This window comes from Aeromonas intestinalis (assembly GCF_054052485.1).
In genome coordinates this window covers 55,497-112,405 of record NZ_JBSTYK010000013.1, presented here as the reverse complement: position 1 = coordinate 112,405, position 56,909 = coordinate 55,497, and the positions used below count along the sequence as shown (strand labels likewise).

Below are 56,909 nucleotides of genomic sequence, written 5' to 3'. Positions count from 1 at the left end.
CGCAGGGGATGATCCCCGGATGCCGAGGCATTGAGCTGCGCCAAGAGCGCCTGGCCGCGAATGCGATCGCCCGCTATCTCCTCGGTCTGGGTGAGGGGGCCACCCGCCAGAATGTCGTCCCAATCGCTTGCCATGCTCTTATCTCCTCATGTGCCAAGAGGCGCCAGTATACGCAAGTTGCCAGGAGGCGTCAGGGGGCTCGCCCGGGCTTGAGGGACTCGCTCACAAAAAAAGGCGCCACCGGAGGGGGGCGCCTGCAAAGCCAAACCTTGCGGTTTGAGGACCAACGGAACCAAGGATCACACACACTCAGCACTGCTTCGGGATGGCGGGGATCAACCCTGCCACTTGCCTCCTTCCACTATCACGTCGTTGGGATCGGTATCGGCGCTCAGGCGATCGCGCACGTACTGGTCATAGAGTTTGAGCAGGTATTTCTCCTCCCCCAGCTTGGCGAGGCGATCGTTCACCCAGTCACGCAGCTCGACGTTACCCTTCTTCACCGCCGGCGCTATGGGGTCTTCCGAGCCCAGCTTCTCGGGCAGTACCCGATAACCCGGGTTCTCCTTGGCCCAGCTGAACAACACCAGGTTGTCCTGGGCGTAGGCGTCACCACGACCCTGGGCCAGGGCCTGCAGGGATTCGGAGTTCTTCTCGAACTTGATCACCTTCCAGTCCGGGTGATTGCGGGTCAGCCAGATATCGGCGGTGGTGCCGGTGGTGACGATCAGGGTCTTGTCCGCCAGATCATCCAGCCCCTTGGCGGCGCTCTTTTCGGGTACCAGCACCTGTACCGCGACCTTGAGGTTCGGGTTGGTGAAGTCCACCACCTCGCGTCGCTCCGGGGTCACCGTCATGTTGGCGAGGATGAGATCCACCTTGTCACTCTGCAGGAAGGGGATGCGGCTGGCGGGTTCCACCGCCACGAATTCGACCTTGTTTTCGTCCCCCAAGAGATCCTTGGCGAAACGGCGGCCGAGATCGGTATCGAAGCCGACGTAGTTGCCCTTCTCGTCCACATACCCGAAGGGGGGCTTGTCGGTGAAGACCCCGACGATGAGTTTGTCGCGGGCCTTGATCTTGTCGAGGGAACCGTCCGCCGCCTGGGCGCCGCCGCTGGCGATCCCGAGCCCAATGAGGGCGCTGAACAGAACAGAGGTGATTTTTTTCATGCTGACTCCTTTCGCTTGATGACATGGGTATAAGAAAACTTGTCGAGGAACTGGCGGGCACGCTGGCTCCTCGGATTCTCGAAGAATTGCTGGGGGGCGGCCTGCTCCAGGATGTGGCCGCCGTCCATGAAGACGATGCGATCCGCCACCGCCCGGGCGAACGCCAGCTCGTGGGTGACGATGAGCAGGGTCATGCCGCTGCCGGCGAGATCCCGGATGACCGTCAGCACCTCCTGCACCATCTCGGGATCCAGGGCGGCGGTGACCTCGTCGAACAGCATCACCTGGGGGTTCATGCACAGGGCCCGCACGATCGCGATGCGCTGCTGCTGGCCGCCGGAGAGCTCGCGCGGATAGGCGTGGCGCTTCTCCCACAGGCCCACCCGGTTCAGCAGTTGCTCCACCTGCAGCAGGGCCTCGGCCCGTTCCCGCTTCTGCACCCGGAGGGGCCCGAGCAATACGTTCTCCTGCACGGTCAGGTTGGGGAAGAGGTGATAGCTCTGGAACACCATGCCGATGCGCTGGCGCAGCCGCTGCCAGTCGGTGCGGGTATCGAGAGCCTCGCCGTCGAAGCGGATCTCGCCGCTCACGATGGACTCGAGACCGTTGAGGGTGCGCAGCAGGGTGCTCTTGCCGCAGCCGCTCGGCCCTAGGATGACGATCACCTCGCCGGGGTTCACGGTGAGGCTGACCCCGTCCAGCACCCGGTGCTGGCCAAATTGTTTGCTGATGGCATTGAGTTCAAGCAGAGGTGTCATACCGCATTACCCCATTTTTGCTCCAGCCGGCGCGAGGCGAGCGAGAGCGGATAGCAGACCAGGAAGAAGAACAGGAACAGCAGGCCGTAGATGAGCACGGAGGCATAGGTGCGCTCGATGATCTGCTGGCCCACCTTGATCACCTCCACCACCCCGATCAGCACCGCCAGGGAGCTGGTCTTGATGATGCGGGTGTGAATGTTGATGGTCGGCGGCGTCAGCCGTTGCAATGCCTGGGGCAGCAAAACGTAGCGATAGAGCTGCCAGCGGGAGAGGCCGAGGGCCAGTCCGGCCTCCTGCTGACCACGGGCCAGAGATCTCAGACCGCCGCGCACCACTTCCCCCACTTCGCTCGCCCCCCAGAGGGAGAGCACCAGCACGGCGCACCAGAAGGCCGGGATATCGAGGCCGAAGACGATGGGCAGCCCGAAGAAGAACAGATAGAGCCACACCAGCACGGGCACCACCCGAAATAGCTCCAGATAGACCCTCAGTATCCCCTGGGTCAGCCGCCCGCCCTGCTGGGCCAGCACGCCGTAACCCAGACCCCCCAGGGTGGCGAACAGGATGGCGAGCAACGAGATGGCGAGGGTCTGGCCCGCACCGACGATAAGCAGAGGCAGGGCCTGGCCCAGCAACTCAGAAACCGGAGTGGTCATAGTCATCCCTCCCTTCCAATGCATGCAGGGCAGGTGACGGCAGCGGCAGAAAGATCCGTGCCCACATAGGGTTCCGCGACTGTACCAGCGACTCAGTGACCGAACTGGCCATGTTGCAGCCTCCTTTCCAATGTGCGCAGAAGCAGTGAAAGCGGCAGGAAGATCAGCACGCACATCAATGTCAGCACCGCCAGCATCTCGTAGGTCTTGTAGTAGAGGGCGATGTAGTTCTTGGTGGTGTAGAGCAGCTCGGGCACCGCCACCGCCGAGGCCACGGTCGTCTCTTTGAGCAGGAAGATGAAGTTGGCAAAGAGCGCCGGCAGGCTGGCGAGCCAGGCCTGGGGCAGCTGCACGTGGCGCAGCAGTTGCCAGCGGGAGAGGCCGATGGCCTGGCCCGCCTCCAGCTGACTCGGGGGCACCGCCTGCACCCCGGCTCGCAGCGCCTCCGTGAGGTAGCCACCGCCCAAGAAGGTCATGGCGATCACCGCCGTGGTGAAGCCGGAGAGGGAGAGCCCGAGCGCAGGCAGCCCGAAGTAGAGAAAGAACAGCTGGATCAGCAGCGGCGTGTTGCGGGCCAGCTCCACATAGCCGCGGATCACCCCGTTCAGCCAGGGTTTGTGCAGGCCGAGCAGCGCCACGTTGATCAGGGCCACCGCGAGGGCGGTGACGATGACGATGGCGCCGAGCTGCAAGGTGACCCAGACCGATTTGCCAAAGGCGGGCAGGGTGGCGACGACAAAGGCCCAGTCGAAGGTCATGCGGGGATCCTCCCGTCACGGCGCAGCCGCTGGGGCACCACGGTAATGGCGTCCGGGTACTTGATGCCGGCACCGGTGTTGAGCACCACCACCCGCTCCCCTCCTTTTATCCAGCCTGATTCCCGCAACTGGCGGGCGGCGGCGAAGGCGGCGGCCCCCTCCGGGCAGACGAAGCTCCCCTCCTGGGCGGCGAGCTGGCGGATCTCGCTCTGGATGGCCCTGTCGTCCACCGCGATGGCGCAACCCTCGGTGCGATAGAGGGCGTCGAGCACCAGGAAGTCCCCCAGCGCCTTGGGCACATTGATGCCAAAGGCCAGGGTCTGGGAGTCGGGCCAGAAGGTCGATTCTGACGCTCCCTGCTGCCAGGCCTGGACGATGGGGGCGCAACCGCTCGACTGCACCGCCACCAGCCGGGGTAGATCACCCGTTACCCAGCCCAGCTCCTGCAATTCCCGCAGCGCCTTGTAGATGCCGATGAGGCCGACACCGCCACCGGTGGGATAGAGGATGACATCCGGCAGGGTCCAGCCGAGCTGCTCGGCGATCTCCAGTCCCATGGTCTTCTTGCCCTCGATGCGATAGGGCTCCTTCAGGGTGGAGGCGTCGAACAAGGACTGTTCCGCCACCGCCTGGGCCACCTGGCGGCCGGCGTCGCTGATGAGGCCATCCACCAGATAGAGGCGGGCACCGGCCAGCGAGGTCTCCAGCCTGGTAATGGCGGGGGCCGCCTGGGGCATGACGATGGTGCTGCGCAGGCCGGCGCGGGCACCGTACAGGGCCCAGGCCGCGCCGGCGTTGCCGTTGGTGGGCATGGCGAAATGGGCGATGCCGAGCTCGCGGGCACGGGAGAGGCCGACCGCGGCGCCGCGGGCCTTGAAGGAGCCGGTGGGGATGATGCTCTCATCCTTCATCCAGAGATCCGGGATGCCGATTTGCTTGCCGAGGGTCGGCAGGGGCAGCAGAGGAGTGAAGCCCTCCCCCAGGGTCACTACCTGGGCGGGATCGCGCACCGGCAGCAGCTCGTGGTAGCGCCACAGGCTGGCGGGGCGGCCGAGCAGGGCGGCCGGGTGCCAGGCCTTTTTCAGGGCATCGAGATCGTAGCTGGCGAGCAGCGGGGCCCCGACCCGGCTCAGTTGCTGGGGCTGGTCGGCATCATGGATTTCGCCTGTCTTGCTGCAACGCAGATGTGAGAGATAGCTGTAGGGCATGGATTATCCTGAGCGGGTCGTCTGACGTGGTCTGTTATGCCATCCTGTGACCCAAGTGCCGGATAACAAACAAAATAAAGCGGCAAACCTAAGTGAAAAGATGGCTATGAGGCGCGCCGAACTGGCACGGCCGTTATACGGGTCTGGGGGGTTGGGGCTGCCGCCACTCTTTGCTAACCTGCCTGTTTCATTCGAACAGCAGGGAGTTGCCTCGATGCGATCCATCGTCAGTCTGCTGGCCCTGTCACTGCTCGCCGGTTGCAGTGGCCAGTCTGACCCCACTCAAGAGGATGCCATGTCAGGGAAAGCGCGCCTTCACTACCCCGTCACCCGCCAGATCGATCAGGTGGATCACTATTTCGGTCAGGCCGTGGCCGACCCCTACCGCTGGCTGGAGGATGACCGCAGTCCCGAGACCGAGGCCTGGGTCAAGGCCCAGAACGCGGTGACTCAGGACTATCTGGCCCGGATCCCGTTTCGGGAGGCGATAAAGAACAAGCTCGCCGCCTCCTGGAACTATGCCAAGGAGGGGGCGCCGTTTCGTGAGGGGCGCTACCACTACTTCTTCAAGAACGATGGCCTGCAGAACCAGAACGTCTTGTGGCGCCAGGCACCGGGCAAGCCCGCCGAGGTATTCCTCGATCCCAATACCCTCAGCACCGATGGCACCACGGCGCTGGATCAGCTGAGCTTCTCCCGGGACGGCAAGCGGCTGGCCTACTCCCTGTCGCTCGCCGGCAGCGACTGGCGCGAGATCCACCTGATGGACGTGGAGAGCAAGCAGCCCCTGGAGGCACCCCTCAAGGACGTGAAGTTCAGCGGCATCAGCTGGCTTGGCAACGAGGGCTTCTTCTATTCGAGCTATGACAAGCCGGACGGCAGCGAGCTGTCGGCCAAGACGGATCAGCACAAGGTCTACTTCCACCGCCTCGGCACGGCCCAGGAAGATGACAGGCTGGTGTTTGGCGCCATCCCGGCCCAGAAGCACCGCTACGTGGGGGCCAGCGTCACCGAGGATGACCGTTACCTGCTCATCTCGGCGGCGAACTCCACCTCGGGCAATCGCCTCTATGTGAAGGATCTGACCCAGGACAATGCCCCGCTCCTGACCGTGCAGGGGGAGTTGGATGCGGATGTGAGCCTGGTGGACAACAAAGGCAGCACGCTTTATCTGCAGACCAATCGCGGCGCCCCCAATGGCCGGCTGGTGACGGTGGATGCGAGCAACCCGGGCCCCCAACAGTGGCGTGACCTCATCGCCGAGCGACCCCAGGTGCTGTCGGTGCACAGCGGCGCCGGCTATCTCTTTGCGGAATATATGGTGGATGCCACCGCCAGAGTCGAGCAGTTCGACTATGACGGCAACAAGGTGCGGGACATTGCACTGCCTGGCCCCGGCAGCGTCAGCGGTTTCAACGGCAAGCACGATGACCCGGAGATCTACTTCGGCTTCGAGAACTATGCCCAGCCGCCGACCCTCTACCGGCTGACTCCCAAGAGCGGTGAGATCAGCCTCTACCGCGCCTCGGCGGCACCGTTCAATCCCGCGGATTACGTCTCCGAGCAGCGCTTCTACCAGAGCAAGGATGGCACCCGGGTGCCGCTCATCATCAGTTACCGCAAGGGGCTCAAACTCGACGGCAGCAACCCCGCCATCCTCTATGGCTACGGCGGTTTCGATGTGAGCCTGACCCCGAGCTTCAGCGTCTCGGTGGCGAACTGGCTGGATCTGGGGGGCGTCTACGCGGTGGCGAACCTGCGCGGTGGCGGCGAGTACGGTCAGGCCTGGCATCTGGCGGGCACCCAGATGAACAAGCAGAACGTGTTCGACGACTTCATCGCGGCGGCCGAATACCTGAAGGCCGAGGGCTACACCAGTACCGACAAGCTGGCGGTGCGTGGCGGCTCCAACGGTGGCCTGCTGGTGGGCGCCGTCATGACCCAGCGCCCGGATCTGATGCGGGTCGCCCTGCCGGCGGTGGGGGTGCTCGACATGCTGCGCTACCACACCTTCACCGCCGGGGCGGGTTGGGCCTATGACTACGGCACCAGCGCCGACAGCGAGGCCATGTTCACGTACCTGAAGGGCTACTCCCCCCTGCACAATCTGCGCAAGGGGGTGAGCTATCCCTCGACCCTGGTGACCACGGCGGATCACGACGATCGTGTGGTACCGGCCCACTCCTTCAAGTTCGCCGCCACCTTGCAGGCAGACAACGAGGGCCCTCATCCCCAGCTCATCCGCATCGAGACCAATGCGGGGCACGGGGCGGGCACGCCGGTCACCAAGCTCATCGAGCAGAGCGCGGATCTCTATGCCTTCACCCTCTATGAGATGGGTTACCGGCAACTGCCGTTGCAACCCTGAGCAGGATGAGAGGGCGGGCATCCACCACGCCGACCATGACCAAGGGCCCTGCGGGGCCCTTTTCGTTGCGTGGGCTCCACCAAGCGGGCGGGCGCGACCATCCCTGTCTCGCCATTTGCCGGTTTTGGTTCCGCCTTGCCCTCTGTTATCCCCCCGATGGTATAGTCGGCGACAGGATCTGCATTGAGGACATCATGGTGAAGAAGATCATCTACATAGTGCTGGGGTTGGCGCTGGCCGCCCTGGTGGCCATCGTCGCCCTGGTCAGCCTGATCGACCCGAACCAGTTCAAGCCCCAGCTGGCCGAACAGGTACGCAAGAACACGGGCCGCGAACTGGTGATGGAAGGGGACATCGGCTGGCGCTTCTGGCCAAGTTTGGGGCTCAGCTTCGAGCGGGTGGCCCTGCGCAATCCCGCCGGTTTTGCCGAGCCGGATCTGGTGCGGGTGGCGCAGGGAGAAGCCTCGGTCGCCCTGCTGCCTCTGCTCTCCCATCGGCTCGACATCGGTGAGGTGACGCTCAATGGTGCCCACCTCTTCATCCAGACCAAGGCTGACGGCAGCAGCAACCTGACGGATCTGGTCAAGGATGAACGCAAAGCAGCGCCGGCAAACGAGGCGGCCTCCGCCAGCCCTGCCGATGCCGCCACCCCCTGGCAGGTCTCCCTCAAGGGGGTCTCCCTCGAACAGGCCAGCGCCCTGGTTCAGGATGATCGCAACGGCCTCGTCTCCCGTCTGGAACGGCTGGATCTCACCCTGGGTCAGCTGACCCTGGGGCAATGGGTACCGGTGACCCTGGCCGCCAAGGGCGCGCGCGGTGATCTGGTCTTCGACATCAAGGGACAGGCCGAGATCAAGCTGGCGCAGGATGAGAAGGAGAGCGAACTCAAGGGGTTGGCGCTGAGCGGCAGCCTGGGGGCTCCCGGTCAGCGGCTCGATGCCTTCAATCTCAAGGCCGACAGAGTGGCACTGGGTGAGTGGAGCAGTCTGACCCTGAGCCTGAACGGCGCCCAGGGAGAGGCGGCCAAGCCAACGCTGGCAGGCTCTCTCGAGGGGACCCTCAAGGCGAAGGTCGACCAGAGCCTCCAGCTGGTGGAGGTGTCGGATGCGGTGTTGTCCGCCAAGCTGGACGGGGAGAGCCTGCCCCGTGCGCCTCTCTCTCTCAAGCTGGCTGGCTTTGCCCGCGCCGAGCTGGACAAGCAGACGGTGACCCTGAGCAACCTGGTGATGGGGGCCGATGATCTGCTGCTGAGCGGCAACGGGACGGTCAGGCTGGGGGCCGTGCCCAACGTCGATTTTGATCTCAAGGGCAACAAGCTGGATCTCGATGCCTGGCTGGGTCAGCCGCAGGGCACCAAACCGGCTGCGGCCTCTGCCGCTGCACCGGCGCCAGCTGCCAGCAGCGGGGCCGCCAAGGGAACCCTCTCCAGTGCAGAGCCTGATTTGAGTGCCCTCAAGAAGGTGGATCTGGCCGGTGAGCTGCAATTGGACGGTCTGAAGGTGAAAGGGCTGGATCTGAGCGCCGTCGATCTGCAACTGGCGCTCAATGGTGGTCAACTCACTCTCAAGCGCTTCGTCGCCGGAGTGGCCGGAGGCAAGGTCAGTGCAAAAGGGGTGGTCGATGCCCGTCAGCAACCCGCCAGCTACCGGGTACACAAGCAGATCCAGGGGGTGGAGATACGCCCGCTGCTGCAGACCCTGGCCCAGAATGACAAGCTGGAGGGCAAGGGGGATCTGGAGATCCAGGTGCAGGGGCGTGGCCTCTCCGAGCAGGCCCTGCGCAGCCAGATGCAGGGCACGGTGAGCCTGAAGCTGAGCGATGGTGCCTTGCATGGCATCAACCTGGCCCAGATGATCCGCGAGGCGCGGGCCACCCTGACCGGCAAGGGCGCCGAGCAGGTCAAGGAGGTGCGCAAGACCGACTTTAGCGACCTGAGCGCCCGCTTCCAGATAGCGAACGGCATCGCCAGCAGCAACGACATCCAGCTGGCCGCCCCGGCGCTGCGGGTGAAGGGGCAGGGGCAGACCGCCCTGGTGCCCGAGACCCTCGACTTCCTGTTCCTCACCTCGGTGGTGGAGAGCAGCAAGGGGCAGGGAGGCAAGACGGTGGATGAGCTCAAAGACATCACCATACCGGTGCGCATCGGCGGCCACTGGCAGGCGCCGAGCTACCAGCTCGATGTGAAGGCGCTGCTCAGCAACAACAAGGTACTGGAAGAGAAGGCCAGGAAAGAGGCCGAGCGGGGTCTCAAGAAACTGCTGGGAGACAAGGCCGACGACGAAGGGATCAAGGGTGCGGCGGATCAGCTGCTCAAGGGCTTGTTCAAGTAACCTCTTGTTTCATCTGACGATCACGAAAACGGGCCCAGTGGGCCCGTTTTTTTGTCTGCGCAGCTCAGTCCTGCCGATACCCGCCGATCAGCCCCTCGGCGAGCCAGAGCTGCAGGAAGCAACCCGCCCGAAAGGCGGCGACCTCCTCCCCCAGCCGCTCCCCAAGGTGGAGGCAGAGATCGGCAAAGGTCGCTATTCGGAACAGATCCTGCACCGCCGCCGCCTCATCGGGCTCCAGGCTGCGGTAGCGGCTGAGGCGCTCGCCGTCCCGCCAGATGAGGCAGAGGCTCGCCTGCTCCTGACGGCCAGGGGGGGGCGGGGCCTGCTCCGCCTTGAGCGCCTTCCACACCGCCAGGGTGTTGAAGTACTGGGGGTGCAGGTCGGCCGATGGTACCGGCACGAAACGCATGCCGGGCCAGGACTCGGCAGGCTGTTGCTGGATGTCGGTCAGGGTCAGGGGGACGGCATCGGCGGCGTCGAAGGCGGCTCGCAGCCGCCATTCGAACTCGGCGAGCTCCGCCACCTGGCGATGTTTGTCGAGGACCAGCTCGAGATAGTGGGGGAAGCCGGCACCGAGTGTGCGCAGGGTCCAGCTGTGGGGCGGATGCTGGGCCAGATAACCGAGGCAGCACTGCTCGAACAGGTCATCCCCCACATAGGCCCAGGTCTGTTCGAAGTCTTCTTGCAGGCACTCCAGCAACCGGCTCTGGTAGGCGTTGGCATAGATGTGCCAGCGCAGCGAGGTGGGCAGATGACCTTCGACCAGAGGGACGGGGGCGGATTCCGGCTGCTGCTGCAGGCCCTGCATGAAGGCCAGTTGCAGGGCTTGTAGTTCAGCGGGCGCCGGCATGGGGCACCTCGGCACGGGCTGATGCCGCCTGGCTGACAGCGGGCCAGTGGGGGGCGGCGATGGCTCTCGCCTGGTTCAGCTCCGCCACCAGATCACTGAAGGGGGGAATGTGATCGTCGCGCTCTATCATGGTGCTGACGGGGCCGAAGCGGCGCACCGCCCGATCGTAGAGGGCCCAGACCGGGTCGACGATGGGGTGGTCGTGAGTGTCTATCACGTAGTCCCCGTAATCGCTGTGACCGGCGAGGTGGAACTGCACCACGGCCTCGGTATCTATCTCGTCCAGATAGGCGTTGGCATCAAAGCCGTGGTTGCGGCTGCTCACATAGATGTTGTTGATGTCGAGCAGCAGTTTGCATCCGCTCTGGCGGCTGAGCTGGTTGAGAAAGTCCTGCTCCAGATACTCGTCCCCCGGGAAGGCGAGATAGGTGGAGGCGTTCTCCAGCACCAGGGGGCGACCGAGGTAGTTTTGCACCGCATCGATGCGATCGAGCAGATGGGTCAGCACGGCGTCCGTCAGGGGCAGGGGCAGCAGATCATGGCTACTCTGGCCGCCGACACCGGTCCAGCAGAGGTGATCCGACAGCCAGACGGGCTCCACGCTGCGCATCAGCTCCCGCAGGCGGGCGAGGTAATCCATGTCGAGGGGATCCGCCGAGCCGATGTTCATGGAGACCCCGTGCATGACGATGGGGTAGTCGGCGCGCACGCGATCGAGGTAGTGACGGGGCTTGCCCCCCGCCACCATGAAATTTTCGGACAGGATCTCGAACCAGTCGACGCCCTTGGCGCCATCCAGTACATCCTGAAAGTGAGGGGGTCTGAGGCCCAGACCAAAACCTAGCCAGGGAAAGTGATCCATCCAGACTCCTTGGGTGAAAAGGCCGTTAAAAAACAGGCCGGTAACCCTTTGCAGGGGCCGGCCATGGCAAGAGCGTGTGGTCAGCTTAGCGGACTTTCCCACCCTTGGCGTTGCACTCTTCCCGGGTCATGCTGAGGAAGCCCTGGCCCTTGCAGGATCCTTGCCCCTTGCAGCTGTTCTTGGCGGTCTTGCAATCGTTGTGGCCCTTGCAGCTGTTCACTCCCCAGCAGTGCACCTGGTCTTCACCGTGTTGCCCGGTATTGGCAGCCATGGCGGTGCCAGAGAGGGAGACGGCGGCCATGGCCAGTGCGGCGCCGGCCAGACAGTTGAGGGTTTTGCGGGTTGCGTGCATGTTGTTCTCCTTGGGTCATGCCGTCACTCTGCCCGTATTGGCCGAGTGTCCGTGTGACGTCATCTGGTGAGGCGCGGCCTCCGGTACTGTGTTTTGGAGGAGTGGCTCACTGACCTTTCATTACGATCCGGTTCTCATGCCTGGATCACAGGGGTCGCGATGACGACGCTCATTGAACAAGACCGTGACGAGCGTCATTTACATTCAGGCAACATGCATCTTTTTGAAAAAAATCGTGCAGGCCCCGCCAGTACTGGGCTGACGAGCAGCGCCGGATCCCCAGGAAGGGCGGTGTTTCCCTTGCCGCTACAGCTTCATGGAGTAGTATCACAGGTCGGATGGCCATCAATGAACAGGGAGGGGGAATGAGAGGCAAGGTATTGATCACCGGCGCGAGCCGGGGGATAGGGGCCGCGACGGCCCGCTATCTGGCGGAGCAGGGTTATGGGCTCTGCCTCAATTATCATCGCAATCGTGCCGCCGCCGAGGCGCTGGCGGCGGAGCTTGGTGAGCGTTGCGGCGTCCCCTGCATCGCCGTGCAGGCGGATGTCAGTCAGGAAGCCGAGGTGGTGCGGTTGTTCGAGGAGATGGACGCGCGGCTTGGTCCCCTCACCCATCTGGTGAACAACGCCGGCATCCTGCAGCCCCAGATGAAAGTGCTGGAGATGAGCGCCGAGCGCATCAACAAAACTCTGGGCACCAATGTGACCAGCTATTTCCTCTGTTGCCGGGAGGCGGTGCGCCGGATGACGGCCGGAGGATCCATCGTCAACGTCTCCTCCGCCGCCGCCCGTCTGGGCTCCGCCGGCGAGTATGTGGACTATGCCGCCTCCAAGGGGGCCATCGACGTGCTGACCCGGGGGCTGTCGCTGGAGGTGGCGGCACTGGGGATTCGGGTCAACGGGGTGCGGCCCGGGTTCATTTATACCGAGATGCACGCCGACGGTGGCGAACCCGGCCGCGTCGATCGCATCAAGGGAAATATTCCGCTGCAACGGGGTGGTCAGCCAGCAGAAGTTGCTGCAGCCATCACCTGGTTGTTGTCGGATGAGGCCTCTTACGCCACCGGCACCTTTATCGATGTGGCCGGTGGACGTTGAGTCGGCGGTCGCTTGCCGAGGATCGCAAAAGAGGGGGCGCCATGGCGCCCCCTCTTTACAGTGCAAACATGACGTTCACTCCCCCAGCAGTTGTTGCCAGACGGCCTCGACCAGGCTGCGTTCTGGCAGCAACTGGTCGTCACTGACCTTGCGGGAGATCTCCGAGAGGTTGAGGCGATGGCCGAGGTTGCGGATCTCCAGATAGGCGTGCTTGAGCCCCTCCGCCTGCTCCAGGGTCAGCACCCCCGCCATGACGCATTCGTCGAAGATGCGCACGTTATCGGACCAGCGGGTCAGGGCGTCCGGCTCGCCGCTGGCGTGGGCCAGTACCAGGTACTGGGCGATGAACTCGATGTCCACCATGCCGCCGGGGGATTGCTTGAGGTCGAATTCCCCCTCGCCGGCTTTCAGCAGGTGATCCCGCATCTTGTGGCGCATCTCGCGCACCTCCCTGGCCAGGGTGGGCAGATCCCGCTCCCTGGCGAGCACGGCCCGGCGGGTGCGGACGAATTCGGCGACCACGGCGTCATCCCCGTAGATGGGGCGGGCTCGCACCAGGGCCTGATGCTCCCAGGTCCAGGCCTCCTGCTGCTGGTACTGCTCGAAGGCGGTGAGGGAGGAGACCAGCAACCCCGAATCGCCGGACGGGCGCAGCCGCATGTCTATTTCGTAGAGGATGCCGGACGGGGTGCGGGTGCTGAACAGGTGCAGGATGCGCTGGGCCAGGCGCAGGTAGAACTGGCGGCTGTCGATGGGCTTGCGGCCATCGGTATAGCCGTTGGGGTCGCCGCCGTGCAGGAAGACGAGATCCAGATCCGAGCCATAGCCGAGCTCGATGCCGCCGAGCTTGCCGTACGCCACCACGGCGAAGCCGCGCCGGTCACTGGTGACCTCGGGGGGCACCCCGTAGCGCTCGCTCATCTGGACCCAGGCCTGATTGACCACCTCCTCGGTGATGGCCTCTGCCAGCCAGGTGAGGTGATCGCTCACCTTCATCAGCGGCAGGGCGCCGGCGATATCGGCCGCCACGATGCGCAAGAGTTGCACCTGCTTGAACTGGCGCAGGGCCTCCATCTGCTGCTCCACATCCTCCTCGGGAATGCGCAGCAGGAACTGGCGCAGCTGGGGCTTGTACTGATCCAGCGGGGTGGGGTGGTAGAGATGCTGGGGATCCAGCAGCTCGTCCAGCAGGATGGGGTAGCGGGCGAGCTGTTCGCTCACCAGGTGGCTGGCGTCGCACAGCCGCACCAGCTGGCGCAGGGCGGCGGGGTTTTCCGCCAGCAACTGTAGGTAGGCGCTGCGGGTGAAGATGCGGGTGAGCAGGGTGCAGACCCGCTCGAACAGGCGGGCGGGCTCCTGGCTCGCCACCACCAGCCGCAGCAGCTCCGGCATCAGCCAGTCCAGGGCGATCCGCCCCTGGGGGCCGACCTGGCGGCGTTTGTACTCCTCCTTGAAACGCAGCAGGGCGGCGCAGAGCGGGGTCGGCTCGCCGACTCCCTGGCCGGTCAGCAGGCTCGCCAGCTCGGTTGCGTCCAGCTCGGTGCGCCAGAGATCGAGCCAGAGCTGCTCCAGATGGGCGGGCGCCTCTTTTTCCTCCCCTACTACGGCGACGAACTCCAGGTGAACGGCGGCCATCTCCTCGTCCAGGTGCGCCATGAAGGCGGCCCAGTCATCAAACCCCAGAGAGGTGATCAGCCGCAGCCGATCCCGCTCCTCGGTGGGCAGGGTCTGGGTCTGTTGATCGCCAATCTCCTGCAGGATGTTCTCGACCCGGCGCAGGAAGCGATAGGCGCCGAGCAGGCGCTCGGTGCGCTCGGGCTCCAGGGCTCCCCCCTGGGCGATGGCAGCCAGCGCCTCGGGCAGGTGGCGCACCCGCAGGGCGGGCTCACGGCCGCCGCGGATGAGCTGCAACGCCTGGGCGATGAACTCCACCTCGCGAATGCCGCCGGCGCCGAGCTTGATGTTGCCCTCCAGCCCCTTGCGGCGCACCTCGGCGGCGATCATCGCCTTCATCTGGCGCAGGCCGTCGATGACCCCGAAGTCGATGTAGCGGCGGAACACGAAGGGGCGCAGCAGCTCGGTGAGGGCCTGGGCATGCTCGCATTGGGGCCCCAGCACCCGCGCCTTGACCATGGCGTAGCGTTCCCAGTTGCGGCCATGGTGCTGGTAGTAATCCTCCATGGCGGCAAAGGAGATGGCCAGCGGCCCCGCCTCGCCGAAGGGGCGCAGCCGCATGTCGACCCGAAACACCTGGCCGTCCTGGGTCGGCTGGTGCAGAGCGTTGATGAGGCGCTGGCCGAGCTTGATGAAGAATGGCTGGTTGGCGAGTTCCCGCCGTCCGCCGACCGTGTAGCCGTTCTCCGGGAAGGTAAAGATCAGGTCGATGTCGGAGCTGAAGTTCAGCTCGCCGCCGCCGAGCTTGCCCATGCCGAGGATGAGCAGGGGCTGGGGATCCCCGTTGCCATCCACCGGGGTGCCGAGCTCGCTGCACTGCTTGGCATAGAGCCAGTCGCGGGCCGAGCAGATGAGGGCATCCGCCAGCTTGGTCAGATGGACGAAGCTCTCCTCCACCGCCGCCAGCCCCAGCAGCTCGCGCCAGGCGATCACCAGCATGCGGCTGCGCCTGAACTGGCGTAGCACCCGTTTGAGCGCCTCCTCGTCCTGGATCTCGGCGAGCAGGGCGGCGAGATCCCCCTCGTAGGCGGGCCAGCGTTCGGCCTTGGCAAGATCGCCGCTCTCCAGGGTCTCTTTTAGCAGACTCGGCTGCTGGATAAGGGAATCGGCGATGAAATCCGAGAGTCCAAGCAAGACAAGCAGTGTTTGCTGCTGCCCGGCGGGCAGCTCCCCGTAGGCCGGAACCAGGGCGAGCAGCCGCTGCCACTGGCGGCTGGCCTGCTCGTGCAGCAGGGGCGGGAGAGAGGGGAGAGACGCGGGAGAGAGAGAATCATGCTGAGCCACGGTTGCCGTCCTTGTGATTAACGGGTCTGCGAAGAAAAGGGAAACGCCGGCAGCCAATCTATCATCGCCGCGGGGCTCGGCACAGTGGGACGGGCGATCGGCGTGCCGGCGATCCCATCCGGTGCCGCGTGACGTGCGCTCACCGGTCGGGGGCAAGAGATGTTGACCGGCAAGAAACCGCAGCCCGCGCGGCTCAGGGGCGCTGGTAGATGTCGGGGTCGTATTGCTCCATCAGGCTCTCTGGCCGGGCAGGCGCGGCGAAGCCGAAGCCGGCGTAGAGTCCGTGGGCATCGGCGGTGGCCAGCATGAGACGGCGCAGCCCCTGCAACTCGGGATGGGCGAGGATGGCGGCGATCAGCGTCTTGCTGTGGCCCTGACCGCGATGGGCCGGCAGCACGAACACGTCAGAGATATAGCCGAAGGTGGCCCGATCCGTGATCACCCGGGCGAAGGCGACCTGCTGACCATCCAGGTAGCCGCCGAAGCAGAGGGAATGGTTGATGGCCCGCTGCACGGTGGCAAACGGAATGCCGGGGCTCCAGTAAGCCTCTTCGGACAGGAAGCGGTGGATCAGCGGCACGTCGAGCCGCCCCTTGTCGTCGCTGATCTCCAGTCTGGTCTTGTCGCAGAGTTGCATCCTGGCTCCTTGCCGTGGCGTTCAAAAAAGAAGGCTCCTTGCGGAGCCTCTCAACATACCAGCATGTGCCGGTCAGGCAAGTTTGAAGGCCTGGATATGGTTGTCCAGCGTCTGGCTGTGGTGCTCCACCAGCTCGGAGGCATCTTTCAGCTCCCGCAGCACCACCACGGATCCTTCCACCACCTGTTTGACCTGCTCCAGATTGGCGCTCATCTCCTCGGCCACCGAACTCTGCTGCTCGGAGGCGGCGGCGATCTGGCGGTTCATGTCGGCCACGCCCTGTACCCGCTGCACTATGGTGGCGAGCTGATCGCCAGCCTGGGTCACCTGCTCCACCCCCTTGTCCGCCTGCTGCACGCTCTGGGCCATCAGGCCGACGGCCTGGCGGGCATTGCCCTGCAGCTGTTCGATCATCTTCTGGATCTCGACGGTGGCGGCCTGGGCCCGGTTGGCGAGCTCCCGCACCTCGGAGGCGACCACGGCGAAGCCGCGTCCCGCCTCACCGGCGCGGGCGGCCTCGATGGCGGCGTTCAGGGCCAGCAGGTTGGTCTGCTCCGAGATGCTGCGGATGGTGTCCACTACTGAGCCGATACGATCCACCCCGTGCTCCACCTCGTTGACCACGGTGGAGGAGCGCTGGATGTTGTCGGACAGGGTATCGATGGTGCTGACGGTGGCGGCCACGCAGCGGCTGCCCTCCTCGGCCAGGGCACTGGCATCGGAGGTGGCATGGGAGGCCTGCTCCGCATGGGCGGCCACCTCGCGAATGGCGCCGACCATCTGGCTCATGGCGCTCGCCAGCTGTTCAATCTGGGTGAACTCCTCGTTGATCGCCTCGTTGGCCTCTTCCATGCAGAGGGTCACCTGGGAGGCGATGTCGTTGAGTTCCTTGCAGGCGACACGCTGGGTGCCGAACACCTCCTTGAGGTTCTCCTGGGAGTGGGCCACCGCCTTGGCGATGTCACCGAATTCGTCGCGGGACTTGAGCAGCACGCTGTGGCTGAGATCCTTGCGGGCGAAGCGCTCGAGCAGCCCCACCAGGTAGTGCACCTGTTTGACCATGAGGCGGGAGCCGGTCAGCAGCAGGATGACGAAGAGCACCCCCATCAGGGCCGTCTCCATCAGGCCGGTCCAGAGCAGGCGATCGGAGATGGCATTGGCCTTGGCGGCCTCGATGCCTTCGGCCAGCAGGGTGGCCTCCAGGTTGCTGGCATCGAACCAGAGTTTGACCAGCAACAACAGGGTGCTGAACACCATGAGCAGGACCACTTTGGGCACCAGACGGATATTGCTCATGCGCCGTTCCAGCGAGTTCAACTGCATAATCTTTCTCCTTTCAACGTCCATTTTTCCTTTGTCATCATGGCTATCGGCATTATCTTCCTTTTTGTTACTTGGTACTGCGTTTAAAGTTGGAAAATGTATGCGACATCACTTAAGTCACCTGCGCGCCATGGATCTGCTGATGGCGTTTCTGTCGGTGATCTCCGTCATCCTGGTGGGCGCCCGCTGGTGGGGGTATGGGGAGCTGAGCCCCCAGACCCGGCAACTCTTCTATGACCTCGACAGCCTGATCTGCTACTTCTTCCTCGCCCATTTTGCCTATGGCTGGGTGCGGGCATCCGATCGGATGGCCTTCTTCAAGGCCAACTGGTTCTATCTGCCGGGCAGCCTGCCCATGGTGGAGCAACTGCGCTGGGCGCGGCTGATCCAGCTGTGGCGCGTCTATCAACTGCTGCGTGACGGGCCGGATTTGCTCGGCATGTTCCGCCGCGAGCGCAACGAGACGACGATCTCCGGCATTCTGTTTCTGTTCTTCCTGTTGCTGGGGGTCGGCTCTGGCGTCATGTTCTGGCTGGAGTCGGGCTATCCCGGCAGCCAGATAGAGACGCCCTATGACGCCTTCTGGTGGACGCTCGTCACGTTATCTACCGTGGGCTACGGGGACCTGGTCCCCAAGACCGAGGAGGGGCGCTTCGTCGCCAGCTTGCTGATCCTGTTCGGGGTCGGCTTGTTCGGTGCCATCAGTGGTTTCATGGCCAGTCTGTTTGTCCATCCGGGCCGCACCAGCGAGGACGACAGCCAGTGGCGGCGCAGGCAGCAGGAGCAGCAGGAGCAGTTGCTGCAAGAGATCAAGGCATTGCGGGAAGAGGTAAAGGCGCTGCAGCAACGCTAGGCGGCCTCATTGGAGCCAATGGGGGTCGGATCCCGCTCCGACCCCCGGGGCGGCGTCTGGAATGGTCGCGTGGGGTTGGGCACAAGATGCGAGCCAGCTCGCAGGGCGGGGGAGGGTATCTTTCTTTGCTTGTCCTTTGACCCGCCAGCAGCTTAACATTCCGCCTGTCACCTAACTCAACGAAGAGAATCGATCGACCATGCGCGCCCTTCTCGGGATTTTGATCTGCTTGTGTGCCCAACAGGCACTGGCCGACACCCGTTATGTTTCAGACAACATCTTTACCTATATCCACAACGGCCCGGGTACCCAGTACCGGATCCTCGGCAGCGTCAAGGCCGGTGAGCCCCTGGAGGTCAAGACGGTCAACAATGAGGCCGGCTTCACCCAGATAGTGGACGGTCGTGGCCGTGAGGGCTGGATCAAGAACAGCGAGCTGCAGAGCCAGATCAGCCTGCGCGAGCGCCTGCCCCAGGTGGAGAAGGAGCTGGAAGAGGCCAAGGCCCGCCTGCTGAACCTCAATGGCGACAACGAGCGCCGCTTCGCCGAAAAAGATGGCAAGCTTGCCGAGCAGACCCAGGAGATCGCCACCCTGAAGGCCCAGCTGGCCAGCCAGGGTGACGAGATGGGGAACCTCAAGGAGCAGAACGAGGCCCTGACCCAGAGCTACGACAACCAGGAGCACGACATGCAGATGGACTGGTTCATCCGTGGCGGCGCCATGGTGGGCGGCGGCATCCTGCTGGGCATTCTGCTCCCCATGTTGCCCCGTCGTCGCAAGAGCAGCGAACGCTGGATGAACTGACGACCATCATGGGTTGGATGAAAGAGGGCCGCGAAAGCGGCCCTCTTTTTTCAAGGGGCGGGTCGCCAGCGGGGATGGGCGGCCGTAAGATGGAGCGCATGCATCCGTGCCCTGCACCTTCTTCTCAACGAGAGTCTTCATCTTATGTCATTGACCGAACAGGCCCGCTGGTTCGTGCTGGGGGGCGATCACCTCGTCCTGCTGGACGGGCAGGGGCAGATCCCACAGGGTTGTCGTAGCCAACTGCCCGCCGAGCTGCAGGACGCCCCCTTCGAGCCCTTTGATCACTGGGAGGGCCTGCCCTGCCACCTGCTGGATCTGGGGGAAGAGGCCGACACCTCGGCCATGACGGGCCTGCGCCAGCTGATGGTGGCCGGGGACGAGGAGGGCTTTCGCCTCGCGGGCCGCGCCTGGCAGCTTGCCACCTTCCGCCGCAGCCATCGCTTCTGCGGCGAGTGCGGCGCCGCCATGGTCCCGAGGGCGGGGGAGTGGGCCATGGCCTGCGGGCAGGGGCACGTGGTCTATCCGCGCATCTCCCCCTGTATCATAGTGGCGGTGCGCAAGGGGCCGGCCATCCTGCTGGCGGCCCACCGTCGTCACTATCAGGCCGACGATCCCATGTATACGGTGCTCGCCGGTTTCGTCGAGGCCGGTGAAAACCTGGAGCAGTGCGTGGCGCGGGAGGTATTCGAGGAGAGCGGCATCAGGGTGCACAATGTGCGCTATGTGGCGAGCCAGCCCTGGCCCTTCCCCCACAGCCTGATGATGGGCTTCACCGCCGATTACCAGAGCGGCGAGATCAAGGTGCAGGACGAGGAGCTGGTGGCCGCCGACTTCTTCGAAGCCGACCGCCTGCCCCGTCTGCCCCCTCACGGCACCATAGCGCGCAGCCTGATTGAGCAGTGCCTCGCCGGCGACGCCTGACCGACGTCCGGGCCAAGAGGATGAGGGGCGCTTGTTTGCGCCCCTTCACATCTTTGTGCACCGATGGCCCCGCTCTGTGTTTGAGCCGCCCTAAGCCCCACACAAAGTGGTATCATATCCGCCATTTTATGCTGGATATGACTCAGGAACTGGGATGAAAGAGCTGAAAAACGATCGATACCTGCGTGCCCTGCTGCGCCAGGAAGTGGACATGACCCCGGTGTGGATGATGCGTCAGGCTGGCCGCTATCTGCCGGAATACAAGGCGACCCGCGCCGTGGCGGGGGATTTCATGTCCCTGTGCCGCAACGCCGAGCTGGCCTGCGAGGTCACCTTGCAGCCCCTGCGCCGCTATCCGCTCGATGCCGCCATCCTCTTCTCCGACATCCTGACCGTGCCCGACGCCATGGGGCTCGGCCTCTACTTCGAGCACGGCGAAGGCCCGCGCTTCGAGCGCCCCATCAAGTCCATGGCGGATGTGCAGGCCCTGCCCATCCCGGATCCGGAAGACGAGCTCGGCTACGTGATGAATGCGGTGCGCACCATTCGCCGCGAGCTCAAGGGGGAAGTGCCCCTCATCGGTTTCTCCGGCAGCCCCTGGACCCTGGCCACCTACATGGTGGAGGGCGGCAGCTCCAAGGCGTTCACCAAGATCAAGCAGATGATGTACGCCGAACCCATGACCCTGCACCTACTGCTGGACAAGCTGGCGGACAGCGTGATCGCGTATCTCAACGCCCAGATCAAGGCTGGCGCCCAGTCGGTCATGGTGTTCGACACCTGGGGTGGCGTGCTGACCCCGCGGGATTACCGCGACTTCTCCCTGCAGTACATGCACAAGATCGTCGATGGCCTCATCCGCGAGCATGACGGTCGCCGGGTGCCGGTCACCCTGTTCACCAAGAACGGCGGCCAGTGGCTGGAGCAGATCGCCGCCACCGGCTGCGATGCGTTGGGTCTGGACTGGACCACCGACATTGCCGATGCCAAGCGCCGGGTCGGTGACAAGGTGGCGCTGCAGGGCAACATGGATCCCTCCATGCTCTACGCCGCTCCCGAGCGCATCCGTGAAGAGGTTGCCACCATCCTGGCCGGTTTCGGTCAGGGCAACGGCCACGTCTTCAACCTGGGCCACGGCATCCACCAGGACGTGGATCCCGAGCACGCCGGCGTCTTTGTGAACGCAGTGCACGAGCTCTCCGCCCAGTATCACGGCCGCTGAGGCCGTCACATTCGTATGACGACGGGGCCTGCAGGCCCCGTTTTGCTATCCGCGAATGGGGGCCGCCATGCGTGGGGATTACGCCCGGGCCCTGGCTCGGGTTACACTGCGCCATCGGTGACCCAGGGTCACGCACAAGACAGCCGGCGAGCCCTGAATGGGGGCCGGGCTATGGCAGGAGGCAGAATGAGCAAGGGTTCTTGGGATTGGGGCATCGACCTTGGCGGGACCAAGTGTGAGTGCGTGGTGCTGGATGGCGACGAGGTGCTGCTGCGACATCGCATCCCCACGGAATGTCGCGGTGGCTATCAGCACATGATCGGCCAGATTGCCAAGCTGGTGGATGAATGTGCCGAGAAACTCGGTCAACGCCCCAGCATCATCGGCATGGGCACGCCGGGGGCGCGGGATCCCCAGACCGGGCTGATGAAGAACTGCAACACCACCGAACTCAACGACAAGCCGTTCAAGGAAGATCTGGAACGCAGGCTGGGCGTGCCCGTGCTCATCGCCAACGACGCCAACTGCTTCGCCCTGGCGGAGACCCACCTCGGCGCCGTGCGCCAGCACCATCCGAATGCGCGTGGCGTGTGCGCCATCATCCTGGGGCGGGGGGGGGGCTCCGGCATCGTCATCAACGGCCAGATCCTCAACGGTCACCACGGCATCGCCGGGGAGTGGGGTCACAACGTGCTCTCTCCGGACGGCCCCGAGTGCTACTGCGGCAAGCGTGGCTGCGTCGAAACCTTCATCAGCGGCCCGGCCCTGGAGGCCTGGTACGAAGCCAAGGCCAGGCGCCACCTGTCGCTGGCCCAGATTGCGGCGGCAACTGCCCACGATCACGTGGCCAAGCTCACCATAGACCGGCTGCACCTGCTGTTTGGCAAGGCGCTGGCCAATGTGGTCAACATTCTGGATCCGGACGTCATCGTCATCGGTGGCGGGGTGGGCAACGTGCAGAGCCTCTATACCGCCGGACGAGAGACCGTCTTGCCCTTCCTGTTCAACCCCCGCTTCGCCACCCCCATCATCGCGCCCTCCCTCGGGGACAGCGCCGGGGTGTTCGGGGCGGCGCTGCTGGCTCGCGGCGTCTTCAAGGATGCCCTGCTGTCGTGAGCCTGTCATCGACCCCATCCCCTGTCGTCAAGGACACGGAGTTTTCATGATCAAGATTGCCATCAACGGATATGGCCGCATCGGCCGCAACGTGCTGCGGGCCCTCTACGAGAGCGGCCGTGACAACAACATCAAGATAGTGGCCATCAACGAGCTGGCGGCCCCCGAGGCCATGGTGCACCTCACCCGCTTCGACACCAGCCACGGCCGCTTCCACCATCCGGTGCAGCTCGCGGGCAACAGCATGCTGGTGGGGGAGGATCTCATTCCCCTGTTCGCCGAGCGGGATCCGGCCAGGCTGCCCTGGCGGGCGCTGGGGGTGGACGTGGTGCTCGATTGCACCGGGGTGTTCGGTTCACGGGCCGATGCAGAGCTGCATCTGGCGGCGGGAGCGGGCAAGGTGCTGTTCTCCCACCCGGCGGACGCGGATGTGGATGCCACCATCGTCTACGGGGTGAATCACCAGACCCTGACGGGGCGGGAGCGGATCGTCTCCAATGCCTCCTGCACCACCAACTGCGTGGTGCCCGTCATCGAAACATTGCATCGAGAATTCGAGATCAATTGTGGTACTATTACGACAATTCATTCGGCCATGCACGATCAGCAAGTCATCGACGCCTACCACAGCGACTTGCGCAGAACCCGGGCCGCCAGCCAGTCCATCATCCCGGTGGACACCAAGCTGGCAAAGGGGTTGGAGCGTATCCTTCCCCACTTCGCCGGCAAGTTCGAGGCGATCGCGGTGCGGGTGCCGACCATTAACGTCACGGCGATGGATCTCAGCATCACTGTTCGTAAAAAAGTGACAGTTAGTGACGTAAATCAAGCCCTGCAACGGGCATCCAGAGGTACATTAAGCGGTATTCTGGATTACACGGAAGAGCCATTGGTTTCCGTAGACTTTAATCATGATGCACACTCCTGCATCATTGATGGTACCCAGACTCGAGTGAGCGATGCCAACCTCGTCAAGATGCTGATGTGGTGTGATAACGAATGGGGCTTCGCGAATCGGATGCTGGATACCACCCGGGCCATGATGGCCGCAGGCTGAGAGCCTGCACGGGTGCAAGGTTACTGTTTTTTTAACATTACCTGAAAATATAGAGGACTGAATATGTCTGTTATCAAGATGACCGACCTGGATCTGGCGGGTAAACGCGTCCTGATCCGTGCTGACCTGAACGTGCCGGTAAAAGACGGCAAGGTCACTTCCGATGCACGTATCGTCGCTACCCTGCCGACCATCAAGCTGGCTCTGGAAAAGGGCGCCAAGCTGATGATCACCTCCCACCTGGGTCGTCCGACCGAGGGTGAATACAACGAAGAATTCTCCCTGGCTCCGGTTGTCAACTATCTGAAAGACGCACTGTCCTGCCCGGTCCGTCTGGCCAAAGACTACCTGGATGGCGTCGACGTCGCCGCCGGTGAGCTGGTTGTGCTGGAAAACTGCCGCTTCAACAAGGGCGAGAAGAAGAACACCGAAGAGCTGGCCAAAAAATACGCCGCCCTGTGTGACGTCTTCGTGATGGATGCGTTCGGTACTGCTCACCGCGCCGAAGGTTCCACCTACGGTGTGGCCCAGTTTGCCCCCGTCGCCTGTGCTGGTCCCCTGCTGGCCGGTGAACTGGAAGCCCTCGGCAAGGCCATGCTCAAGCCTGAGCGCCCCATGGTTGCCATCGTCGGCGGCTCCAAGGTCTCCACCAAGCTGACCGTGCTGGAATCCCTCTCCAAGATCGCTGACCAGCTGGTAGTCGGTGGTGGCATCGCCAACACCTTCATCGCTGCTGCCGGTCACAACGTCGGCAAGTCCCTGTGCGAGCACGACCTGATCGACACCGCCAAGAAGCTGGCTGCCGAGACCAACATTCCGGTGACCACCGACGTGGTTGTTGGTGCAGAATTCTCTGAATCCACCCCTGCCACCATCAAATCTGTCGCAGACGTGACTGATGGCGACATGATCTTCGATATCGGCCCGGATTCCGCCAAGGCCCTGGCCGACATCATCATGAACGCCAAGACCATCCTGTGGAACGGCCCGGTCGGCGTGTTCGAGTTCGACCAGTTCGCCGCAGGCACCAAGGTGATCGCCGAAGCCATCGCCGCTTCCCCGGCCTTCTCCATCGCCGGTGGTGGTGACACCCTGGCCGCCATCGACAAGTTCGGCATTGCCGACAAGGTCTCCTACATCTCCACCGGCGGCGGCGCCTTCCTGGAGTTCGTAGAAGGCAAGGTACTGCCGGCCGTGGCGATTCTGGAACAGCGCGCCAAAGCCTAATTGACCCGAAGCGGGGGGCAAAAGCCTCCCGTTTCGTTTATCATGTGACCGCTGTGCCGGTTCGTGATGAACCCCCATTTTTATTAACGGCATACGAGAACAGGACGATTTAACATGTCTAAGAAAATTTTCGACTTCGTAAAACCCGGCGTACTGACCGGTGATGACGTACAAAAAGTGTTCGCCATCGCTAAAGAGAACGGCTTCGCTCTGCCAGCCGTCAACTGCGTCGGTACCGACTCCGTCAACGCTGTATTGGAAGCGGCCGCCAAGGTAAAAGCGCCGGTCATCGTTCAGTTCTCCAACGGTGGTGCCGTGTTCACTGCCGGTAAGGGCCTGAAGCTGGAAGGCCAGCAAGCTGCCATCCTGGGTGCCATCTCCGGTGCCAAGCACGTACACGCCGTGGCCGAAGCCTACGGTGTTCCCGTGATCCTGCACACCGACCACGCTGCCAAGAAGCTGCTGCCGTGGATCGACGGCCTGCTGGACGCCGGTGAGAAGCACTTCGCCGAGACCGGCAAGCCGCTGTTCTCCTCCCACATGCTGGATCTGTCCGAAGAGTCCCTGGAAGAGAACATCGACATCTGCTGTGAGTACCTGGTACGCATGGCCAAGATGAACATGACCCTGGAGCTGGAACTGGGTTGCACCGGTGGCGAAGAAGATGGTGTGGACAACAGCCACATGGATCAATCCGCCCTGTACACCCAGCCGGAAGACGTGGCTTACGCCTACGAGCGTCTGTCCAAGATCAGCCCGCGCTTCACCATCGCTGCCTCCTTCGGCAACGTACACGGTGTTTACAAGCCGGGTAACGTCAAGCTGACCCCGTCCATCCTGGACGCTTCCCAGAAATACGTTTCCGAGAAGTTCAGCCTGCCGGCCAAGTCTCTGGACTTCGTATTCCACGGTGGTTCTGGTTCCACCCTGGAAGAGATCCGCGAATCCATCTCCTACGGTGTGGTGAAGATGAACATCGACACCGACACCCAGTGGGCGACCTGGGAAGGCATTCTGGGCTTCTACAAGACCAACGAAGCCTACCTGCAGGGTCAGCTGGGCAACCCGGAAGGCGCCGACAAGCCGAACAAGAAGTTCTACGATCCGCGCGTATGGCTGCGTGCCGGTCAGACTTCCATGATCGCCCGTCTGGAGAAAGCCTTCTCCGACCTGAACGCCATCAACGTACTGTAATCAGTACCTTGTGGTAGAAAAAGGCGCCTGATGGCGCCTTTTTTATTGGGCGATCGGCAGGGCGGTTGGTGCCTTGTCGGTCTTGCATCAAAGGTGTCCTTCGGGGCACCTTTTGCATTTCTGTGATCCCGGCAGGTTGGCATGGCATCCATGGGCTGGGTATTATCGATGACGAAGCGTTTAATTTAGTAAACAAATGCAACCAAGGCAGGATGCTGAGCATGCAGACAGGAAGACACGGACATCAGGAGCACGTCGCCTCCTATTACGCGGCGACCCGCAACGATCATCAGCAGTGGCCCGAACTCAGCGGTGAACTGGATGCCGATGTCTGCATCATCGGCGGTGGTTTCACCGGCCTCAACACCGCCATCAACCTGGCCGAGGCGGGCTACAAGGTGGTGCTGCTGGAGGCGAACCGTATCGGTTGGGGGGCTTCGGGACGCAACGGTGGTCAGCTCATTCGCGGCATCGGCCATGACACCAGCCAGTTTGCCCGCTGGATAGGGGAGGAGGGGGTCCGGGAGCTGGATCTGATGGGGCTGGAGGCGGTGCAACTGGTGCGTGATCGCGTCGAGCGCTTCAATATCGAGTGCGATCTGCGCTGGGGCTATTGCGATCTCGCCACCAAGGCGCGCCATCTGGCAGACTTCGAGGAGGAGCTGGCCCATCTGGCGAGCCTGGGTTACCAGCATGAGACCAGGCTGGTGCCAAAGGATGAAATGCACTCGGTGGTGGGATCGGACCGCTACATCGGCGGCATGATCGACATGGGCTCGGGCCACCTGCATCCTCTCAACCTGGCCCTGGGGGAGGCGCGCGCCGCTGCCAGCCTCGGCGTCTCTCTGTTCGAGCAGTCCAGAGTGCTCAACATCGATTATGGGGACAAGGTGCAGGTCACCACGGCCCATGGTCGCTGCCGTGCCAGCTATCTGGTGATCGGCTGCAACGCCTATCTCAATGATCTCAACCCGGAACTGGGGGGCAAGGTGCTGCCAGCGGGCTCTTACATCCTCGCCACCGAGGTGCTGGAGAAGCGGCTGCGTCAGCGCCTGCTGCCCCGGAATATGGCGGTGTGCGATCAGAACGTGGCGCTCGATTACTACCGGCTCTCCGCCGATGGTCGGTTGCTGTTCGGTGGCGCCTGCAACTATTCCGGTCGTGACCCTAAGGACATCAAGGCCTTTATGCTGCCCAAGCTGCTGCGGGTGTTCCCGGAGCTTGCGGGCACCGCCATCGAGTTCCAGTGGGGGGGCATGATAGGCATAGGGGCGAATCGACTGCCCCAGATAGGGCGCCTGCCGGGTCACCCCAATGTGTTCTACGCCCAGGCCTATTCGGGGCACGGTCTCAATGCCACTCACATGGCGGCCAAGCTGGTGGCGGAGGCGATCAGGGGGGAGAGTCGGGGATTCGATCTGTTCAGCCAGGTGCCCCACATCACCTTCCCGGGCGGGCCGTCCTTACGTTCACCCCTGCTGGCGCTGGGGATGTTGTGGTATCGGTTGAAAGACCTGCTGTAAGGGGGATCAGGAGGCGGGGCTGTCCTGAGGCTGGCCGGGCTCGGCCAGGCGCCAGCCCTGCTCCGTTTTCATCATCCAGACTTCGCGCTCCTGCGCCAGCGCCTGACCGGCTTCGAACTCGCCGTATTTGCGCTCCAGCTCCATCAGCCCCATTTCCTGCTGAAAGGGACCGACTCTGTCATAGACGAGATCTTCGTCGTGCAGGATCTGGAGTTGTGCCAGTCCCTGCTTGAAATGCAGCTGGTAGCCGACCTTGACCAGATAGACCCCTTCCATCCGCTCTTCCTTGCCAAGTACGGCGAAGTCACTGATGTCAAACAGATTGGCGTCCGCGTCTGACTGGAGTTTGGCGGTGACCTGACGCTGGATGGCCTCTTCACCAGGGCCTGCATCACAGCCATAGAGCCAGCAGGCGAGCAGGGGGATGAACCACTTTTTCATCGAAACTCCGGATGATACGAGACACAAGGGGCAAAGTTTGCCACGGTGAGGGCGAGATACAAGGGATGCTCAGAAAAATCAGCGCGCTATGGCTGGCCTGAGGAGAGGGGGCAGGGATGGCTGACGGTGCGGCTCATGACCAGGGTATCGCCGCTGAACCCGGAGATCCGCTTGCGATTCACCTGCTGGAAGCCGTGCCTGGACCAAAAATGCAGGGCGGGCAGGTTGGTTTCGATGACCCCGAGCCGCATGGCGCTGCAACCCCAGCCGGCCGCCCTTTCCATGAGCCGTGCGACCAGTTTGCTGCCGATCCCTTGTCCCTGCCAGCACTCCTTCAACAGCAGCAGGCCGAGGTAGGCCGTCTGCGCATCGGGATAACCGCGGACAAGATCGACGCAGCCAAGCAGCTCCTCTCCCTCCAGCACGGCGAGTACAAACTTGTCGTCTTCCCAGATGCCGGGTGGGCAGACCTTGAGGATCGCCAGGGCATCCGCAGGGTCGGGTGCCTTGCCCTCGGTCAGCCAGCTGTAGGCGGGCGTCGCCAGCACGACCTCTTCCAGCCACTGACGGTGGTCTGGGTTCGTCGGTGACAGGCGCCGCAGCTCCATCTAGCGCAGCTTGTCCAGCTGACCCAGGAATTCCGCTGGGCCCATGAAGCCGGTCACCCGCTGGCCGTTCACTTCGTTGCCATCCCGGTCAAAGAAGATGAGGGTCGGCAGCCCCAGCACGTTGAGGCCGTTGAGCAGCGTAACGTCGGCATCATCGTTGGCGGTGACATCCGCCTGCAGCAGCACCATGTCGGCGAAGCGGGCACGCACCGCCGGGTCGCTGAAGGTCTTGTGCTCGAACTCCTTGCAGGCCACACACCAGTCGGCATAGAGATCCAGCAGCACCGGCTTGCCGCGGGCGGCGGCGAGCTGGATCTTGAGATCATCCAGGGTCTTGATGCGGATAAACTGCGGTACTTCGCGCTGGGTGCTCGCGGCGGCATCCTGGCTCGGCAACAGCAGATCCTTTGCCACCACCACGGCTCCCATCATGGCGAGCAGCAGAGTGAAGCCACACAGGCTCTTGCCCAGCGAATGGGTGCGATGCTGGTTGTGGTGATAGAGGTAGGCGCATAGCGCCAGTCCCCATACCAGCCAGGCCAGGGTGCTGGTCTCGTCGCTCCACAGTCGGGAGAGCAGCAGCAGGGGCACTGCCAAGAGCGCAAAGCCGAACAGCTGCTTGATCACATCCATCCAGGCACCGGCTCTGGGCAGCAGCTTGCCCCCCGAGGTGCCGATCAGCAGCAGGGGCAGCCCCATCCCTAAGGAGAGGGCATAGAGGGCCGCGCCACCGAGCCAGAGGTCACCGCTCTGGGCCACGTAGATGAGGGCGCCGGAGAGGGGGGCCGTGGTACAGGGGGAGCAGACCAGGCCGGAGATCATGCCCATGATGCCGACCCCGAGCACCGAGCCCCCTTGCTGGCGGTTGGAGAGGCCGGAGAGCCGTGTCTGCAGGCCGCTTGGGAGCTGCAGGGTATAGAGCCCGAACATGGAGAGGGCCAGCAGCACGAACATGACCGAGAGGCCGATCAGCACATAGGGGTGCTGCAGGGCTGCCTGGAATTTCAGTCCCGCCGAGGCGACCACCAGGCCGAGCAGGGTGTAGGTGATGGCCATGCCCTGTACGTAGACGAAGGAGAGCAAAAAGGCGCGCCGGGTGGAGAGGCGTTCACCGGCACCGGCGATGATCCCGGTCAGTATGGGGTACATGGGGAAGACGCAGGGGGTGAAGGCGAGCCCCAGCCCCAGGGCGAAGAAGGCGGCGATGCTGAGCCAGAAACCCTGGCTGCCGAGGGCGGCCGCCAGCTGATCCTGCTGGCTGGCGGGCTGGTCGACGGCAGGACTGGCGTCCCTGATGCCATCTTGAGGGGCCTCGCTCGCGAGGGGTTGTATCTCGACCCGCTTGTCGGTCGGCGGGTAACAGAGGCCCTCGGTACAACCCTGATAGCTGATGGTGAGGCTGGCCCCCTGGCCCACTTCGGTCAGGACGAGCGGGATCTGCACCTCCTGGTAATAGACCCGGGTCTTGCCGAAGAAGTCGTCCTCGTGCTCGGTGCCGGCGGGCAGTCCGGGTTGCTGGAAGCTGAGATTTTCTCCCTTGAAGCTGAAACGGTGGCGGTAGAGGTAGTAGCCATCGGCGATGCGCAGGATCAGCCGTAGCTGGTTGCCCTGCTGGCTGCTCTCGAGACGAAAGGCCTCATCGACTTTCAGAAACTGGGGCTGACTGCCGGTGTCGATACCGAGGCTGCTCAGCAGATCCTGGCTGGCGGCCTGCGCCGGGCTGGCCAGCAGGCTGAGCAGGAGCAGCAGAGGGGTAAACAGGGCGGTCAGTCTCATGCGGTCTCCCCGGCGAGCCAATCGAGATAGGGCTGATGGCCGAGACTGACCGGCAGCGCCAGGATCTCCGGCACCTCGTAGGGATGCAGTGCGAGGATGCACTCGCGCAGGGGCTCGAACAGGGCGGCGCTGGATTTGATGATGAGCTGGATCTCCCGGGCTCGTTCAATCTGCCCCTGCCAGCGATAGACGGAGGTGAGTCCCGGCAATTGATTGATGCAGGCGGCGAGGCGCCGGCCTAGCAGTTGATCGCAGATGAGATCGGCAGTGGCCTCATCTGGACAGGTGCAGAGCACTAAAATAGCGTCGGTCATGGCGTGAAAATCTCGTCATAAAGGGGTGAAACAGGCCCATAAACCAGAGGGCTACTATACCTAGCGCCAGGATAAATAGCACCCGCCATGCCTCTTTCGCCGGGGACGAAAATTAGTGGTGCGTCCGAGATAGACGCTGTGAAAAGGAGAGGGCAAAATGGGCTGGCTTATTCCCATTTTTACGTAAGGAAATGTATGACCCAACAGAATGAGCAGCAGAGAAACCGGATGTTGAGCCTGTTGCGTGAGGGCGAGCGCCGCATGCTGGTGCAACTGTCCGGTCTGCTGCGTACCAGTGCCGATGAGATCAACGCCGAGCTGGAGAAAGAAGAGCTGCTGGGGGCTCTGGAACAGCCCATCACGGTGGAGTATCTGAGTGGCGTGGTGCAACATCATCTGTTTGAGCGCCTGCACAAGGGCGACATGACGGCTGCCCAGCGTATGCTGACCCAGTACCAGAGCGATCTCGAGGCCATGCTGAAACAGGAAGCGGGGGAAGACGAAACACCCGTCGAAGAGGCAAAGGCCGGGGCCTGAGCCCCAACCTCCCCATCAGCACCATCATGCCTGCCGCATGATGGTGCCTCGTCATTTTTTTCAATCCCTTCTTTAGTTCAGTGCCCGCTGCGCCGGTTGGCCCGGAATGGGGAACACCTTGTCATAGCTCCAGTTGTAGACGAAGGCATAGACCAGGTAGAACAGCACGAAGCCCATATCCAGTACCAGCGCCTCCAGCAGCCCGATGTCGAGCCACCAGCACATCACCGGCAGGGCCACGGTCAGCAATCCTCCCTCGAAACCCAGCGTATGCAGGACTCGCTGCCACAGTACCTTGTGGGTATGGCCTTGATAACGCAGCAGTAATTTATCCACCCCGATGTTGTAGACATAGTTCCAGACGGTGGCGACCACCGAGAAGAACAGGGCCAGGGGCCCCATGTGGTTGAGGCCGACCCCGGTGACCCAGCTTGCCAGGGGGGCGGCGATCAACAGGCCGATCAATTCGAAGCCGATGGCGTGACGAAGGCGATCGCGAGTGTTGCGCATGAGTGTGTCCCTCTGTGTTGGTTGAGATGATGACGGCGACTATAATCGCTAAAAGCCATGGATGCTCGTTGGTATCTATCGCTAAAACAGATAGATGAATGAGGGCATAAGCTGATGAATCTCTCCTTGGAGCAACTCAAGGCACTGTTGGCGGCGGCGGAAACGGGTTCGTTCTCCGGTGCCGCCCGTCGTCTGGGCAAGGCCCAATCCGTGGTGAGCACCGCCATCGCCAATCTGGAGATCGATCTCGGGCTCGAGCTGTTCGATCGCAGCGGCCGCTACCCGGTGCTGACGGAGGCGGGCCGCCGGGTCCAGCAGGAGGCGTTGATCCTGCTGGCCCAGAGCGAGCGACTGCAGGCCATCGCCGGCGAGCTGGCGGTGGGCATCGAATCGCGCCTGACCCTGGCCATCGACGATGATTCCCACCTGCCCTGGCTCGGCGCCGTGCTGGAGGAGTTTGCCACTCGCTACCCGGCGGTGGAGCTGGAGCTGCTGTTTCCCCTGATGGATGATGTGACCGAACTGCTCAAGAGCGGGCGGGCCCAGCTCGGCATCTGCTATCAACAGATGCAGCCGGCGCGGGAACTGGTGGCACGATCCCTGGGGGCGGTCAGCATGCCGCTGGTGGTCTCCCCGGATCACCCCCTTGCCCACAAGGAGCCGCTGCGGGAGAGCGATTTGCAGGGGGCGCGCCAGCTGATGGTGACCGGGCGGCGAGAGGGGACGGAGCGCAACCGCTTCCGTCTCTCTTCCCAGGTGTGGTGGGTCGAGGGGGATCTGGGGATCCTGGAGTTGGTCAAGCTGGGGCTGGGGTGGGCATCCGTACCGGACTTCCTGCTACATCGGCCGCTGGCACGGGGAGAAGTGGTAGTGTTGCAGCCGGATTTCGCCAGCCAGACCGAGTTGATGCTGGAGCTGCAGTGGCATCGCGCCCGCCCGCTGGGGCAGGCGGGGGCTTGGCTCAAAGAGGCACTGCTGGCGCGCGTGCCCCGTTGATCAGGATGGCGGCTCAGTCGGCGAGGGAGTAGGGCAGGGGTTGCAGGGTGAGATGAGCGCTCTCATCCTGCTTGAGGCGAAACTCGGCATCGGCCTCGGTGTCCTTGGGCAGCACGGCGGTGAGCCAGAGCTGGCCACCCTGCTGCCAGGCGTTCAACACCATGCCGCTACGGCGCCAGTTGTCACCGAGCCGGATCTCCAGGGTATCGCCGCTGGCGACCGGGCCGGTGGCGGTGCCTGCCAGCACGAAGAGGGCGCGGTTGTTGGCGCCGCGGTACTTGGCGCGGGCCACAATTTCCTGGCCCATGTAGCAGCCCTTGGTGAAACAGATGCCATCCAGTGCCTGCAGGTTCAACATCTGGGGGATGTATTCCCCTTGATGCACGGCTTCCAGATGGGGGATCCCCGCCTTGACATCCAGCCCCCACCAGAGGGCCTCGTCGGCCGTGGGCAGGGCGATGGCGAGGGGCTGCTCGCTCACCAGCAACCAGCGATCGGCCTCCACACGCACCGCCATGCCACCCTCGATGAGGCCGGTCTCCTGCAGGCCGTACTGGGCCGAGATCCACGCATCGCTGCCCAGACCCGCCACACCCACCGCCTTGCCCGGATAGTCGTCGATCTCCACCTTGGCGAAGACCGCAAACTTCTTGAGCTCAGGCAACTGGCGTGCCAGCACCGAGGGCTTGGTCAGCAGCAGCAGGGACTCTTCCAGGCAGAGCAGACGAAAATCGCTCCACAGCTTGCCCTTGGGATCGCAGTGACCGCCGAGGGTGCTCTGGCCCGGTTGCAAGGCGTTGACGTCGCAGGTGACCTGGCCTTGCAGATACTTGGCGCGATCCGTGCCGCGCAAACGGGTGATGGCGAGATCGCTCAAGGAGAAAAGGCTGGGTTCGGCAGGCAGAACAGGGGTCAGCAGGCTCACGGTGGTGGTCCAAAGGCATAAAGTATGTGACCTGCATGGTAAAGACGTAAGGAATGTTTGTCAGCCGGAAAATCCAGCTGCTACCATTCCCGAGTCTTTGTAAGGAGAGTTCCATGTTGAGCCCAATTGAAAAGTCCCGCCTGAAGTGGGCCTGCCGCCGTGGCATGCTCGAGCTGGACGTCATCTTTATGCCCTTTTTTGAACACGAGTTCGACAGCCTGAGTGACGAGCAGCAGCAGACCTTCATCCGTCTGCTGGAGCGCGAGGATCCCGAGCTGTTTCGCTGGAGCATGGGTCACGGGGTGCCGGAAGATCCTGCCTTCGCCGCCATGATCCCGCTGATCCTGGAGCGCAACCAGGCCCGCCACGACCGCCAGGGCTGATCCCCCATGCGGGTGAGCATGCCCGTGCTTGTCTCCCGCCAGCAGCTGCGCCTGCTGTCCCTTCTCTTTTTGTTGCTGCTCTGGCCTGCCGCCAGCCTTGTTCAGGGCTGGCAGTGGGGGCTGTTCCTGCCTTGCTGGTTGCTGGGGTTCTGGCTCGCCCGGGGGCGGGCCAGTGCCGTCTGTGGTGAAGTGATCCACGATGGCGAATGGCTGGAGTGGCGGGGCCGTCGCTATCGGCTCGATCCCCGCAGCCGCATCCTGCCCGGGGTGCTCTGGCTGCACCTCACCGCTGAAGGGGCGTCCGCCACCCGGCTCTGGCTTTTCGCCGATGCTCTGGCTCCCGAACACTATCGTATCCTGGCCCGCGCCATCCATCTCACCCCTTCCGATAAGGGCAAAGCCCGGCGACCATAAGCAGATGACCCCGCCGGGGCGGGGTCATCTGGATGGGCACAAGTGGGAATTCAGTCCCGTTCCGGGGTCAGCACCGTCGGCTTGGAGTCCGGCTGCATGTCCCGGGCAGTCCGGGATGAGAGGTGCAGTCTGCGGGATCTGTTTTGGCTTATAAGAAACGCAGAGTCAGTCCCGCTCCGGGGTTAGCACCGTCGGCTTGGAGTCCGGCTGCATGTCCCGGGTCGTCCGGGATGAGAGGTGCAGTCCGCGGGCTCTGCTTTGGCTCATCAGAAACGCAGAGTCAGTCCCGTTCCGGGGTCAGCACCGTCGGCTTGGAGTCCGGCTGCATGTCCGGGTAGTCCAGGTTGTAGTGCAGACCGCGGGATTCCTTGCGCTGCAGGGCACAGTTGACGATGAGTTCGGCCACCTGCAACAGGTTGCGCAGCTCCAGCAGGTTGTTGGAGACCCGGAAGTTCGCATAGTACTCCTGCACCTCCTGCTTGAGCAGATCGATGCGGCGCTTGGCACGGGCGAGGCGCTTGTTGGTGCGCACTATGCCCACGTAGTCCCACATCATCAGCCGCAGCTCGTGCCAGTTGTGCTGGATCACCACCTGCTCGTCCGAGTCATCCACCTGGCTCTCGTCCCAGGCCGGCAGCTGCGGTGGCGCCACGCTCATGGGCAGCTTGGCCAGGATGTCGGCCCCCGCCTGATGGGCGAAGACCACGCATTCGAGCAGGGAGTTGGAGGCCATGCGGTTGGCGCCGTGCAGGCCGGTGTAGGTCACCTCGCCGATGGCGTAGAGGCCCGGGATATCGGTCTGGCCGTTGCCATCGATCATCACGCCACCGCAGGTGTAGTGGGCCGCCGGTACGATGGGCATGGCCTCCTTGGTGATGTCGATGCCCACCGCGAGGCAACGTTCATGGATGGTCGGGAAATGCTTGATGATGAAGTCCGCCGGCTTGTGACTGATGTCCAGATACATGCAGTCGGCACCCAGGCGCTTCATCTCGTGGTCGATGGCGCGGGCGACGATGTCGCGGGGGGCCAGTTCCGCCCGTTCGTCGAAGTCCGGCATGAAGCGGCTGCCATCCGGGCGACGCAGATAGGCCCCTTCACCGCGCAGGGCTTCGGTCAGCAGGAAGTTGGGATCGTCCGGGTGGAACAGACTGGTGGGGTGGAACTGGTTGAACTCCAGATTCGCCACCCGGCAGCCAGCTCGCCAGGCCATGGCGATGCCGTCGCCCGAGCTCACATCCGGGTTGGAGGTGTACTGGTACACCTTGGAAGCGCCACCGGTGGCCAGCGCCACGAAGCGGGCGCGGATCACCTCGACCTGTTCGACGTTGCGGTTCCAGACGTAGGCACCGAGCACCTTGTTGCCCGGCAGGCCGAGCTTGCGGGTAGTGATGAGATCCACCGCGTTGAAGCGCTCCATCAACTGGATGTTGGGGTGAGCGCGGACCTGATCGATCAGGGTGAGCTGGACCGCCTTGCCGGTGGCATCGGCCGCGTGGAAGATGCGGCGATGGCTGTGGCCCCCCTCCCGGGTCAGGTGGTAGTGGGATTCCCCTTCGGCATCCTCTTCCTGATCGAAAGGAACCCCTTGCTGGATCAGCCACTGGATGGATTCGCGGGCGTTGCGGGCGGTGAACTCGACCACGGCCGGATCACACAACCCGGCCCCGGCGTTGAGCGTGTCGCTCACGTGGGATTCGATGCTGTCGGTCTCGTCGAACACGGCAGCGATGCCTCCTTGCGCATAGAGAGTGGCCCCCTCACTGATGGGCCCCTTGCTCAGAACCAGGACTTTGGCCTGGTCTGCCAATCGCAATGCGAGGGACAAACCGGCGGCACCGCTGCCAATGATGAGTACGTCGCAAAGGTATTCAACACTTGCTTTCATAAGTATCATTGGCCTGGATTAAGAACTGGCCCCATGGTAGCCCAAGGGGGGGTTGTGATGCAGCCCGCATCACATTTTTTTCGATACAAGCGAACTTTCTCTGATTCCTCCTGTCTGAACTTGTGCGCTTAGAAAGGGCCGGAAAAGAAAAACGATAACCTGATGGGGGTTTTACGGCTCTGATGAGCGACCAGAATCTACTGGACGAACAGCTGGTTGAACGGGTCCAGCGTGGCGATAAAAATGCATTCAACCTGTTGGTAAAAAAATACCAGCATAAGGTGGTCAATCTGGTGGCCAGGTATGTCAACAATCCGGGCGATGTGCCGGATGTGGCGCAGGAGGCTTTCATCAAGGCTTACCGTGCGTTGCCGACATTCCGTGGCGAGAGCGCGTTTTACACCTGGTTGTACCGGATCGCCGTCAATACGGCCAAAAATTACCTGACCTCACAGGGGCGCAGACCGCCCAGCAGTGATGTCGAAGCCGATGAGGCTGAATACTATGGTGGGGGCGAAGCCTTGCAAGAGGTGGCCACCCCGGAAAACCTGACGCTGACCGATGAGATCAAGCGCACCGTGTTTACCGCCATAGAAGCCTTGCCGGAAGACTTGAGAACAGCGATCACCCTTCGTGAACTGGAAGGGCTGAGCTACGAAGAGATTGCAGAGATCATGGATTGTCCGGTTGGAACGGTGAGATCCCGTATCTTCCGGGCGAGGGAAGCAATCGATAAAAAGCTGCAACCTCTGATCGAGAATTAAACTGGGGAAAGACAGGCAAACTTATGGCAAATAAAGAGCAAATCTCAGCCCTGATGGATGGCGACCTGAGCGAGATAAAGGTACTGAATGAGCTGGGAACGGATCCCTCCATGCAGGACACCTGGTCTCGTTACCATCTGATCGGTGATGCCATGCGGGGTGACCTGCCGGTCAATCTGCAACTGGATCTCAGTGACAGCATCATGCTGGCACTGGAAGACGAACCCACCATACTGGCTCCCGCGCCAGCACCTTCAACCGCTCCCGGGGTGAAAACCGGTGCCAAGGTGATACCGCTGCTTCGCCGCTTCGGCCAGCAGGTGGGGCAATATGCCATCGCCGCTTCCGTGGCTGCCGCCGTCATCTTCGGGGTGCAGCAGTACCAGGGGCAGGACGGTGTGCCGAATAACCCCGTGCTCAACACTATTCCTGTCGGTGGCAGCGCAACTCCCGTCAGCGTCCACTATCCGCAAGAGGGCAATCGCGCCACGACTCGCCAGCAAGGGCTGAACGAGCAGCAGATGCAAGAGCAGCGTGAGCGAGTCAATGCCTTCCTGCGGGATCACCAGTTGCAACAACGTCTGCTGCAAGACAAGCAGATCCAGGAATAACGCATTTTTAGGGATCAGACCGTGCGACAGTCCAGCCGTATCCTGCTGGCCTCTCTTCTGTTGATTTGTGCCAAGGCCTCGGGCGCCGATCAGTCGGCCGCGGCCGTGTTGCAGCAGATGCAGAGTGCCGTTTCACAACAGAACTTCGAGTTATCCATGGTCAAGGCCCGCCAGGGTCGCCTCGAACCCATCCGCATCAGCCATGGGGTCATCGATGGCAAGGAGGTGGCTCATCTGAGCTATCTCGACGGCAAGACGGTGGAATACCTGCAGCGCCAGAACGAGTACACCTTCTTCGAGAACACCCACGAGCCCTACACCCTGAAAGGCGCCCGTTTCCCCGGTGTCTGGTCGACCCTGGTGAAGATGCCGCTATCCAGGGTGCTGGAGAGCTATGATCCCGTGCTGGCGGGTCGCAGCCGGGTCGCCGGCCTGGTGGCTCAGGTGGTGAGGCTGGTCCCGAAAGAGGCGGACAAATACGGTTTCGTGCTCTGGATCGACGAGCAGAGCCATCTGCTGCTGCGCATCGACATGGTCGATCGGGAAGGCAATCTGGTTGAGCAGGTGCTGGGGGTGGATCTGGACAGGCAGTCTGCACCGGCCCCCTGGCTGGTGACCCTGGCCAAGAGCAAGTTGCCGGAGGCGCTGACCCTGGAGGATGCCTATCCGACTCCCCAGCAGACCCTGGCCTGGCACCTCACCTGGCTGCCGAGCGGCTTCAAGGTGCTCTCTCAGGACAGACACCAGCTGGTCAGCACCAGTTTGCCGGTGGACTACATGATGCTCTCCGATGGCGTGGTGGACCTCTCCGTCTACGTCGCCCGGGTCGACCCCAAGCAGGCGGTGCGCCAGCAGCTTATTCGGCAGGGGGCCACCTCATTGGTGAGCTATGTCAACGAGGTGGGGGTGGAGATCACCGTGGTGGGTGAGGTGCCGGCCGAGACCGCCAAACGCATCGCCGAGTCGGTGCAACCCCTGGCCCGCAACGAGGCCGTGCAGTAATCCCCATGGCGAGTCGTTCTCATTCCACTTGCCGAGGCGCGGCGGGCGTGTTCAGATTGGATAAATCCATGGCTGTTAATCTGGAGTCGTCAGGTGAGTAACATGAGCGAAGAGCTGGCGACAGTCGTGGCCATCGAAGGGGACTATGCCTGGGTGGAGTGCGAACGGCGCTCCGCCTGCAGCGGCTGCCACCAGCAGTCCAACTGCGGCACAGGTACCGTGGCCAAGGCTTTTCCGATGAAGTCCCAGCGACTCAAAGTGGCCCTCAATGGGGAGGTGATGGTCGGTCAGCAGATCCGCCTCGGCATCCCCCAGGCGAGCATCTTGCGCGGGGCAGCCCTGGTCTATGTGCTGCCGCTGTTCTGTTTGTTGCTGGGCGCCCTGCTGGGTCAACTCTGGCTGGCACCCCTGCTCTCGGCGGGGGAAGGGGTCACCATCCTCAGCTGCCTGCTGGGAGGAACCCTGGGTTTTTTACTGGTTCGTTACTTTTCCGCAAGGCTTGAGCAGGGGGAGTATGGCCCCCGCATGCTCGGTGTGGTGCTGAGCACCCGCCATCTCTCCTGACTGGCAAGGTATTACTGCAGATACAGGTCCTGGCGCGATAAATGGCCGCCAGGGCGCTATTTCCGGGCCTGTGTCGACTAAAGATTGGCCGTCGACCGGGTTATCCAGTAAAATCCTGCCCTCATATCCGACCCTAACTTAATTTTGAGTGATTCTTGCTCGATGAAACACATTCGTAACTTCTCGATTATTGCGCACATCGACCACGGTAAATCGACCCTGTCGGACCGTCTGATCCAGACTTGTGGCGGCCTGTCCGACCGCGAGATGCAGGCTCAGGTGCTGGACTCCATGGATTTGGAGCGCGAGCGCGGCATTACCATCAAGGCGCAGAGTGTGACCCTGAACTACCAGGCACAAGACGGTAACACCTATCAGCTGAACTTTATCGACACCCCGGGCCACGTGGATTTCTCCTACGAGGTTTCTCGCTCCCTGGCTGCCTGTGAAGGGGCGCTGCTGGTGGTGGATGCCGGTCAGGGGGTTGAGGCACAGACTCTGGCCAACTGCTACACCGCCATGGAAATGGATCTGGAAGTGGTACCGGTCCTGAACAAGATCGACCTGCCGGCCGCCGAACCCGAGCGTGTCGCCGAAGAGATCGAAGACATCGTCGGCATCGATGCCATGGACGCGGTACGCTGCTCCGCCAAGACCGGTCTCGGTGTGGATCTGGTGCTCGAAGAGATCGTGGCCCGTATCCCGTCGCCGGAAGGGGATCCCGATGCACCGCTGCAGGCGCTGATCATCGACTCCTGGTTCGACTCTTATCTCGGCGTCGTCTCCCTGGTGCGGATCAAGAACGGTTCTCTCAAGAAGAACGACAAGATCAAGGTCATGAGCACCGGTCAGGTGTGGGGCGTGGATCGCATCGGTATCTTCACCCCCAAGCAGGTGGATACCCAGGGCCTGGGTTGTGGCGAGGTAGGTTGGGTCGTCTGCGGCATCAAGGACATCCACGGCGCGCCGGTGGGCGATACCCTGACCCAGGCCAAGCACGGTGCCGACAAGGCGCTGGCGGGTTTCAAGAAGGTGAAGCCGCAGGTCTATGCGGGCCTGTTCCCCATCTCCAGCGACGACTATGAGTCCTTCCGTGACGCGCTGGACAAGCTCTCCCTGAACGATGCGTCCCTGTTCTTCGAGCCGGAAAGCTCCACGGCGCTCGGCTTTGGCTTCCGCTGTGGCTTCCTCGGCATGCTGCACATGGAGATCATCCAGGAGCGGCTGGAGCGGGAGTACGATCTGGACCTCATCACCACGGCGCCGACCGTGGTCTACCAGATCGAGCTGAACAACGGCGAGACCATCCACATCGACAGCCCGGCCCAGATGCCGGCGGTCAACAACATCAAAGAGATGCGCGAGCCCATCGCCGAGTGTCACATCCTGCTGCCGCAGGAGTACATGGGCAACGTCATCACCCTCTGCATCGAGAAGCGTGGCGTGCAGACCAACATGGTCTATCACGGCAAGCAGGTGGCGCTGACCTATGAAATCCCGATGGCGGAAGTGGTGCTCGACTTCTTCGACCGCCTGAAGTCCACCAGCCGCGGCTACGCCTCTCTGGATTACGGCTTCAAGCGCTTCGAAACTTCCGACATGGTCCGTCTGGATATCATGATCAACGGTGAGCGGGTCGACGCCCTGGCCATCATCACCCACAAGGAGAACGCCCAGTTCCGCGGTCGCCAGGTGGTGGAGAAGATGCGTGAGCTGATCCCGCGCCAGATGTTCGACATCGCCATCCAGGCTTCCATCGGCAACCAGATCATCGCCCGCAGCACGGTCAAGGCCCTGCGCAAGGACGTGACTGCCAAGTGTTACGGTGGTGACGTGAGCCGTAAGAAGAAGCTGCTGAACAAGCAGAAAGAAGGCAAGAAGCGGATGAAGTCTCTCGGCCGTGTCGACGTGCCGCAAGAGGCCTTCCTCGCGATTCTCCACGTAGGCAAGGACTAATCGATGGCAAGCACCTTTTCCCTGATCCTCGTCGTCGTCACCCTGCTGGCCGGCATCATCTGGACCGTCGACAAGCTGGTCTGGTCCAAGCAACGGGCGGCCAAGATAGCGGCTGCCCGTGCCAATGCCGGCCCGAATGTGGATGAGAAAACCTTGGCCAAGGTGGCCCCCATGCCGGTCTGGATCGAACAGACCGGCGGGGTCTTCCCGGTCATTGCCCTGGTGCTGATCCTGCGCTCCTTCATCTTCGAGCCGTTCCAGATCCCCTCCGGTTCCATGATGCCCACCCTGCTGGTGGGAGACTTCATCCTGGTGGAGAAGTTTGCCTATGGCCTCAAGGATCCGGTGAGCAACACCAAGTTCCTCGAGACTGGTTCCCCCAAGCGCGGGGATGTGGTGGTGTTCAAGTATCCGTTGGATACCCGGGTCGACTACATCAAGCGTGTGGTCGGCATGCCCGGAGACAGGGTCATCTATCGCAACAAGGAGCTGATGATCCGGCCCAAGTGTGACGAACAGGCAGGGAAAACGTGCCCGGGCTTCAAGAAGCTCGACGTCAAGTTTGAACAACGTGGCGAGTTCAGCCAGATGGGGATCCCGCTGGATCGCTATACCGAGCAGTTGGGCGATGTCTCTCACGAGACCCTGCGCAATCCGCTCATGCCGGATCTGGTGGATCGCTACTATCGTCAGCCGGGTACCTACCCCGATGAGTGGGTGGTGCCGGAAGGCCACTACTTCGTGATGGGTGACAACCGCGACAACAGCACCGACAGTCGCTTCTGGGGCTTCGTGCCCGAGGAGAACCTGGTGGGCAAGGCGGTCGCCATCTGGATCAGTTTCGAATTCGAGCGCGAGGAAGGTTCCAGTTTGCCAGGCTGGGTGCCGACCGGTGTGCGCTTCAACCGCATTGGCGGAATCAAGTAAATGAATATCAAGATGAACAGACTGCAGTCCCGTCTCGGGCATGTCTTTCAGGATCAAGAACGACTGACCCGGGCGCTGACTCACCGCAGCGCCGGCTCCCGTCACAACGAGCGACTGGAATTCCTGGGTGACTCCATCCTGAGTCTGGTGATTGCCGATGACCTCTTCCATCGCTTCCCGCAAGCGGCGGAAGGGGATCTCAGCCGGATGCGCGCCACCCTGGTGCGGGAGAAGACCTTGGCCGAGCTTGGCCGGGAGTTCGATCTCGGGGATCACCTGATCCTGGGGCCGGGTGAGCTGAAAAGCGGCGGTTTTCGCCGCGAGTCGATCCTGGCCGACACGGTCGAGGCGGTGATCGGCGCCATCTATCTGGATACCAATCTGGAGACGGTGCGAACCCTGTTGCTCGGCTGGTACGCCAGCCGCCTGGATGAGATCAAGCCCGGCATCGAGCAGAAGGATCCCAAGACCCGGCTGCAGGAAATTTTGCAGGGAAGCCGTAAATCCCTGCCGACCTACACGGTGACCAACGTCAAGGGCGAGGCCCACAATCAGGAGTTCACCGTCCAGTGCGAGGTGGATGGCCTGGATGGTCCCCTGGTCGGGATCGGTACCAGCCGCCGCAAGGCTGAACAAGCCGCCGCGCAGCAAGCATTGGAAAGATTGTCATGACAGATACCACTTACTGCGGCTTCGTCGCCATCGTGGGCCGCCCCAACGTGGGCAAGTCCACCCTGCTCAACAAGCTGCTTGGCCAGAAGGTCAGCATCACCTCGAAGAAACCCCAGACCACCCGTCACCGGATTTTGGGGATCGACACCGAGGAGAACTACCAGACCATCTACGTGGACACCCCGGGTCTGCACATCGAAGAGAAACGGGCCATCAACCGCCTGATGAACCGCGCCGCCACCAGCTCCCTCGGAGACGTGGCCATGGTGGTGTTCATGGTGGACGGTACCCACTGGACCAAGGACGACGAGATGGTGCTCGGCAAGTTGCGCCACCTCAAGTGCCCCGTGGTGCTGGCGGTCAACAAGATCGACAACGTCAAGGAGAAGGAGGATCTGCTGCCGCACCTCGAGTGGCTGGGCCAGCAGATGAACTTCGCCCATATCCTGCCCATCAGCGCCGAGAAGGGCACCAACGTGGAGAAGATCCGCGAGTGGGCCAAGGATCTGCTGCCGGAAAACGTCCACTTCTTCCCGGAAGATTACGTGACCGACCGCTCCTCCCGCTTCATGGCCTCCGAGATCATCCGCGAGAAGCTGATGCGTTTCACCGGTGAGGAGCTGCCCTACTCGGTAACCGTGGAGATCGAGCGCTTCAAGGTGGAGGAGAACGGCCTCTACCACATCCACGGCCTGATCCTGGTCGAGCGCGACGGCCAGAAGAAGATGGTCATCGGCAACAAGGGCGAGAAGATCAAGATCATCGGCACCGAGGCGCGCCTCGACATGGAACGCCTGTTCCAGAACAAGGTGCACCTGGAGCTTTGGGTCAAGGTCAAATCCGGCTGGGCCGACGACGAGCGCGCCCTGCGTAGTCTCGGTTACGGCGACGATTAAGTGGTGCCGAGCGGTTGCTGAGCCCGGCTTTCGTCATCCACAGCCGGCCCTATCGGGAGACCAGCCAGCTGGTCGAGGTTTTCACCCAGGATAGTGGTCGCTTTACCCTGGTGGCTCGCGGTTCTCGCGGGCCACGCTCCCCTCTGAAGGGGCTGTTGCAGCCGTTCTCCCTGCTCACCATCGCTTGGCGTGGCAAGGGGGATCTCAAGAATCTCACCCAGGTAGAATGCCCGGATCACTCCCTGCGGCTTGGCGGCGATCGGCTGTTCTACGGCCTCTATCTCAACGAGCTGGTCTACTACCTGCTCGAAGCCCATACCCCTTTTCCCGAGGTGTTCGACGCCTATGCCCGCGCCATCATGGCGCTGGCGGATGGTGAAACCCCGGAGCTGCCCCTGCGCCGTTTCGAGTTCCTGCTGCTGCAGGCGCTCGGCTATGCGGTGGATTTCGAGTATGCCGCCGACGACGAGTCTCCCATTCAACCCGAGCTGCTCTACGGCTTCGAGCGGGAGCTCGGCTTTGTGGCTTGCGAGCGGGCGCCGGATCCCCGTACCCTGTTCCTCGGCGCTCACCTGCTGGCCTTCGCCGAAGGGCGCTTCGATACCCCTCCCTTGCTGCAGGCGGCCAAGCGTTTCAGCCGACTGGCGTTGCAACCCTATCTGGGCAAGCGTCAGCTGAAGAGCCGGGAGCTGTTTTTAAAGCGCAGGGGCAGTGTTTCAGGCTGACAGGTTCGATATTCTCGATAGTTACTGTAGGCTAGCCTGAATTTTAAAGAATATATCGCTGCCACATGGGAGGGAAAACCCGCATCCGGTGGCTCATGGACAACCGGGGCTGGCGCTGGCGTCAACCCACAATGAACAGATGACCTGTATCAAGGAGTATGCAATGAGCGAGATCTACCTGGGCGTGAACATCGATCACATCGCCACCCTGCGCAATGCCCGCGGCACCCAGTACCCGGATCCGGTACAGGCCGCTTTCGTGGCCGAGCAGGCCGGTGCCGATGGCATCACGGTTCACCTGCGGGAAGATCGCCGCCATATCACCGACCGTGACGTGGAGATCCTGCGTCAGACCATCCAGACCAGGATGAACCTGGAGATGGCGGTGACCGAGGAGATGATCGGCATCGCCTGCCGCATCCAGCCCCAGTTCGTCTGCCTGGTTCCGGAGAAGCGCACCGAGGTGACCACGGAAGGGGGGCTGGATGTGGCCGGTCAGCTGGACAAGGTGACTGATGCGGTCACGCGCCTGGCCGCCGTCGGTGCCAAGGTCTCCCTGTTCATCGATGCGGATTATCTGCAGATCGATGCCGCCGCCGCGAGCGGGGCTCCCTTCATCGAGATCCACACCGGCCGTTACGCCGACGCCACCACGGATGCGGAGCGCAACGCCGAGTTCAAACGGATCGCCGCCGGGGCCTCCTATGCAGTCGGCAAGGGCTTGAAGGTGAATGCCGGCCACGGCCTGCACTATCACAACGTCAAGGCCATCGCCGCCATCCCCGAGCTCTATGAGCTCAACATCGGCCACGCCATCATCGGCCGCGCCGCTTTCGACGGTCTGGCCAAGGCGGTCAGCGACATGCGTCTGCTGATGCAGGAAGCCCGTCAGGGGATCTGATGTCTGCTCGCCAGAGCGGGATCAACAAGGGACGCCGCGGCGTCCCTTGTCGTTTTTGGGCGCCACTTTGGGTGGGATCCAGCGCGTCGGAAGGTCAGGTTTTCGCAATGCCATCAGGCATTTCGCTGGCACTCGGCATCCGGTGAGGAGGAAGAACGATTCAGGGGGACGGGAAGTAACGCTCCAGCAGCGCCATCAGAATGGCTTGAGACTCGGCATCCGGCTCGCCGGTCACCAACGCCGGGCGAAAGTGGAGCTGGAAGGCGCGCAGCACGGCCTGGCTCTGCTCATCCCAGTGACCGCTGGGGGCAATGCCATAACCGTAGCGGGCGAGCTGCTGTTGCCACTGGAGAGCACCCCAGGCTGACAGGGCGCTCTGGCGCAGGGCGGTGACCCTGTCCTCGTCGGGCCAGGCGCCGACCCCGTAGTCCAGGGCGAGCTCGCGCCAGGGAAAGAGGGGTCCGGGATCCTGCTTGCGATCGGGGGCGATGTCACTGTGGGCCAGCACCTGGGTCGGCGGGATCTGATGGCGCGTCACCAGATCCCGCGCCAGGGCGCCGACTGCGGCGATCTGGGCCCGGGTGAAGGGCTGCCAGTGGCGCAGGTGCGCGGGGAGCGCGGCTTCTTTCTCGTCATAGCCGAGGTTCACGATCTCGATGCCGAGCGAGCTGGCATTGAGGCCGGCATACTGGTGCCAGCGGCTGCGACCGGCATGCCAGGCGCGCCTATCGTCGGGCACCAGCTGGTAGACCGGCAGCGGGCTCTGTTCGATATCCCGTGGCACCAGATAGTGGGCACTCACCTTGTATTGAGGCTCCGTCAGCAGGCGCAGGGAGTGGGCATCGTCTTCGTCCGTGTAGTGCAGGATCAGGAAGGCGATGCGGCCATTCTGGCTGGCGCTGGCATGGCGGGTATCGAGATGGTAGGGGGTGGGCTGACAGGCCCCCAGCAGCAGAAGCAGCAGGCAGAGCGACCAGCGCAGCTCACCGGCCATCCTGATGAGGGCTGAGGGTGAGCGGGGGCGCTGGTCCATGGCTCAGGCGCGGCGGCTATGTCAAGCGCGATGCTTGGCGGTGAGGCCGATCAGGAAGTTGCGCAGGATCTGATCCCCGCAATCCTGATAGTGCTTGTGATCCTTGGCGCGGAACAGGGCGCTCAGCTCGGACTTGGAGAGGTTGAAGTTGGCGAGCTTGAGGGTGCCCAGCATGTCCTCTTCCTTGTAGTTCAGGCCGATGCGCAGCTTGCGCAGGATCAGGTTGTTGTTGATCCGGTTCGGGATCACCTGGGGCGGCGCATCCTCGCGCACGCCGCGACGCAGGGCGATGAAACCGTCGAGGAACTGGCTCAGCGCCGAATCCGGACAGGCCATGAAGCCCGGATCTTGCGCTTCGCCTTCCGCCGCCTCTTTCAGCAGCCAGCCGTGCAACTGGGCATGGGTGACGGTCAGGTTGCCCTTGGCAAACATCTCGACCATCTGATCGTTGCTGATGGTGAGGGCGTAGCGCAGACGGCGCAGAATATCGTTGTTGGTCATGCTGACTCCTGTAAAAAACGGCGCAACTCTACCATTTACCGGGCTGTGCGTCAGAAAAAGCGCGTCATTCGCTCGCATCGAGATAGCGTGGTGCCTCCTGACGCACCTGCGCCAGCGCATCCTGCAATTCCAGCAATTCGGGCTCCAGCTCGCTCACCGGCACACCGTCCCGCAACTGCTGCTCCAGCTGGGAGAGCAGGCGCTGCAGGCCGGGGACACCGGAGTAGGCGCAACCACCGTTGAGGCGATGCAACTGGGCCAGCACCTCGGCATCGTCGGCCTGCCCCGCGAGGGCGGACTCCAGCAGAGGCTCCACCTCGTCGAAGCTGGCCAGCAGCATGGTCAGCATCTCCCGTGCCAGCTCCGTCTTGCCGGCGGCCTGGCGCACGGCGAGGGCCCAGTCTATCTGCTCGTCCCCGTGATTCTGGTGGCGGCGATGGGCGAAGTCGGTGATGAGCTGGGCCAGCATGCTCTCGTCGATGGGCTTGGCCAGATAGTCATCCATGCCCTGGCGGATCAAGCGCTCCCGCTCCCCCGGGATGGCGTGGGCGGTGACCGCGACTATGGGGGTCTCCATGTTGAGGGAGTGGCGACGAATGGCCTGGGTGGCGCTGATGCCATCCATGATCGGCATCTGTATGTCCATGAAGATGATGTCGAACGGCTGGCTCTGGGCCAGGCTGACCGCCTCCTTGCCGTTCTTGCACACCACCACCTGGCTCACCATCTCCTTGAGCATGGCGGCGATGAGCTTGAGGTTGGCGGCATTGTCATCCACCGCCAGTACCTTGACCTCCTGCACCTTGATAGCCGGCTCGGGAGGCGTGACGGGGACGGGCAGCCGGGCGTCTCTGGCGGTCTCGGGGGAGAGCAGGGCGTGCAGCAACTTGCGATGGTTGATGGGTTTGGAGAGGCAGTGCTGGGCACCGTGGGCCTGCATGGCGTCATACAGGGCGGGCTCGTGGCTGCTCAGCACCACTATGGTGTTCTGGGCGTCGCCGAGGCCATCGAGGCGGGCGATCACCTGCTGGGGAGGATGCTGGGTGCTGCTGCCGATGATCACCACATCCTGGCGGCTCATGTCGGGCCAGTCGTCGTCCATGCCGAGGGAGTGCACATCCAGCTGCCATTCGGCCAGCAGGGCATGCAGGGAGGCGTGGGCGAAGGGATCCGGCTCCAGCAGCCAGACCCGCTTGCCCTGGATGCGATCCAGTGGCAGCCGCTCGGTCTGGGGCAGGGGAGAGACGTCGAGTTCCAGGTTGAAGGAGAAGATGGAACCCTTGCCAAGTTCGGACTCGAAGCGGATCTGCCCCCCCATCTGCTGCACCAGCTTCTGGGTGATGACGAGGCCGAGGCCGGTGCCGCCATAGCGGCGGGAGATGGAGGAGTCGGCCTGGTTGAACGCCTGGAACAGCTGGCGCTGCTGCTCTTCCGAGATGCCGATGCCGGTATCGTGGATCAGCACCCGGAGCCGTACCTTCTTGCCGGCATGGAGGCCATTGCCGGCCTCGAGCTGCTCGATGCGAACATCCACGTTGCCACGCTCGGTGAACTTGATGGCGTTGCCGGTGAGGTTGGTCAGCACCTGCTGCAGGCGCATGGGGTCGCCGGTGAGGTAGTCCGGCACCTCGGCATCCACCTGCAGAGAGAGTTCCAGCTGCTTGTCGTGGGCACTCGGGCCCAGCAGATGCATGGTCTCGTTCAGGGTGTCGCGCAGGCTGAACGGGATATGCTCGAGCTGCAGCTTGCCCGCCTCCAGCTTGGAGAAGTCGAGGATGTCGTTGATGATGCCGAGCAGGTTGCGGGCCGACTTCTCGATGGTCTGCATGTAGTCGGTCTGACTCGGGGTCAGACTGGTCTTGAGCAGCTGACGGGTGAAGCCGATGACGCCGTTCAAGGGGGTGCGCAGCTCGTGGGACATGTTGGCCAGGAATTCGGACTTGACCCTGGCGGCCTCCTGGGCACGTTTTTTCGCCATGTCGAGCTCGACGTTCTGGATCTCTATCTGCTCCAGGGTCTCCCGCAGATCCGAGGTGGCCTGGTCGATGTTCTGCTGCATCTCCTCGTGATATTCGGAGAGCGCCTTGGCCATGGCATTGATGCCGTTTTTCAGCATGTCCAGCTCGCCGGTGAGCTGGCCGCTGACCCGGGTATCGAGTCGCCCCTCCCTGATCCGGTGCACCGCTTGCACCATGTCGGTGATGGGTTGGGTCACGCTCTTGACCAGCCTGAACCCGAACAGGGTACTGATGGCCAGGCCGATGAGCACCATGACCACGGCGAAGAAGGCATCCCGGTATTGCAGGACGATGGCCCTGTCGGTGGCGAGCTGCATGGAGATGTAGCCGATCACCGGCGGTTCCAGATCGCTCGGCAGCGGGAAGCCGTCCAGGCTGGTCTCCGCCTGAATGGGGGTGCGCAGTATGATATCATCGCCGTTGAAGGAGACGCTGGTGAGCTCCGGGATGGCGCTGCCATCGGGCAGGCGCAGCTGGCCGAAGTCCCTGTGGTAGTTGGAGGTGACGAACAGCTGGTTGTCCTGGGTGAAGACGGCGATGGACTTGATGAAGGGGGAATTCTTGCGATGGGTGAGCCCGATCAGCCGCTTGAGGGATTCGCGACTGTGCTGGGTCATACCGTACTCACTGGCAATCGCCAGGGGTTCTATGATGTTGATGCCCTGATCGATCAGGCTGCTTTCCAACTGCTGGTAGCGGTGGAAGGTGAAATAACCGGCAATCAGACCGCCGATGATGAGGGTGGGCAAGATGGTGAAGGCCAGCACCCTGGCTCTGAGGCCATATCTGGTCATGCTGATAACCCGTTGGGGATGAGGGCGGATACGAGGGTCATTGCCGCACTGGCGTGAAGGCCATATCTGGTCATGCTGATAAACCGCCGACGAAGAGGACTGACATAGGGTGAGGTCATGACAGCACGGGCCCCGAGGCCGCATTTGGTCATACTATTATTCTTGTGGGACAATGACCTGCTGCAGACCTCACAATCATGACATAGCCACCTATAGGCACCAAGTTTTATGGCCCAGTTTTTCAAGCCCCAAAAGAAATCCACCCAGCCCCAACGTATTGAATTTACGGTAGACAGTCTGGACCACCACTGTGTTGGCGTCGGCCGTCATCAGGGCAAGGCGATCTTCGTCGAAGGGGCGCTGCCCGGTGAACGGGTCAAGGTTCGCATCCTGGATGACAAGAAGCAGTACGCCCACGGAGCCCTGCAGCAGGTCGTCACCCCGGCGGCCAATCGGATCGACCCCTTCTGCGCTCATTACCGGGAATGCGGTGGTTGCAGCACCCAGCACCTGTCCGAGGCGGATCAGCAAGGGGCCAAGGAGGCCGGCCTGGTCAGCCTGTTCGAACGTCTTGGCAACATCCAGCCGCCGCCCCTCGAACCCGCTCTCAACGGGGAGTCCCGCTCTTACCGCCGGGTCTGCCGGCTGGCCATCAAGTTTGACAAGAATGGCCGCTGTACCCGGGTCGGTTTCCGTCGCCGCCAGTCCAATGACCTGGTGGAAATCCAGGGCTGTCCCGTGCTGGCCGAGCCTCTCTCCGCCCTCATCAACCCGCTGCGCGATTGCCTCAATCGCCTCAAAAGCCAGCGTGAACTGGGCCATGCGGAGCTCATTCAGGCGGAGCAGGGGATCCTGATGCTGCTGCGCCACACCGGCCGGCCGAACGAGACCGACCGGGCCATGCTGATCGAATTCGCGCAAGATCAGGGGATCGATCTCTACCTGCAGGCCGCGGACGAACAGATAGAACCCCTGCGTCAACAATTCCAGCCGAGCTACTCTCTCGATGGCCTGTCTCTTGCATTTGCCCCGGGGGACTTCATCCAGGTCAACGGCCCCATCAACCAGGCCATGGTCAATCAGGCTCTGAACTGGCTCGGCACCACCCCGGATGACAAGGTGCTGGATCTGTTCTGCGGCATCGGCAACTTCACCTTGCCCCTGGCCCGCCAGGCCCGGGAAGTGGTGGGGGTTGAAGGGGATCTCGCCATGGTGGCCCGGGCCCAGGAAAACGCCCGTCGCAACGGCATCGACAACGCCCGTTTCTTCAAGGCGGACTTGAGTGGTGACATCAAAGGCATGTCCTGGGCGCGGGAAGGCTTCGATCTGGTACTGCTGGATCCAGCTCGCCCCGGCGCCCTGGAGGTGATGAGCCACGTGGCGGCACTTTCCCCGAAACGGGTGGTCTATGTCTCCTGTAACCCGGTCACCCTGGCCCGTGACAGCCAGGTGCTGGTGAAGCAGGGTTATCGACTGACCCGCCTGGGCATGCTGGACATGTTCCCTCACACCGGCCATCTGGAGTCCATGGCGCTGTTTGAGCGAGGCTGAGCGACGTTATACAGGAAGGGGGACAGGCAGACTTATCTCCCTGTTCCTGAATGCCGGATGCTGTGTGAGCAGGGTGATTAGGGTAATCTAGAGCGTCGAAAATTGGCCGGACAGGTGGGAGGCTCCTGTTGCCCTGATGGGTGATATGCCTTGAAAAGTCGACCATTTATCCCCATTTGAGGCAATCGTCAGCTGATGAGGGGCGCACGGCTTTTGGCCCCACACTTTTAAGGATTGATACCATGGTTGCGGTACGCGATATTCATTTGAAGGACAACTTCACCCTCGAAGAGTGGGTCAATTCACTCGGGTTGAGTGAAAGCGACAAGAATCAGCTGCGAACCGTCTACCAGTTTTGCCTGACCCTAGGCGACGAGGGGCTCACCAACCGCTTGCTGGTGCGTGGCGTCGAGATGGTGGGCATATTGCTGATGCTCAGCATGGATCTCGCCACCCTCAAGGCCGCCATCCTCTATCCCTTCGTCGAAGCCGGTCTCATCAAGCAGGAGAAGGTGGAAGAGGACTTCGGCCCCAAGATCGCCAAGCTGGTGGAAGGGGTGCTGGAGATGGAGGCCATCCGCTCCCTGCAGACCCTGCACCGCAGCGAAACCTCGCCGGAACAGGTGGACAACGTGCGCCGCATGCTGCTCGCCATGGTCGAGGACGTGCGTGCCGTGGTGATCAAGCTGGCGGAGCGGATCGCCTGCCTGCGGGAAGCCAAGAAGGCGGATGAGGAGACCCGGGTGCTGATGGCCCAGGAGATCACCAACATCTATGCGCCGCTGGCCAACCGGCTCGGTATCGGTCAGCTCAAGTGGGAGCTCGAAGATCTCGCTTTCCGTTACTTGCACCCGGACACCTACAAGCAGATCGCCAAGCAGCTCGACGAGAAACGCCTCGATCGGGAACGCTACATCCGCGAATTCGTGCAGACCCTGCGTGATGCGCTGGCGGAGGCCGGGGTCGAGGCCGAGGTCTATGGCCGACCGAAACACATCTACAGCATCTGGCGCAAGATGCAGAAGAAGCACCTCGAATTCAACGAGTTGTTCGACGTGCGCGCGGTGCGGGTGGTGACCAAGCGGCTGCAGGATTGCTACGCGGCCCTCGGCATCGTCCACACCCACTTCCACCACATTCCCCGTGAATTCGACGACTATGTCGCCAACCCCAAGCCCAACGGCTACCAGTCCATCCACACCGTGGTGGTGGGGGAAGAGGGCAAGACGGTAGAGATCCAGATCCGCACCGAGCAGATGCATCAGGATGCGGAGCTCGGCGTCGCTGCCCACTGGCGCTACAAGGAAGGGGCCCAGGCTGCGGCCAAGACCAACACCTTCGAGGACAAGATCGAGTGGCTGCGCAAGCTCCTCGCCTGGCAGGAGGATCTGTCGGAAAGCGGCTCCCTGCTGGACGATCTGCGCAGTCAGGTGTTCGAGGACAGAGTCTATGTCTTCACTCCCAAGGGGGATGTGATCGATCTGCCTGCCGGCGCCACCCCGCTGGACTTCGCCTATCACGTTCACAGCATGATCGGCCACCGCTGCATCGGCACCAAGATAGACGGCCGCATCGTTCCCTTCACCTACACCCTGCAGACCGGTGACCAGGTGGAGGTGATCACCCAGAAGGAGCCGAACCCGAGCCGCGACTGGATGAACCCCAACGCCGGTTTCCTGCGCTCCAGCCGGGCGCGGGCCAAGGTGGCCACCTGGTTCAGGAAGCTGGATCGGGACAAGAACATCGCCGCCGGCAAGGAGCTGCTGGAAAAGGAACTGGACAGGCACAACCTCACCCTCGCCAAGGTGGACAAGGTGGTGCTCGAGCGCTTCCACGCGGAGGAACTCGAGGATCTGCTGGCGGGCATCGGCAGCGGCGACATCCGCATCAACCAGCTGCTGAACTACCTGGATACCCGCTACAACAAGCCGACGGCGGAGGAGGAAGACCGCCGCCTGCTGGAGAAGCTGGAGCAGAAGGCCAACGTGCCGTTCCGCCCCAAACCCAAGGATCACATCGTGGTGGAAGGGGTCGGCAACCTGATGACCCACATCGCCCGCTGCTGCCAGCCCATCCCGGGGGACAGCATCCAGGGCTTCATCACCATGGGGCGCGGCGTCTCCATCCACAGGGATGACTGCGAGCAGCTCAAGGAGCTCTCCCGTCGCAACCCGGAGCGGCTCATCGAAGCGGTCTGGGGGGAGAACTACTCCGGCGGCTATGGCCTCACCATCCGCATCCTCTCCAACGACAGATCCGGTCTGCTGCGGGATATCACCACCGTGCTCGCCAACGAGAAGATCAACGTCATGGGGGTGCGTTCACGCTCCAATGTGCGCGAACAGACCGCCGAAATCGACATGGAGCTGGAGATCTACAACATCAACGCCTTCAACCGGGCGCTCGCCAAGCTCAGCCAGCTCAACGACGTGATCAGCGCCAAGCGCCTGTGATACACACCAACCGGCCCCTGTGGCCGGTTGTTCTTGATGACCCCATTTGATGAAGTGACACGACCATGACCCAACCTTATGACCTCCCCAAGCTGCTCGACATCATGGCCCAATTGCGGGATCCGGACGGGGGTTGCCCCTGGGACCTGAAACAGAGCTTCCAGACCATAGTGCCCCACACCCTGGAGGAGGCCTACGAGGTGGCCGATGCCATCGAGACTCAGGATTGGGAAGGGTTGAAGGGGGAGCTCGGGGATCTGCTGTTCCAGGTGGTGTTCTACGCCCAGCTCGGCAAGGAGCAGGGGCTGTTCGATTTCGCCGACATCGTCGACACCGTGAGCGAGAAGCTCATTCGCCGTCATCCCCATGTGTTTTCCGATGCCGACCTCGATGACGAGCAGGCGGTCAAGGTGAACTGGGAGGCGGAAAAGGCCAAGGAGCGGGCGGCGTTGGACAAGGAGAGCGTGCTGGATGACATTCCGCTGGCGCTGCCTGCCCTGACCCGGGCGGCCAAGATCCAGAAGCGCTGCGCCACCGTCGGCTTTGACTGGAAGACCCTCGGCCCCGTGGTGGACAAGATCCACGAGGAGATCGACGAGGTGATGGAGGAGGCGTTGATGGTGGATGTGAACGAGGAGCGGGTGAGCGATGAGCTTGGCGATCTGCTGTTTGCCACCGTCAACCTGGTGCGCCATCTCGGCAAGGATCCGGAGCAGGTACTGCGGGCCGCCAATGCCAAGTTCGAACGTCGTTTTCGACAGGTTGAGCAGTTTATTGCCGCCGAAGGGCTGAAAATGACCGATTGCTCATTGGAGAAGCTCGACGCCGCCTGGGACAGGGCCAAAGAAACCGAACAAAGTTGATTTGGCGCAAGACGGGGGGGCGGGGAGCCTGATAGATTTTTGTTCATTGTTTGGGAGTGGGGGTTTTGGTATACTGTTTCCCCGTCCTGCTTCATCCCCGAAGCACCCCTTAAAATTCCCTAAACTTCTTTCAGGTTCAGCATGACGACCAAATATATTTTTGTGACTGGTGGCGTTGTTTCATCCCTCGGCAAAGGCATTGCCGCAGCTTCTCTGGCAGCCATTCTGGAAGCCCGTGGTCTGGATGTGACCATCATGAAACTGGACCCCTATATCAACGTGGATCCGGGCACCATGAGCCCGACCCAGCATGGTGAAGTGTTCGTTACCGAGGACGGGGCCGAGACCGATCTGGATCTGGGTCACTACGAGCGTTTCATCCGCACCAAGATGACCCGCCGCAACAACTTCACCACCGGCCGCATCTACGCCGACGTACTGCGCAAAGAGCGTCGTGGTGACTACCTGGGCGCCACCATCCAGGTGATCCCGCATATCACCAACGCCATCAAGGAGCGGGTGATTGCCGGTGCCGAAGGCCATCAGGTGGCCATCGTCGAAGTGGGCGGTACCGTGGGCGATATCGAGTCCCTGCCGTTCCTCGAAGCCATTCGTCAGCTGGCCGCCGAAGTGAGCCGCGACAATGCCATGTTCATGCACCTGACCCTGGTTCCCTATCTGGCTGCCGCCGGCGAAGTGAAGACCAAGCCGACCCAGCATTCCGTGAAGGAGCTGCTCTCCATCGGGATCCAGCCGGACGTGCTGATCTGCCGCTCCGATCGCGCCATCCCGGCCGTTGAGCGCGCCAAGATCGCCCTGTTCTGCAACGTGCCGGAGCGCGCCGTCATCTCCATGAAGGACGTGGACTCCATCTACAAGATCCCGGCCCTGCTCAAGTCCCAGAATCTGGATGACTACTTCATCGCCCGTTTCGGCCTGGAGTGCAAAGAGGCAGATCTGTCCGAGTGGGAACAGGTGGTCTACGAAGAGGCCAACCCGACCGCGGAAGTGACCATCGGCATGGTGGGCAAGTATGTCTCCCTGCCGGATGCCTACAAGTCCGTCAACGAAGCCTTGAAGCACGGTGGCCTCAAGACCCGTCTGTCCGTCAACATCAAGTACATCGATTCCCAGGACATCGAGACCCGTGGCGCCGAGCTGCTGGAAGGTCTGGACGCGATTCTGGTACCGGGTGGCTTCGGCGAGCGTGGCGTGGAAGGCAAGATCCAGGCCGCCCAGTATGCCCGTGAGAACAAGATCCCCTACCTGGGTATCTGCCTCGGCATGCAGGTTGCCATGATCGAATTCGCCCGCAACGTGGCGGGCATGACTGGTGCCCACTCCTCCGAATTCAAGAAAGACTCTCCGTTCCCGGTAGTCGGTCTCATCACCGAATGGGTGGATGAGGAAGGCAACGTCGAGACCCGCAGCGAGAAGTCCGATCTGGGCGGCACCATGCGTCTGGGCTCCCAGCTCTGCCACCTGGTGGAAGGCTCCAAGGTGCGCCAGATGTACGGTTCCCCGACCATTTACGAGCGTCACCGTCACCGCTATGAGGTGAACAACAAGCTGCTGCCGCAAATTGAAGCAGCCGGTTTGCAGGTGACCGGTCTCTCCGCCGACAAGAAACTGGTGGAAATTATCGAGATCCCGGATCACCCTTGGTTTGTTGCCGCGCAGTTCCACCCGGAGTTCACCTCGACTCCTCGTGATGGACACGCCCTGTTTGCCGGTTTTGTGAAGGCTGCCGGTGAGTACCAGAAGCGCAATCTGAAGTAATTGAAAATAAATGCGGTTGAGGCCCTGTGCCGCAGCCGCTTTTTTTGGCATATTTTTGTTGTTTTTTTACGAAACCTGAGGAAATACACATGTCCAAGATCGTTAAAGTGATCGGTCGTGAAATCATCGACTCCCGTGGTAACCCGACCGTTGAGGCCGAAGTTCACCTGGAAGGTGGTTTTGTTGGTATGGCAGCCGCTCCGTCTGGCGCGTCCACCGGTTCCCGCGAAGCGCTGGAACTGCGTGACGGCGACAAGAGCCGTTTCCTGGGTAAAGGCGTGCTGAAAGCCGTCGAAGCCGTCAACGGCCCGATCGCTCAGGCTCTGCTGGGCAAAGATGCCAAGGAACAGGCCGCTCTGGACCAGATCATGATCGATCTGGACGGTACCGAGAACAAATCCAAGTTCGGCGCCAACGCCATCCTGGCCGTTTCCCTGGCTGCCGCCAAGGCTGCCGCTGCCTCCAAGGGCCTGCCGCTGTACGCTCACATCGCCGAGCTGAACGGTACCCCGGGTGTCTACTCCATGCCGCTGCCCATGATGAACATCATCAACGGTGGTGAGCACGCCGACAACAACGTCGACATCCAGGAGTTCATGATCCAGCCGGTTGGCGCCAAGACTCTGAAAGAAGCCATCCGCATGGGTGCCGAAGTGTTCCACAACCTGGCCAAGGTTCTGAAGGCCAAGGGCTACGCTACCGCCGTGGGCGACGAAGGCGGCTTCGCGCCGAACCTGAAGTCCAACGCCGAAGCGCTGGAAGTGATCGCCGAAGCCGTTGCCGCTGCCGGTTACAAGCTGGGCACCGACATCACCCTGGCCATGGACTGTGCGGCTTCCGAGTTCTACGAC

General features: G+C 62.6%; 53 protein-coding genes (2 of these 53 cut by a window edge). 31 read left to right on the top strand and 22 right to left on the bottom strand.

The window, feature by feature from the left end; translation table 11 throughout:
* The 6 genes from ACW5W7_RS16510 to ACW5W7_RS16485 form a co-directional block, all read right to left on the bottom strand.
* Positions 1-134, bottom strand: the start of a protein-coding gene (locus ACW5W7_RS16510; RefSeq protein ID WP_456502402.1) for a sugar O-acetyltransferase. Its footprint begins 454 nt before the window's first position; 134 of the gene's 588 nt are visible here — the first part of the coding sequence; it begins with the start codon at positions 132-134; its stop codon lies beyond the left edge, outside the window.
* A 201-nt stretch (positions 135-335) separates the two neighbouring features.
* On the bottom strand, positions 336-1,172 hold the full coding sequence (locus tag ACW5W7_RS16505; RefSeq protein WP_456502401.1) for a transporter substrate-binding domain-containing protein: 837 nt from the start codon (positions 1,170-1,172) through the stop codon (positions 336-338).
* Positions 1,169-1,930, bottom strand: coding sequence for an amino acid ABC transporter ATP-binding protein (locus tag ACW5W7_RS16500; RefSeq protein ID WP_456502400.1), 762 nt, complete (start codon positions 1,928-1,930; stop codon positions 1,169-1,171). The genes ACW5W7_RS16505 and ACW5W7_RS16500 overlap by 4 nt, the downstream gene beginning before the upstream one ends.
* The gene (locus ACW5W7_RS16495) at positions 1,927-2,589 is read right to left on the bottom strand and encodes an ABC transporter permease subunit (RefSeq protein WP_434668318.1); all 663 of its coding nucleotides are present in this window, start codon (positions 2,587-2,589) and stop codon (positions 1,927-1,929) included. The genes ACW5W7_RS16500 and ACW5W7_RS16495 overlap by 4 nt, the downstream gene beginning before the upstream one ends.
* A gap of 92 nt (positions 2,590-2,681) precedes the next feature.
* Positions 2,682-3,347 (bottom strand): amino acid ABC transporter permease, encoded by a 666-nt coding sequence (locus ACW5W7_RS16490; protein WP_456502399.1) that lies wholly within the window; start codon positions 3,345-3,347, stop codon positions 2,682-2,684.
* Entirely contained in the window at positions 3,344-4,555 is a 1,212-nt protein-coding gene (locus ACW5W7_RS16485) for a threonine synthase (protein WP_456502398.1), read from the bottom strand. Before ACW5W7_RS16485 ends, ACW5W7_RS16490 begins: the two co-directional genes overlap by 4 nt.
* A 214-nt stretch (positions 4,556-4,769) precedes the next feature.
* Here ACW5W7_RS16485 and ACW5W7_RS16480 point away from each other — a divergent pair, with 214 nt between their 5' ends.
* The gene (locus ACW5W7_RS16480; protein ID WP_456502397.1) at positions 4,770-6,923 is read left to right on the top strand and encodes a prolyl oligopeptidase family serine peptidase; all 2,154 of its coding nucleotides are present in this window, start codon (positions 4,770-4,772) and stop codon (positions 6,921-6,923) included.
* Between the two features lie 197 nt (positions 6,924-7,120).
* Positions 7,121-9,253, top strand: a complete 2,133-nt coding sequence (locus tag ACW5W7_RS16475) for an AsmA family protein (RefSeq protein WP_456502422.1) — start codon at positions 7,121-7,123, stop codon at positions 9,251-9,253.
* 64 nt (positions 9,254-9,317) lie between these two features.
* Here ACW5W7_RS16475 and ACW5W7_RS16470 read toward each other — a convergent pair whose 3' ends face one another.
* From ACW5W7_RS16470 to bufA2, 3 genes are all read right to left on the bottom strand, one after another.
* Entirely contained in the window at positions 9,318-10,103 is a 786-nt protein-coding gene (locus tag ACW5W7_RS16470; protein ID WP_456502396.1) for an HvfC/BufC family peptide modification chaperone, read from the bottom strand.
* On the bottom strand, positions 10,087-10,965 hold the full coding sequence (gene bufB, locus ACW5W7_RS16465) for an MNIO family bufferin maturase (protein ID WP_456502395.1): 879 nt from the start codon (positions 10,963-10,965) through the stop codon (positions 10,087-10,089). Before bufB ends, ACW5W7_RS16470 begins: the two co-directional genes overlap by 17 nt.
* Before the next feature lie 85 nt (positions 10,966-11,050).
* A complete protein-coding gene (gene bufA2, locus ACW5W7_RS16460; RefSeq protein WP_349920975.1) occupies positions 11,051-11,317 on the bottom strand; it encodes a BufA2 family periplasmic bufferin-type metallophore in 267 nt (88 codons plus the stop codon).
* Positions 11,318-11,682: 365 nt separating this feature from the next.
* Here bufA2 and ACW5W7_RS16455 point away from each other — a divergent pair, with 365 nt between their 5' ends.
* The gene (locus tag ACW5W7_RS16455; RefSeq protein ID WP_456502394.1) at positions 11,683-12,417 is read left to right on the top strand and encodes an SDR family oxidoreductase; all 735 of its coding nucleotides are present in this window, start codon (positions 11,683-11,685) and stop codon (positions 12,415-12,417) included.
* A 75-nt stretch (positions 12,418-12,492) separates the two neighbouring features.
* On the opposite strand, the gene glnE is transcribed toward ACW5W7_RS16455, so the two are convergent.
* The 3 genes from glnE to ACW5W7_RS16440 all read right to left on the bottom strand — a co-directional run bounded on the left by glnE (position 12,493) and on the right by ACW5W7_RS16440 (position 17,335).
* The gene (gene glnE / locus ACW5W7_RS16450) at positions 12,493-15,375 is read right to left on the bottom strand and encodes a bifunctional [glutamate--ammonia ligase]-adenylyl-L-tyrosine phosphorylase/[glutamate--ammonia-ligase] adenylyltransferase (RefSeq protein WP_456502393.1); all 2,883 of its coding nucleotides are present in this window, start codon (positions 15,373-15,375) and stop codon (positions 12,493-12,495) included.
* Positions 15,376-15,568: 193 nt separating this feature from the next.
* Positions 15,569-16,012: a GNAT family N-acetyltransferase gene (locus ACW5W7_RS16445; RefSeq protein WP_456502392.1), complete on the bottom strand. Its 444-nt coding sequence runs from the start codon at positions 16,010-16,012 to the stop codon at positions 15,569-15,571.
* A gap of 72 nt (positions 16,013-16,084) precedes the next feature.
* Entirely contained in the window at positions 16,085-17,335 is a 1,251-nt protein-coding gene (locus tag ACW5W7_RS16440; protein ID WP_434665618.1) for a methyl-accepting chemotaxis protein, read from the bottom strand.
* 31 nt (positions 17,336-17,366) lie between these two features.
* Between ACW5W7_RS16440 and ACW5W7_RS16435 the strand changes: the two genes are divergently transcribed.
* The 9 genes from ACW5W7_RS16435 to ACW5W7_RS16395 all read left to right on the top strand — a co-directional run bounded on the left by ACW5W7_RS16435 (position 17,367) and on the right by ACW5W7_RS16395 (position 27,256).
* On the top strand, positions 17,367-18,188 hold the full coding sequence (locus ACW5W7_RS16435) for a potassium channel family protein (protein ID WP_456502391.1): 822 nt from the start codon (positions 17,367-17,369) through the stop codon (positions 18,186-18,188).
* 199 nt (positions 18,189-18,387) lie between these two features.
* On the top strand, positions 18,388-18,993 hold the full coding sequence (locus ACW5W7_RS16430; RefSeq protein WP_456502390.1) for a TIGR04211 family SH3 domain-containing protein: 606 nt from the start codon (positions 18,388-18,390) through the stop codon (positions 18,991-18,993).
* A gap of 144 nt (positions 18,994-19,137) precedes the next feature.
* Positions 19,138-19,917 (top strand): NAD(+) diphosphatase, encoded by a 780-nt coding sequence (nudC, locus tag ACW5W7_RS16425; protein ID WP_456502389.1) that lies wholly within the window; start codon positions 19,138-19,140, stop codon positions 19,915-19,917.
* 154 nt (positions 19,918-20,071) lie between these two features.
* Positions 20,072-21,139 (top strand): uroporphyrinogen decarboxylase, encoded by a 1,068-nt coding sequence (gene hemE, locus ACW5W7_RS16420; RefSeq protein WP_349920984.1) that lies wholly within the window; start codon positions 20,072-20,074, stop codon positions 21,137-21,139.
* A 186-nt stretch (positions 21,140-21,325) separates the two neighbouring features.
* Complete coding sequence (locus tag ACW5W7_RS16415; protein WP_456502388.1) at positions 21,326-22,255, top strand: ROK family protein; 930 nt, start codon at positions 21,326-21,328, stop codon at positions 22,253-22,255.
* A 46-nt stretch (positions 22,256-22,301) separates the two neighbouring features.
* Positions 22,302-23,312, top strand: a complete 1,011-nt coding sequence (gene epd, locus ACW5W7_RS16410) for an erythrose-4-phosphate dehydrogenase (protein WP_349920987.1) — start codon at positions 22,302-22,304, stop codon at positions 23,310-23,312.
* Positions 23,313-23,375: 63 nt separating this feature from the next.
* Positions 23,376-24,539 (top strand): phosphoglycerate kinase, encoded by a 1,164-nt coding sequence (locus ACW5W7_RS16405; RefSeq protein ID WP_349920988.1) that lies wholly within the window; start codon positions 23,376-23,378, stop codon positions 24,537-24,539.
* Between the two features lie 114 nt (positions 24,540-24,653).
* Positions 24,654-25,733 (top strand): class II fructose-bisphosphate aldolase, encoded by a 1,080-nt coding sequence (fbaA, locus tag ACW5W7_RS16400; RefSeq protein WP_456502387.1) that lies wholly within the window; start codon positions 24,654-24,656, stop codon positions 25,731-25,733.
* A 221-nt stretch (positions 25,734-25,954) separates the two neighbouring features.
* The gene (locus ACW5W7_RS16395; protein WP_456502386.1) at positions 25,955-27,256 is read left to right on the top strand and encodes an NAD(P)/FAD-dependent oxidoreductase; all 1,302 of its coding nucleotides are present in this window, start codon (positions 25,955-25,957) and stop codon (positions 27,254-27,256) included.
* A gap of 6 nt (positions 27,257-27,262) precedes the next feature.
* On the opposite strand, the gene ACW5W7_RS16390 is transcribed toward ACW5W7_RS16395, so the two are convergent.
* The 4 genes from ACW5W7_RS16390 to cutA form a co-directional block, all read right to left on the bottom strand.
* Positions 27,263-27,697: a hypothetical protein gene (locus ACW5W7_RS16390; RefSeq protein ID WP_349920991.1), complete on the bottom strand. Its 435-nt coding sequence runs from the start codon at positions 27,695-27,697 to the stop codon at positions 27,263-27,265.
* Between the two features lie 86 nt (positions 27,698-27,783).
* Positions 27,784-28,305: a GNAT family N-acetyltransferase gene (locus ACW5W7_RS16385; protein WP_349920992.1), complete on the bottom strand. Its 522-nt coding sequence runs from the start codon at positions 28,303-28,305 to the stop codon at positions 27,784-27,786.
* Positions 28,306-30,081: a protein-disulfide reductase DsbD gene (locus ACW5W7_RS16380; protein ID WP_456502385.1), complete on the bottom strand. Its 1,776-nt coding sequence runs from the start codon at positions 30,079-30,081 to the stop codon at positions 28,306-28,308.
* Positions 30,078-30,395: a divalent cation tolerance protein CutA gene (gene cutA, locus ACW5W7_RS16375; protein ID WP_434665643.1), complete on the bottom strand. Its 318-nt coding sequence runs from the start codon at positions 30,393-30,395 to the stop codon at positions 30,078-30,080. Before cutA ends, ACW5W7_RS16380 begins: the two co-directional genes overlap by 4 nt.
* Positions 30,396-30,590: 195 nt before the next feature.
* On the opposite strand from cutA, the gene ACW5W7_RS16370 reads away from it, so the two are divergent.
* Complete coding sequence (locus tag ACW5W7_RS16370) at positions 30,591-30,932, top strand: hypothetical protein (RefSeq protein ID WP_434665645.1); 342 nt, start codon at positions 30,591-30,593, stop codon at positions 30,930-30,932.
* A gap of 72 nt (positions 30,933-31,004) precedes the next feature.
* Here the strand turns inward: ACW5W7_RS16370 and ACW5W7_RS16365 are convergent, their stop codons facing one another.
* Complete coding sequence (locus tag ACW5W7_RS16365; RefSeq protein ID WP_456502384.1) at positions 31,005-31,442, bottom strand: PACE efflux transporter; 438 nt, start codon at positions 31,440-31,442, stop codon at positions 31,005-31,007.
* A 114-nt stretch (positions 31,443-31,556) separates the two neighbouring features.
* On the opposite strand from ACW5W7_RS16365, the gene ACW5W7_RS16360 reads away from it, so the two are divergent.
* Positions 31,557-32,438, top strand: a complete 882-nt coding sequence (locus ACW5W7_RS16360) for a LysR family transcriptional regulator (protein ID WP_456502383.1) — start codon at positions 31,557-31,559, stop codon at positions 32,436-32,438.
* Between the two features lie 13 nt (positions 32,439-32,451).
* Here the strand turns inward: ACW5W7_RS16360 and ygfZ are convergent, their stop codons facing one another.
* Complete coding sequence (gene ygfZ / locus ACW5W7_RS16355) at positions 32,452-33,357, bottom strand: tRNA-modifying protein YgfZ (RefSeq protein WP_456502421.1); 906 nt, start codon at positions 33,355-33,357, stop codon at positions 32,452-32,454.
* Positions 33,358-33,476: 119 nt separating this feature from the next.
* On the opposite strand from ygfZ, the gene ACW5W7_RS16350 reads away from it, so the two are divergent.
* Positions 33,477-33,746, top strand: a complete 270-nt coding sequence (locus ACW5W7_RS16350) for an FAD assembly factor SdhE (protein WP_349920998.1) — start codon at positions 33,477-33,479, stop codon at positions 33,744-33,746.
* An 18-nt stretch (positions 33,747-33,764) separates the two neighbouring features.
* Positions 33,765-34,160, top strand: a complete 396-nt coding sequence (locus ACW5W7_RS16345; protein ID WP_456502382.1) for a protein YgfX — start codon at positions 33,765-33,767, stop codon at positions 34,158-34,160.
* A 280-nt stretch (positions 34,161-34,440) separates the two neighbouring features.
* Here ACW5W7_RS16345 and nadB read toward each other — a convergent pair whose 3' ends face one another.
* On the bottom strand, positions 34,441-36,048 hold the full coding sequence (gene nadB / locus ACW5W7_RS16340) for an L-aspartate oxidase (protein ID WP_456502381.1): 1,608 nt from the start codon (positions 36,046-36,048) through the stop codon (positions 34,441-34,443).
* A gap of 182 nt (positions 36,049-36,230) precedes the next feature.
* Between nadB and rpoE the strand changes: the two genes are divergently transcribed.
* The 10 genes from rpoE (at position 36,231) to pdxJ (ending at position 45,066) form a co-directional block, all read left to right on the top strand.
* A complete protein-coding gene (gene rpoE / locus ACW5W7_RS16335) occupies positions 36,231-36,812 on the top strand; it encodes an RNA polymerase sigma factor RpoE (RefSeq protein ID WP_349921000.1) in 582 nt (193 codons plus the stop codon).
* A gap of 23 nt (positions 36,813-36,835) precedes the next feature.
* Positions 36,836-37,423: a sigma-E factor negative regulatory protein gene (locus ACW5W7_RS16330; RefSeq protein WP_456502380.1), complete on the top strand. Its 588-nt coding sequence runs from the start codon at positions 36,836-36,838 to the stop codon at positions 37,421-37,423.
* 21 nt (positions 37,424-37,444) lie between these two features.
* Positions 37,445-38,425, top strand: a complete 981-nt coding sequence (locus tag ACW5W7_RS16325) for a MucB/RseB C-terminal domain-containing protein (protein WP_456502379.1) — start codon at positions 37,445-37,447, stop codon at positions 38,423-38,425.
* Positions 38,426-38,527: 102 nt separating this feature from the next.
* Positions 38,528-38,989 carry a SoxR reducing system RseC family protein gene (locus ACW5W7_RS16320; protein ID WP_456502420.1) on the top strand — a complete coding sequence of 154 codons (462 nt, stop codon included), beginning with the start codon at positions 38,528-38,530 and terminating at the stop codon, positions 38,987-38,989.
* Between the two features lie 162 nt (positions 38,990-39,151).
* Positions 39,152-40,945 (top strand): translation elongation factor 4, encoded by a 1,794-nt coding sequence (gene lepA, locus ACW5W7_RS16315; RefSeq protein ID WP_349921003.1) that lies wholly within the window; start codon positions 39,152-39,154, stop codon positions 40,943-40,945.
* Between the two features lie 3 nt (positions 40,946-40,948).
* Positions 40,949-41,872 (top strand): signal peptidase I, encoded by a 924-nt coding sequence (gene lepB / locus ACW5W7_RS16310; RefSeq protein ID WP_456502378.1) that lies wholly within the window; start codon positions 40,949-40,951, stop codon positions 41,870-41,872.
* Entirely contained in the window at positions 41,873-42,544 is a 672-nt protein-coding gene (gene rnc / locus ACW5W7_RS16305) for a ribonuclease III (protein WP_456502377.1), read from the top strand.
* Entirely contained in the window at positions 42,541-43,440 is a 900-nt protein-coding gene (era, locus tag ACW5W7_RS16300) for a GTPase Era (RefSeq protein ID WP_456502376.1), read from the top strand. Before rnc ends, era begins: the two co-directional genes overlap by 4 nt.
* Positions 43,441-43,454: 14 nt before the next feature.
* Complete coding sequence (gene recO, locus ACW5W7_RS16295) at positions 43,455-44,165, top strand: DNA repair protein RecO (protein WP_434665662.1); 711 nt, start codon at positions 43,455-43,457, stop codon at positions 44,163-44,165.
* Between the two features lie 163 nt (positions 44,166-44,328).
* Entirely contained in the window at positions 44,329-45,066 is a 738-nt protein-coding gene (gene pdxJ, locus ACW5W7_RS16290) for a pyridoxine 5'-phosphate synthase (RefSeq protein WP_456502375.1), read from the top strand.
* A gap of 160 nt (positions 45,067-45,226) precedes the next feature.
* Here pdxJ and ACW5W7_RS16285 read toward each other — a convergent pair whose 3' ends face one another.
* The 3 genes from ACW5W7_RS16285 to barA form a co-directional block, all read right to left on the bottom strand.
* Entirely contained in the window at positions 45,227-46,099 is an 873-nt protein-coding gene (locus ACW5W7_RS16285; protein WP_456502374.1) for an N-acetylmuramoyl-L-alanine amidase, read from the bottom strand.
* Positions 46,100-46,120: 21 nt separating this feature from the next.
* Positions 46,121-46,600: a DUF1456 family protein gene (locus ACW5W7_RS16280; RefSeq protein ID WP_434665670.1), complete on the bottom strand. Its 480-nt coding sequence runs from the start codon at positions 46,598-46,600 to the stop codon at positions 46,121-46,123.
* Between the two features lie 64 nt (positions 46,601-46,664).
* Positions 46,665-49,412 carry a two-component sensor histidine kinase BarA gene (gene barA, locus ACW5W7_RS16275; protein WP_456502373.1) on the bottom strand — a complete coding sequence of 916 codons (2,748 nt, stop codon included), beginning with the start codon at positions 49,410-49,412 and terminating at the stop codon, positions 46,665-46,667.
* A 228-nt stretch (positions 49,413-49,640) separates the two neighbouring features.
* On the opposite strand from barA, the gene rlmD reads away from it, so the two are divergent.
* The 5 genes from rlmD to eno all read left to right on the top strand — a co-directional run.
* Positions 49,641-50,963 (top strand): 23S rRNA (uracil(1939)-C(5))-methyltransferase RlmD, encoded by a 1,323-nt coding sequence (rlmD, locus tag ACW5W7_RS16270; RefSeq protein WP_456502372.1) that lies wholly within the window; start codon positions 49,641-49,643, stop codon positions 50,961-50,963.
* 242 nt (positions 50,964-51,205) lie between these two features.
* Entirely contained in the window at positions 51,206-53,416 is a 2,211-nt protein-coding gene (relA, locus tag ACW5W7_RS16265; protein ID WP_456502371.1) for a GTP diphosphokinase, read from the top strand.
* Between the two features lie 65 nt (positions 53,417-53,481).
* Complete coding sequence (mazG, locus tag ACW5W7_RS16260; RefSeq protein WP_349921015.1) at positions 53,482-54,279, top strand: nucleoside triphosphate pyrophosphohydrolase; 798 nt, start codon at positions 53,482-53,484, stop codon at positions 54,277-54,279.
* A 141-nt stretch (positions 54,280-54,420) separates the two neighbouring features.
* On the top strand, positions 54,421-56,058 hold the full coding sequence (pyrG, locus tag ACW5W7_RS16255; RefSeq protein ID WP_456502370.1) for a glutamine hydrolyzing CTP synthase: 1,638 nt from the start codon (positions 54,421-54,423) through the stop codon (positions 56,056-56,058).
* Between the two features lie 89 nt (positions 56,059-56,147).
* Positions 56,148-56,909, top strand: the 5' portion of a protein-coding gene (gene eno, locus ACW5W7_RS16250) for a phosphopyruvate hydratase (RefSeq protein WP_349921017.1). The gene runs 540 nt beyond the window's last position; the window shows 762 of its 1,302 coding nt (coding positions 1-762); the start codon lies at positions 56,148-56,150; the stop codon falls past the right edge of the window.

Coding starts and splice junctions, on each gene's coding strand:
- ACW5W7_RS16505 (WP_456502401.1), bottom strand. CDS start 1,172: ATGAAAAAAATCACCTCTGTTCTGTTCAGCGCCCTCATTGGGCTCGGG.
- pdxJ (WP_456502375.1), top strand. CDS start 44,329: ATGAGCGAGATCTACCTGGGCGTGAACATCGATCACATCGCCACCCTG.
- lepA (WP_349921003.1), top strand. CDS start 39,152: ATGAAACACATTCGTAACTTCTCGATTATTGCGCACATCGACCACGGT.
- ACW5W7_RS16365 (WP_456502384.1), bottom strand. CDS start 31,442: ATGCGCAACACTCGCGATCGCCTTCGTCACGCCATCGGCTTCGAATTG.
- ACW5W7_RS16320 (WP_456502420.1), top strand. CDS start 38,528: ATGAGCGAAGAGCTGGCGACAGTCGTGGCCATCGAAGGGGACTATGCC.
- ACW5W7_RS16480 (WP_456502397.1), top strand. CDS start 4,770: ATGCGATCCATCGTCAGTCTGCTGGCCCTGTCACTGCTCGCCGGTTGC.
- ACW5W7_RS16485 (WP_456502398.1), bottom strand. CDS start 4,555: ATGCCCTACAGCTATCTCTCACATCTGCGTTGCAGCAAGACAGGCGAA.
- lepB (WP_456502378.1), top strand. CDS start 40,949: ATGGCAAGCACCTTTTCCCTGATCCTCGTCGTCGTCACCCTGCTGGCC.
- barA (WP_456502373.1), bottom strand. CDS start 49,412: ATGACCAGATATGGCCTCAGAGCCAGGGTGCTGGCCTTCACCATCTTG.
- ACW5W7_RS16495 (WP_434668318.1), bottom strand. CDS start 2,589: ATGACCACTCCGGTTTCTGAGTTGCTGGGCCAGGCCCTGCCTCTGCTT.
- ACW5W7_RS16500 (WP_456502400.1), bottom strand. CDS start 1,930: ATGACACCTCTGCTTGAACTCAATGCCATCAGCAAACAATTTGGCCAG.
- mazG (WP_349921015.1), top strand. CDS start 53,482: ATGACCCAACCTTATGACCTCCCCAAGCTGCTCGACATCATGGCCCAA.
- ACW5W7_RS16490 (WP_456502399.1), bottom strand. CDS start 3,347: ATGACCTTCGACTGGGCCTTTGTCGTCGCCACCCTGCCCGCCTTTGGC.
- ACW5W7_RS16440 (WP_434665618.1), bottom strand. CDS start 17,335: ATGCAGTTGAACTCGCTGGAACGGCGCATGAGCAATATCCGTCTGGTG.
- era (WP_456502376.1), top strand. CDS start 42,541: ATGACAGATACCACTTACTGCGGCTTCGTCGCCATCGTGGGCCGCCCC.
- relA (WP_456502371.1), top strand. CDS start 51,206: ATGGTTGCGGTACGCGATATTCATTTGAAGGACAACTTCACCCTCGAA.
- fbaA (WP_456502387.1), top strand. CDS start 24,654: ATGTCTAAGAAAATTTTCGACTTCGTAAAACCCGGCGTACTGACCGGT.
- ACW5W7_RS16360 (WP_456502383.1), top strand. CDS start 31,557: ATGAATCTCTCCTTGGAGCAACTCAAGGCACTGTTGGCGGCGGCGGAA.
- ACW5W7_RS16455 (WP_456502394.1), top strand. CDS start 11,683: ATGAGAGGCAAGGTATTGATCACCGGCGCGAGCCGGGGGATAGGGGCC.
- ACW5W7_RS16280 (WP_434665670.1), bottom strand. CDS start 46,600: ATGACCAACAACGATATTCTGCGCCGTCTGCGCTACGCCCTCACCATC.
- nudC (WP_456502389.1), top strand. CDS start 19,138: ATGTCATTGACCGAACAGGCCCGCTGGTTCGTGCTGGGGGGCGATCAC.
- ACW5W7_RS16285 (WP_456502374.1), bottom strand. CDS start 46,099: ATGGACCAGCGCCCCCGCTCACCCTCAGCCCTCATCAGGATGGCCGGT.
- ACW5W7_RS16405 (WP_349920988.1), top strand. CDS start 23,376: ATGTCTGTTATCAAGATGACCGACCTGGATCTGGCGGGTAAACGCGTC.
- ACW5W7_RS16430 (WP_456502390.1), top strand. CDS start 18,388: ATGCGCGCCCTTCTCGGGATTTTGATCTGCTTGTGTGCCCAACAGGCA.
- ACW5W7_RS16390 (WP_349920991.1), bottom strand. CDS start 27,697: ATGAAAAAGTGGTTCATCCCCCTGCTCGCCTGCTGGCTCTATGGCTGT.
- bufA2 (WP_349920975.1), bottom strand. CDS start 11,317: ATGCACGCAACCCGCAAAACCCTCAACTGTCTGGCCGGCGCCGCACTG.
- pyrG (WP_456502370.1), top strand. CDS start 54,421: ATGACGACCAAATATATTTTTGTGACTGGTGGCGTTGTTTCATCCCTC.
- cutA (WP_434665643.1), bottom strand. CDS start 30,395: ATGACCGACGCTATTTTAGTGCTCTGCACCTGTCCAGATGAGGCCACT.
- nadB (WP_456502381.1), bottom strand. CDS start 36,048: ATGAAAGCAAGTGTTGAATACCTTTGCGACGTACTCATCATTGGCAGC.
- ACW5W7_RS16385 (WP_349920992.1), bottom strand. CDS start 28,305: ATGGAGCTGCGGCGCCTGTCACCGACGAACCCAGACCACCGTCAGTGG.
- ACW5W7_RS16370 (WP_434665645.1), top strand. CDS start 30,591: ATGACCCAACAGAATGAGCAGCAGAGAAACCGGATGTTGAGCCTGTTG.
- ACW5W7_RS16330 (WP_456502380.1), top strand. CDS start 36,836: ATGGCAAATAAAGAGCAAATCTCAGCCCTGATGGATGGCGACCTGAGC.
- rpoE (WP_349921000.1), top strand. CDS start 36,231: ATGAGCGACCAGAATCTACTGGACGAACAGCTGGTTGAACGGGTCCAG.
- hemE (WP_349920984.1), top strand. CDS start 20,072: ATGAAAGAGCTGAAAAACGATCGATACCTGCGTGCCCTGCTGCGCCAG.
- rlmD (WP_456502372.1), top strand. CDS start 49,641: ATGGCCCAGTTTTTCAAGCCCCAAAAGAAATCCACCCAGCCCCAACGT.
- ACW5W7_RS16345 (WP_456502382.1), top strand. CDS start 33,765: ATGCCCGTGCTTGTCTCCCGCCAGCAGCTGCGCCTGCTGTCCCTTCTC.
- ACW5W7_RS16350 (WP_349920998.1), top strand. CDS start 33,477: ATGTTGAGCCCAATTGAAAAGTCCCGCCTGAAGTGGGCCTGCCGCCGT.
- ACW5W7_RS16380 (WP_456502385.1), bottom strand. CDS start 30,081: ATGAGACTGACCGCCCTGTTTACCCCTCTGCTGCTCCTGCTCAGCCTG.
- epd (WP_349920987.1), top strand. CDS start 22,302: ATGATCAAGATTGCCATCAACGGATATGGCCGCATCGGCCGCAACGTG.
- ACW5W7_RS16470 (WP_456502396.1), bottom strand. CDS start 10,103: ATGCCGGCGCCCGCTGAACTACAAGCCCTGCAACTGGCCTTCATGCAG.
- ACW5W7_RS16415 (WP_456502388.1), top strand. CDS start 21,326: ATGAGCAAGGGTTCTTGGGATTGGGGCATCGACCTTGGCGGGACCAAG.
- bufB (WP_456502395.1), bottom strand. CDS start 10,965: ATGGATCACTTTCCCTGGCTAGGTTTTGGTCTGGGCCTCAGACCCCCT.
- ACW5W7_RS16445 (WP_456502392.1), bottom strand. CDS start 16,012: ATGCAACTCTGCGACAAGACCAGACTGGAGATCAGCGACGACAAGGGG.
- rnc (WP_456502377.1), top strand. CDS start 41,873: ATGAATATCAAGATGAACAGACTGCAGTCCCGTCTCGGGCATGTCTTT.
- ACW5W7_RS16395 (WP_456502386.1), top strand. CDS start 25,955: ATGCAGACAGGAAGACACGGACATCAGGAGCACGTCGCCTCCTATTAC.